A 54,284-nucleotide genomic window follows, 5' to 3' on the forward strand; every position below is an offset into this window, starting at 1 on the left:
GATGGCGCTATTTTATGGCACCGTGGTGACTCTGGCCTTAGTTGTCGGGCTGTACGGAGCCCGCGGGACGCCATCCCTCGGTTATCCTGATCCCGCGGATCGCTCCGGAACTGCCGCCTGAACAGGGGCAAGCAATAACCGGCAGATTGAGTTGTGTGATCACGGAGATCACTCCATCCTGGCACGGTCATGACTGGCCGCACCTGACCGATAAAGTGTACCCTGAATCCGTGACGGCTGGACTCTTGTTTTGGATATATCTTACTGTAATCAGATTGTAAATAAAGCGGAACCCTTGATAATACCTTTCACCAGCCGCCCTTCGAGGCGTCCGTCCGCACGCCATCTTCATTGCCCGTAACCGTCCGATGAAGTGTACTTTAATCGAACGGTCACAGACAATAAAGTTGACGCACGGACGAACACTCACGGATCCAGGTGCACTTTATTCGAACGGCGGCGAACAACGAAGCTGACGCACGCTCATGGACCAAGGATTTTGTTTCCGGAGAGGCACCAGATAAACGCATTCAGCAACGGCCACGGGCAAGGTTTTGTCCGTGGCCGTTGCTGAATGCAGGTGTCGATGAGGATCAGGGTACGATGGTACCGGGCACTGTCACAGGATCACCCACCGGGCCGGTTGACTCACTGTGATGGGACGGGTCGTATGATGAGTGGATCTTCAGGGCATTTGGCTGAAACCGCCAAGGGAGAGTTCACCGGAGGAGGTGAAGGGGATTTGTTTGCGGGAGCGCTGGATACCGATTCCGACCGTTCCGGACAGGGTATAGGAAAAAACCTTGTCTTTGGCTTTGTTGGGGTCTGCAATCCGGATGAGATCAACCACCGAGGAAATCATGTCAAAAACAGAGGCATAAAGCTGGACCGGAATGGTCGCGGTGCCATGCGCGGGAACCACCTGGTCACTGGCGGCGATGCCACTGGCAAAGGGGCGACCGTCGATTTCCAGATCGCATTGGATACCGTGCAGGTCCAGGGGAATATCATTGGGATTGAGAATTCGCAGTTGAACAAGGAACACCGTTTCCATGGGTTTGGCGTCGACAACACGAATATCGGCAATCGAGATTCTGGGATCGTCCCGCAGGCCATAGACCCCCGCACATCCGGCCAGAAAGACCAGGCAGCAGACAACTAAAAGAAAGGAAAAAAAACTTTTCAGTATTCCAGTGTAATACATAGCCGCTCCCGCATTGTGATGCCGATGTTTCTCCTTTTAACCACCGCAAGGAACAAAGTCAATATCTCGATGGAACTGTTGACGTTTCCGGAAGAACACGGTATCAATACCGGCACCTCAGGAGGAGTGCCGGAGCGGTTGAACGGGACGGTCTCGAAAACCGTTGTGGGGGTAACTCCACCCAGGGTTCGAATCCCTGCTCCTCCGCCATGTCTACGACCGATACCATTTTTGTGATATCCATTAAACTCGCAATTCAACAAGGATTGCGGGTTTTTTGCTTTTTCAACAACAACATGGTTATTTCTGCCACGTTTTTTCAACGATTCTTCCTCCGGATCCCCCTTGTATTTTCCTTGAGTTCAGGGTTGAGAACATCCTGAATCCGTGAGCGAGCGCCCCGAAGGGCGGCTGGTGAAAGGTATTGGCAAGGATTCCGCGACAAGTATAAGATGCGTACAGCAAGATATATCCGAAACAAGAGTCCAGCCGTCACGGATTCAGGGACATGTTTGCAGACAAAATTCCAGTAAGGTAATATCACGGTGAATATCATAATTCTGTTGACAGGAGCACTTGGTGAAATAGATTGGAGTGTTTTCCACCCATGATCGATGGAGAAGGTATGAATAGACTCAGCCAGAAGCAGGGGCATCTCCTGGTTCGCCTCGCCCGCCAACGGATAGAAGAACAACTGGGGCTCGAGCCGACGGCACCGGTTGCCGAGGCAGACCTGCGGGACCCGGCCCTCCAGGAACATCGGGGGGTCTTTGTCACCCTGCATACTGAAAATAAAGAACTGCGGGGTTGCATCGGCAGCCTGGTTGCCGGGGAATCCATTGTCGATGGTGTTGGCCGTCATGCCCTCAATGCGGCCTTTGACGACCACCGGTTTTCGCCGGTTGCCCCTGCTGAACTGGCGCATATTCAAGTCGAGGTGTCCGTACTCACCAACCCTGAACCGTTGGAGCCAGCAGACGAGGCGAACCTGCTCCACCGCTTGCGACCTGGCAGGGACGGAGTCATTCTCCAAGGACCAGGCGGGGCAAGTGCGACTTTTTTACCCCAGGTCTGGCATCAGCTTCCCGTCCCGGAGCAGTTTCTAGGTCACCTGTGTCGTAAGGCAGGTCTGGCTGAACAGGCCTGGCGTGCCGGTACCCTCCGTTTTTCTGTCTATCAGGTGCAATCTTTTGAAGAACCTCTTTAAAAGGGGAGCTCAACATGAAAGAACTGTTTCTGCCGCCGGAGCTTTCCTGTGAGATCCGCGAAATCTATGCATCCATGGTCACGGCCTACGATGAGGTTGCCGACGCTCTGGCCATGAGCTGTCAAGGGTGTCCGGACAACTGTTGCGATTCCTACTTCCTGCATTACACCTACAGTGAATGGGCCTATCTTTGGGAGGGGATTCGAGGTCTTGACGATGCTCGGCTGGATCGAATCATACAGAGAGCGCATGAGTATGTCGACCAGAGCCGGCGGCTCATTGTTCGCGGGGAACGACCGCAGCTCATGTGCCCTCTCAATGAAGATGGGCGATGCGGCCTCTATTCGCACCGGCTGATGATCTGCCGCACCCATGGTGTGCCGGCGACCCTGACCCGTCCGGATGGCCGGCATCAGCGTTTTCCCGGTTGTTTTCGCTGTCAGGAACTGGTCAAGGTCTCTCCTGACGGGGAATCCGGGGCCCCAGCCATGGACAGAACAATTGTGTACAAACGGCTTGCGCAACTGGAAGCCCGCTTTCTTGGCGATAGACGCGGTGTGTTTCCCCGAATCAAGCAGACTATCGCTGAGATGATCGTCAACGGGCCACCCCGGGATATCAAAAGCGCCCGTGATTGAAATCCATCATTCCCCCATTCTTTATCCTTATACATCCCCATGGACACCATAGTGCAACAGGTTCAAGAGACCATTCTGGCCGGAGGCCGGATCGATAAACAAACAGCCTTGACATTGCTTCATGCCGACCGGGCCGAACTGTACCAAACCGCCGACACCATACGTCGTCATTTCCGGGGCAATCGCTTTGCTCTCTGTTCGATTATTAATGCCAAAAGCGGTAACTGTACCGAAAACTGCCGCTTCTGCGCCCAATCGGCCCGCCACCATACCGGCATCACCACCTATACCCGTATCGCCGATGCGGACGCCCTGACCATGACGGCTCATAACGAGGAGCACGGTGTCCACCGCATTTCCCTGGTCACCAGTGGCCGCAACCTGTCGCTGGAGACCGCAACCGAGCTGGCCAGGCTCTACGGGCAGATGGCGTCTGCCACTACCATGTCGTTTTGTGCTTCCACCGGTCTTCTCGATGAAGAAGCCTGCCAGCTGCTCCGCGAGGCAGGAGTCAGCCGGTATCACTGTAACCTGGAGGCGAGCCGGAAGTTTTTCCCCGAGGTGTGCACCACCCATACCTGGGAGGAAAAGGTCGAAACACTTTCAGTGGCCCGGCGGATGGGCATGTCGTTGTGCTCCGGCGGTATCATCGGCATGGGAGAGACCATGGAAGACCGTCTCGACCTGGCCTTTGAGCTGCGTGAGCTGGAGATTACATCGATCCCCATCAACATTCTCACCCCCATTGAAGGAACACCGCTGGCCCAGTTGCCGCCTCTGTCCAAGGAAGAGGTCTTGACCACAGTGGCCCTGTTCCGTCTCATCAATCCGGATGCGGTCATCCGTATGGCCGGTGGACGGCAGCAGTTGGGCGATGATCAGTATCAATGCTTTGCCGCCGGAGCCAACGGTGCCATCGTCGGCGATTATCTGACCACCACCGGCAGCACCGTGGCCGAGGATCTGCAACGCCTTGCGGCCATGGGGTTCACCTTTATCCGCGGAGAGGATTATGACGTATCCGGACCTGCTCAGCTTTGACCGCGATCACCTCTGGCATCCCTATACCTCGACCACCAAGCCGTTGCCGGTCTATCCGGTAACCTCCGCCAAAGGGGTGCGCATTCGCCTGGAGGACGGTCGGGAACTGATCGATGGCATGTCATCCTGGTGGTGCGCCATTCACGGGTATTCCCATCCGGTACTCAATCAGGCAGTGCAGGAACAGACCGAGCGTATGGCCCATATCATGTTTGGTGGTTTCACCCATGAACCGGCGGTGGAACTGGGGCGGCTGCTCGTCGACCTGACGCCGGAGTCGCTAGATAAGGTCTTTCTCTGCGATTCCGGTTCAGTGAGTGTTGAAGTGGCCATGAAAATGGCCCTCCAGTACCAGCAGGCCATGGGCCACCCGGGAAAGCATCGGCTGATTAGCGTGCGCGGTGGTTATCATGGCGACACCTTTCATGCCATGTCGGTCTGCGACCCGGTGACGGGCATGCACTCCCTGTTTGCCCGTTCTCTGCCGCCTCAGCTTTTTGCGCCCCGACCGCGCTGCCGTTTCGACGGACCCTGGGATGAAGAGGATCTGGCAGCAATGGAGCAGCTGCTCGCTGCGCACCATCAAGAAACCGCCGCCGTGATCATCGAACCCATTGTCCAGGGTGCCGGCGGCATGTGGTTCTATCATCCCGAGTATTTGCGGGGATTGCGGCGACTGTGTGACCGTTATGGTGTGCTGCTCGTTTTTGACGAGATCGCCACTGGATTCGGTCGCACCGGTCTGCTGTTCGCGGCCGAGCATGCCCGGGTCTCGCCGGATATCATGTGCGTGGGCAAAGCGATTACTGGTGGCTATATGACATTGGCCGCGACCCTGGCCACCACCGAGGTGGCGACCGTGATCTCAAATGGCGAGGCCGGCGTCTTCATGCATGGGCCGACTTTCATGGGCAATCCCCTGGCCTGTCATGTAGCCCGGACCGCGATCCAACTTTTGCTGGACACTTCCTGGCCTGCTCGGGTGGCGGCGATTTCCCTGCAGCTTAGCGAAGAACTGGCCCCGGCCCGTGAGCTGCCGGATGTGGTTGATGTCCGGGTGTTGGGGGCCATCGGCGTCATCGAGGTGAGGGAGCCGGTGGACATGGCAGCGCTGCAACGATTTTTTGTCGAGCAGGGGGTCTGGGTCCGACCTTTTGGCCGTCTACTGTACCTGATGCCGCCGTATATTATTGAACCGGCTGACCTGTCCCGGCTGACCTCGGTGCTGGTCCAGGCCGTTTCCCCATGAACTTTTGCCCGCTGGAATGTGTGTCCGCGGAGATCGGTTACAAGGTTCATGATAGCGAATGGGGGACAAGGAGGGTACGCGATGAGCCGGGAAGGTGTTGCCAAAGGGGTTCTGCTGGCCTTGGTGGTTTGTATTTCCGCTCTCTTTCTCACCATGATCCGCCAGTTCCTCATGGCCTTGTTCATGGCGGCACTCTTTGCTGCTTTGTTCAGCCCGGCACATCGCTGGTTGACCCGTCTCCTGGGGGGACGTCGGTATATCGCCTCCATCCTGGTGGTGGCCGCTTCCGTCTGCCTGGTGCTGGGGCCGCTTGGGCTCATGGTGGGGGTGGTGATCGGCCAGGCCATTACCGTCAGTCAGTCTGTGACACCCTGGGTGCAGTCCTTTCTCGCTGAACCGGATGCCTTCACCGTCTATCTGGAGGGATTTCCCTATTACCAGCAGATCCTGCCATATCGGGATCTCATTGTCGAAAAAGCGGGTCAGGCAGTTGCCGGCACCTCTTCTTTGTTCATCGACGGTCTTTCCTCGGCGACCAAATTGACCGTCAATGCCGTGTTTGGCTCCCTGGTCATGCTCTATGCCATGTTTCATTTCCTCACCATGGGCGAGGTGCTGCTGCGCAAGATTCTCTACTTTCTGCCCCTTGATAACAATGATGCGCAGCAACTGCTGCTGCGTTTCACCTCGGTGACCAGGGCAACCCTGAAAGGGACGATGATCATCGGGATCCTCCAGGGAGGGATCTGCGGATTCGCTTTTTATCTGGCCGGGATCCAGGGCCCGGTGTTCTGGGCGACGGTCATGGCGGTGCTGTCCATTATCCCCGCTGTCGGCACAGCCCTTGTCTGGGTGCCGGCCCTGATTATTCTCGCCCTGCAGAAACAATTTATCGGCGCTGCCATTCTGGCGGTGCTCTGTGGTCTTGTGGCCGGCCCTCTGGACAATCTGCTCCGGCCACGACTGGTCGGCAGGGATACGCAGATGCACGATCTGTTCGTGCTTTTCGGGACGCTTGGCGGCATCAGCATGTTTGGCATTCTGGGGTTGATTATCGGGCCCATCATCGCTGCCCTGTTCATCACCATCTGGGAGTTGTATGGTAAGGCTTTTGCAGCTTATCTGACTGAAGTCGGTCCTCTGTTTTCCATCGACAAAGGAGCGGGGAACGCAGCCCCTGTAAGCAGCGCCCGGATGACTGAGGAGCAGGTGGCGACAGCGAAATTCAATGATCGAAAGGGAGAATCGGCAGTGGAAACAAGTTGCTCATCCCAAGATGATGTGGAAACCGAGGAAAAGCAGATTGCCCCCTGACCGAATGAGATTGTCGGTTGGTGGCATCTATTGATGGACATTACATCCTAAGACCGCGACGCAGCACCGCGGTTGCATGCTATGGAGGCAGGCAATGACCGAACCGACTCGTGTGAAAAATATCGGCTTACGGGGGGTCACCGTCGCTGATTCCGCCATCAGTTTCATTGACGGTGAAAAAGGGGTACTCATCTATCGCGGTTACCGGATTGAAGATCTGGCTGACCATTCCACCTACCTGGAGACTGCCTTTCTGCTTCTGCATGGAGTCCTTCCTACCAGGGAGCAATTGAGCGCTTTCACCGACCAGGTTAATGCGGCCCGTCAGATGCCGGAATTTATCCTCGACAGTATGCGCCTGTGGCCAAAAAATGCCGATCCCATGGCCGTGCTCCAGGCCAGTATCCCCTTGCTTGCCATGACCGAGGCCGACAGCACCTCCCAGGAGCGTCAGGCCTGTCTCGATCGTGCCGTTGGCCTGATTGCCCGCATGCCTACTCTGGTGGCGGCCTGGCACCGCATTCGCAAGGATCAACCAGTGTTGTCCCCTGATCCTGCCCTTGATCATGCCGCCAATTTTCTGTGGATGCTGCAGGGGGAAAAACCTGATGCCGCCACGGCGCGTGATCTTGACATCTGTCTGATTCTCCATGCCGACCATACCTTTAATGCCTCAACTTTTGCTGCCCGGGAAGTGGTGTCCACCCGGGCCAGTATATATGCAGGAGTGGCTGCCGGGTTAGGTGCCTTGTCCGGCAGCCTGCATGGTGGTGCCAATGCCAAGGTCATGGAAATGCTTTTGACTCTGGAAAGCGAAAACGATATTCAAGGATGGGTACAAGGGCAGCTGCAACAGGGCCAGGTGATCATGGGCATGGGGCACGCCATTTACAAAACCGGTGATCCCCGGGCTGTGTATCTCAAACGGATAGGGCGGCGGTTGAGTGAACAGACCGGGAGCAGATGGCAGCAGATCTCGGAGACCATCGAGAAGACCGCTCTGGCCGTCTTTGCCCGCCAGGGGAAGACCACCATTCAGCCCAATGTCGACTTCAACAGCGCCCCTGTCTATTATCAGATGGGTATTCCCATGGATCTGATGACCCCGGTGTTTGCTATCTCCAGGGTGGCGGGCTGGTGTGCCCACATCGTTGAGGAGCAGTTCGCTGATGCCCAGGGGAAACCGGCTCTGTATAGGCCGCAGGCCGAATATGTGGGGGAATATTGCGGATTGATGGGCTGTGAGTACGCGCCGCCGGACAAGCGTTGACAATCGATTTCACATCCAAGGGGAGACGTTTTTGTACCTGCACTGTGTGACCATTCACAATACTGAAGCGTAGTCACCGCACTGGTACAAACCAATCGATTGGTAACGACTGTTGACTCACCACGCCTTGGCGGTCAAGTCCACTTTTCCCTCGGCTATCAGGTGCAGGCAGGCATCGACGCTCTGGGGGTGATAGAGGGTGCCCCGCCCGTTACGAATTTCCTCCATGGCTGTTTCCAGGCCGAGAGAAGGGCGGTAAGGGCGGTGGGATGACATGGCCTCGATCACATCAGCCACGGCCAGAATCTTGGCTTCCAGGAGAATATCTTTGTCGGTGAGACCGCGTGGGTAGCCGGAACCATCGAGATTTTCATGGTGCTGATAAACGATTTCAGCCACAGGCCAGGGAAAAGGGATGTTTTTGAGAATTTCGTAGCCGACTTCGGTGTGGCACTTGATGATCGCCTGTTCTTGTGCCGAAAGACGAGTGGGTTTGGCCAGGTATTCCGAAGGCAGGGAAATTTTGCCGATGTCATGGAGCAGGGCGGCAAAATGCAGTCCTTCGATCTGCTTTTCCGGCAGTCCCAGTTCCCGGGCGATGGCGCAGGCCAAGGTGTCGACTCGCAATTGATGGCCGGCGGTGTAGGGGTCTCGTTTTTCCGCTGCCGAAGCCAGGGACCTGACTGTTTCCTCAAGACTTTTGTGGAGTTCGTCCCGACTCTTCTCCAGGGCTGCCAGGGCATTTTTCCGCTCGGAAATATCCCGGGAGATCCCTCTGTACCCCAGTAGCTCGCCGTCATCACTGAACACTGGCACTCCATTTTTTTCAATAACTACAATCCGGCTGTCGCGTGTCAGGCAGTTGTTCTCAAACCCGGTAAAAGGTTTGCGGTTGGCGATGAGCTTGTTGAAGAGCTGGCGGGTTTGTTCGGTCTCGTCAGGCACGGTCAGGTCGATCAAGTGCTTGCCGATGATTTCTTCTGGTTTATAGCCCAGCAGGTCCCGAACCTTGGGGCTGCTGTAGGTGTACACACCCTGGGCGTCAATCTCCCAGATCCAGTCGCTGGTTGCCTCCACCAGGGAGCGAAAGCGGGCGTTGCTAACTTCCAGGGCGACCAGCAGACGTTCGCGTTCCTGGGAGATAATACGGCGGACCCGGTCGGCCAGCACGGTGTGGCGAATGATATAAAAAGCCAGAAAAGAGATGATAAGGAGAATGGCAAAGGCAACGGCATTGAGCTGCTTGGCGATCCGGCTGATCTCCACATTGACGTCCTCGTAGTAGAGACCGGTGCCGATGATCCAGTTCCAGGGGGCAAAGCCTTTGACAAAAGAGAGCTTGTGAATGATTCGCTCGGGATCGTCCTGCCATTGAAAGAGATATTCAACATAGTCCTCACCGCGTTCTTCCACCACCGTGACAAATTCCTCGAGCAGGTTTGCTCCCGTGGGGAAACGGAGATCGGGAACCGCCTCACCCCGGAGATCGGGGCGATAAGGGTGAGCCACGATCAAGGCGTCCATGTCATTGATCCAGAAATAATCTTTTTCGTCCGGTCCGTAGCGGAGTTCGAGGATAATATCGATGACCCTCTGCTGCGCCTCCTCCCTGGTCATCTCACCGGAAAGCTCCTTTTTTTCGTAGAAGGTGACCATATCATAGACAATTTTTGACATATCCTTGAGCATGCTCATTTTTTTATCCAGAAGGCTCTCCTTCACCGTGGGCAGGATAATGACGAAAGTGGCGGTGACAAACAGGAGTATGGTGAGCAGGGCCGGAAGGGCAATCCTGATGGATATCGCAGGTGCAGAGTGTCTATTATTGGGTTGTTGCATAGAGCGGCACCGGCCAGGAAAAAAAGATCGTCACGTCGATAGGTTTTGCACCGTCTCTGGCCATGGTCTGCCAGGAGCAGGACAATGTGAGCTGACGAAAGAGTGTGTCTCCTATATTAAAGTGTAACGACTGCAGCGGAGAACGGCAAGTATTCTCCTTTGGTATTCTGGAAATCATGACCTGCACCTGAATCCGTGACGGCTGGAAGAGCACTCACGGGTCCATGCTACACTGTGGTTCGTTGCCTGTCAAACCCATGAATTCTGCTTGACTTCTCCTGTTGATCATGGTTTTCTTGGTGTAAGTTTCAGGTTCCGTTACAGGAATAAGAGGGAACTCCGTGGAAATCGGAGACGGGCCCGCCGCTGTAACCGGGGACAAAGGCCGCAGATACGTCACTGACCAATGGTTGGGAAGACGCGGCTGGAGGACGATCCGGAAGTCAGAATACCTGCCTGAAACGCTGAAGCCACTTTCCGAGGATTTGAAAGATGGCAGCGATACGTGGATTTACCAGGGCATCCCCGGATCATATACTGATCCGGGGATTTTTTTTGTCCGGTACTCCGGCTCAGTGGCTCAGGTAGTAGTTGCTGGTGCAGCTCCTTTGCGACTGCTGCCCCACTCGGACGAAGATGCCTGTTGCAGAGAACACTGTTGTGATTTGGGGATTGCATACCCTGCCATGTCCGGTATGCAGGTGACGGCACTGTTTGCCGGCGGTTGTCGTCACCTCGCCCTTTTCTGCCTTCTGAATCCGTGACGGCTGGATGCTTTTTTGGGACATATTTCGCTGTAATCAGGTTATAATTGTAGCGTAATCCTTGGGATATTTTTCACCAGCCGCCCTTCGGGGCATCCGTCCGCACGCCATCTTCATTGCCCGTGACCGTCCGATAAAGTCTACTTTAATCGAACGGTCACAGACAATAAAGCTGACGCACGGACGAACGCTCACGGATCCAGGTGCCTTTCAGGCAGGTTTCGTCCGGTTTGAACCGGCGACCTGCTTTCCCCCTGCCCTTGGATCAGGGGGAAATCGTTCAGCGGGTCCAGGTGCACATGATTGTCCAACCTGATGTGCCTGTACCCATGTCCTGTATATTTTATTACTATTGGAGGAAGATGGATGGATCGTTTGAGTAAAGGGCTCTTATTCGCTCTGCTGTTCGCACTGTTTCTGCCGATGACAGGCTATGGTCACAGTCACGGTCACAGCCACAGTCATAGTCACAGTCATGATCATGGGCCTGTCGCGGCAGGCGACAAGGATCCGGCCATTCTGCTGGTGACCTTCGGCACCAGCATACCCCGAGCTCAGGAGGCGTTTGTCACCATTGAACAACGTGTGCAAGCTGCTTTTCCGGACACGGAAATTCGCTGGGCGTATACATCGAGCATCGTTCGCGAAAAACTCGCCCAAAACGGTACAGAGATCGACTCCCCTGAGATGGCCATGGCCAGGTTGATGGAAGACGGGTATGACAGGGTTCTGGTGCAATCCTTGCACATGATCCCCGGTGCTGAGTTTCATGAAGTATTTGTGAACACCAAATTGTTCGAGCAGATGATCGGCTGGCGGCACAATTTTGACAAGGTTGAGGTCGGCTATCCCCTGCTCGGCAGTACTGCGGCCATGGATGCGGTTATCCAGGTCATCTTGACCCATGTCATTCCCCGGGAGCGTCAGGCGGATGAAGCTGTTGTCCTCATGGGTCATGGCACTCACCACCCCAGTGATGCCATCTACTTTGCAATGATGTATAAAGCGCAGCAGGCGGATGCAAACATGTATGTGGGCTCGTTATCTGTCAGTCCTTCCATTGAGGAGATCAGAGATGCCCTGGTCGAAAAAGGGATCAAAAAAGCGTATCTCATCCCGCTGATGACGGTTGCCGGTGACCACGCCATCAATGATATGGCCGGAGATGGCAAGGGTTCGTGGAAAAGCGTGCTGACCGAAGTCGGCATCGAAAGTGTGTCGGTGCTCAAGGGGCTGGCTGAGTTCGATGCCATAGTCGACATCTGGGTGGAGAACATGAAAGATATCATGGAGAAGCTTCATTAATTGCCCGACACGGCAAGAGAAAAGTAACCGGTCGGCCTGTTGACCGGATTGCAGGGGCGGAAAATATTCCGCCCCTTTTTTTTGGAAAAGACCTGGATCCGTGAGCGTTCGTCCAGCCATCACGGATTCAGGAAAGAACGAGTCCGGCGGTAAAGGAGGGCTGTAGCCGGTGCACGTTGTTCTTTATTGCCAGATGATGTTGCTGTGCGGAAGGTTTCGGTTTGTTCTGGGATGTCATTGCATGCAATTATTTAATATATAATGGTTTTTTTAAAAAAGAAAATGTCTTGACCGGGGAGGGTTGTTTTTGTAATAGGTCGATTGGCAGGAGGCCGACAATACTGTCAAGAAACCTGGATCGATTTTTTAATAAAAATCCTATATATATCCAAAACAAGAGTCCAGCCGTCACGGTTTCAGAAATGAATCATTGAGATAGATACAAGGGGCAGCTGTTCCGGCCGGTCAGGGCAGACCAGAAACGGACAAGCGCTCACGGAGCCAGGTCTTTATATTCCCGGGGTCGTGTTGGAATCAATCATTGCGCAGAGAAGGGCCTGCTGTTACGATACACATTTTTCACCGTGCTTCATTGATTTGAAGTGGACGGTTGCGATTTCCCCTGCGCTTTTTCCGGTCTCTCGCCGGAGATAACTCGCCCATGGCTCCAAGAACCCGGATGACATAACAATGCAGATCAATGCAAACACCGAACCTCAGGCTACCGCCGCGTACCTGAGCAAGAAAAAGCGGCTTGTCGGGACGATCAATCGGTTATATCGGCGTAATGCCAAAGCGTCACTGGGGAATATCCTGTCCCGCATCCATCCGGCTGACCTGGCCGAGATTCTCGAAGACCTGCCCTTGACTGATGCGACGGGCATTTTCAACGCCATTGTCGACAATGCCATGGCTGCTGACGTTTTTAGTCAAATGTCCCCAGCTTTGTGCAAGAAGGTGCTGGCGGAAACCCCGCTTGAAAAACTGGCAGTGGTGTTGAAACATCTGCCGCCGGACGACCTTGCCGATTTCATCGGCGATTTGCCGGAAGACCAGCGCGGCCGCCTCATGGCCTTATTAGATGCGGCCAGCAAGAAGGAGGTCGAAAGTCTGTTGAAGTATGATCCGTCCAGTGCCGGCGGTATCATGACCACAGACTATTTTTCCCTGCCACAGGCACTCACCGTTGAAGAGGCCATCGAAAACATCCGTGGTCGGGAAAACGTCGAGATGATTTTTTATCTCTATCTGACCGATGATCAGCAGCGCCTGGTCGGTGTCGTTTCCCTGCGCCAACTTCTGCTGGCGCATCCCGGCACACCGTTGCATGCGATTATGAACCGCAGCGTCCTCAAGGTCTCCACCGACACCGATGAGACTACGGTCGCCATGCTGGTGGACAAATACCGTATCCTGGCCATTCCCGTTGTCGACAATCAGGATGTCCTTGTCGGCATGGTCACGGTGGACGACGTCATTGACGTCATGGAAGAAGAGACGACCCGTGATATGCTCAGGATGGCGGGGACCAGTGAGTCGGAAATTTTTACCCAGTCCGCCTTCAGGATTGCCGGTATCCGTCTGCCCTGGTTGTTCGCTTCCTTCATTGGTGGAATTGGCGCGACCATGGTGATCGGGCAGTTTGAGGATATGCTTGCACAGATCATCATTCTCAGTGCCTTTGTACCGATCATCATCGGTATGGCCGGTAATGTCGGCGTGCAGTCCGCCACGGTTGCCGTGCGCGGCTTGGCCACCGGGGCGGTCAATACCCGCGATGCTTTCCGCCTGGTTCTCAAAGAACTGCGCGTCGGGCTGCTTCTCGGCGCCTTTTACGGGGTGATTCTCGCTCTCTTCGGGTACCTGGTGCATGACAGTATCCTGCTTGGTCAGACCGTTGGCCTGACGATTCTGGTCAATATGACCTGCGCTGCTATCCTTGCCGTCCTTCTGCCGATGATATTCGAGCGCCTCAAGGTCGATCCCGCCGTGGCCACGGGACCGTTTGTCACCACCGCCATCGATGTTCTCGGGGTCCTCAATTATTTTCTCATTGCCACCTTGGTGTATCGGTTTTGAAAAACCTGCAATAGGTAACCACGGTCTGGCGTTTTTTTTCTTGGTGTGGTTATGGATTCCGGGCAATCTTCCGCCGATCATCAAGCCGCCCTTGAGCGATCCGCACTGTTCGTCGCCACTCTGACTTCGTTCATGGGACCGTTCATGCTTTCCTCGGTTAACGTGGCCCTGCCGGATCTCCAGGCTGATTTGGGGTTGAATGCGGTCCAGTTGAGCTGGGTAGCCACATCCTACCTGCTGGCCATGGCCATCTGCCTACTGCCGGCCGGAAAAATCGCCGACATGCACGGGCGGAAGAAAGTTTTCATAGCAGGCTTATTGGTCTATACTTTGGGGGCCACCAGTGCGGCCTTTGCCGCCAGCTCCACCTCGCTCATCCTTTTTCGGGTCCTGCAGGGTCTGGGAGCAGCGATGTTCGTGACCACCGGCATGGCTATCCTGACCTCCATATTTCCGCCCCAAAAACGCGGCCGGGCTATCGGCATCTATGTCGCGGCCGTCTATATCGGGTTATCCGCGGGGCCATTTTTTGGTGGACTCCTGACCGAGCATTTTGGCTGGCGCAGCATCTTTCTGCTCATGTTGCCCCTTGGACTTGGTTCTGTGATCGTGACCCTGCTCTTTCTGAAGGGCGAATGGGCTGATGTCCGCCGACAACGGTTTGATCTCCTGGGAAGCATCTTCTACGCCGCTGCTCTCTCTTTTCTGATCTACGGGGCCTCAATCCTTCCTTCGTGGAGCGGTTGGATGCTGATTGCAACCGGTCTGTTGGGGCTGCTCTTGTTTTTTCGTCGGCAGCAACGCATAGCCCATCCTCTCTTCGAAGTTTCGCTGTTTTCCGCCAACCGTCCTTTTACCTATTCGAGCATGGCAGCCCTGCTCAATTATTCAGCCACTTTTGCCGTTACCTTTCTGATGAGTCTGTATCTCCAGTATATCAAGGGGATGTCTCCTCAGGCCGCCGGAGCCATTCTCATGGTGCAGCCGGTCATGATGGCTGTTTTTTCTCCGCTTGCCGGCCGCCTTTCAGACAGTGTCGAGCCGCGACTGCTGGCCACTGCAGGGATGAGTATCACGGTGGTGGGTATGCTGGTGTTTACGCAACTGCAGCCAGAGACCTCGCTGGTCATCATCGCCGTCAACCTGCTCTTGCTCGGGTTCGGATTCGCTCTTTTTTCTTCCCCGAACATGAGTGCCATCATGGGTGCGGTGACACAAAAGCAGTATGGCATAGCTTCGGGAACTGCCGCCACCATGCGGTTGCTGGGGCAGATGGTCAGTATGGCTATTGCCACCGTGGCTCTGGCTCTGCTGGTTGGGCGGCAGGCCATCGAGCCCCACGTGTATGGTCCGTTTCTCACCAGTATCAAAGCGGTTTTTACGCTTTCCGCTCTGCTCTGTACCGTGGGAATCTATTTCTCCCTTTTTCGGGGACGACTGTTGCCGCCAAGGGATGCTTCTCGTTCCGATATCTCCGATACAGAGGCCGGGGGGCAGGCCGGGTCTGAATGACCTGAGCGATCATGGATCTTCTCATCTTGCCATCTTGCCTTCTTGGTTTGGATACGGCTGCTCGCATGGAGGGGCTTTGAGCGAGCAGCCGTATCTGGACAAATCACGGCACTTGGGACCGTTCACGGATCCAGGGGTACTGCGTATAATTTTTCCACCATTATACCCCCGGTGCAGGACAAGAAAATCCAAACAGCAGCCCACCCTTCACGGATCCAGAGCACTGGTTCAACACTCCCTTGATCGATTGCCCCAATGATATCAGCCGACGACTGCTCAGCGTCTGTACCGCGGGGCGTGTGGATGATGGCGATTATAGTGGCGATAGGGTCGATGTTTGTTATACCCATGGACTCGTGGTGGCGGTGTATAGTATTTTGGTCGCGAATATTTTCTCGGAGGCGGGCAGGGGGGCGGGCCATAGTGGTAGGTGGTCGTGGTGGACACAATGGGATGTCTGCCCTTGTCCCGTTTGTAGTGTCGAGGTGGTGGCGGTGGCGGGTGATAGATTCTCTTCGTGTGCTGGGGCGTGCTGGTGAAGGCCATGAAAAGGCCGCCCAGGTCCGTCCGCACATAAAAGACGTCAGAGGCAGAGGCTTGTCTGGTTGGCGTGGCCACAAAGAGAACGGCAAGGGCCAGAAGACTGCAAAGAAGAGTTCCAGTTTTCATGATGATGCTCCTTTTTCCTTTGGTTGATTGTTGTTGACCGGTATCCATGCAGCATGCGTGTTTTCTGCAAAGTATGTTTTTTCGCGGGTCTTGTCAGTGGACATGGGGTGGCATGGGTCTCGACATCGGGCTATGTCGGGTTATGTCGGGCTGTTGTCCCGTGTTTTTGGGACAATACCGGGCTTGAGATTGGTTCCGATTGAGTCGATGGACACGACAGGATTTCAGGAAACGATTCATCACGTACGCCCTGATCAAAGCGCGATTGTCGGAAGACGACCGGGCCTTTCGCAGGGAAAGGATGGTCGGCGCCATGTTTGCCGGGGCCCGGACCATTGGTCGAAGTCGCAGGTCGAAACAGTACCGGCAGTGGAGGGTCCGGGGGGAAGGAGAGGCTGTAAGACGGTCCTTCCGGTCGGAAAACAAAAATGAGATGACAATGGGAGCCACAGTTATGGATCGATACATATATGTCGCAGGGGAACAGCAGAATGCCGTCCTGGTGGAGCGCGATGAAATTTATACTTTTACCGGCGAGCAGATGCGACAGGTCGAGACTGGTGAACTGGTGACAGTGCTTGCCAACGTTTTTGGCCTGGGGCAATTTTTTCCGGGACCACAGGAGGCGCTTACTGCTGTGGTGCACGAGTTTATTCGCCGCAATGAGGATAAGGAAACAATACGGGCCGGGTCGGGGGAGACCCTGTGCAGATTGATCACCGTTTTCAAGCGATTTGACGGTGAAATCTCGGTACAGTACACAGCGGTTCTTAACGCTGATCCGGGGATGCTTGACCCTGAAAATCCGGATAGTTTTCACGACCTGCTGCTTGAATCGCTTCCCTCCCTGCAACAGGCCCTCACCGCCCAGGCCTTTGCTGTTGACTCCAGAATCGTGACCATCATCAAGGAGGCAACCATGCATCATATTCATCGGAGGCTTGATTGATACTGGTTTTTTCACGTCGTTGCTTCTCAATGGAGCGCTGTGGTTTTTCATTTTTGTAGCAACCTGCCAGGCGGAGCAACAAATTTGAAAGCAAAATAAAGTGTGGGTTAAAAAAAAAGGTGAATCGGTGGAGCCTGGAGGGAAAGGTGGTGCTTAACATGTTTGAATAATACAATATATCTGTATGATTTGATGGAGGGTACTTTTTGGGTGTGTAATTTGCATTGGTAATGATAGTCAGGTGGGCAAGGACCATTACCATGGGCAAGCTTGAGCAATGAACAACCTAGAGAAAGACAAAGAGTATACCGACAGTGATGGTGCCGCTACAGCGGCCTTGGAAGTGCAGGCCCTGTACCGAATTGTCAAGCTCATCGGGTCCGCGGTTCATCTGGACTCGGCGCTGGCTTCCATACTCAAGGTGCTCCATGATACCCTGCGCATGGAACGGGCAACCCTGGCGTTGTTGGATGAATCCGGTCAGCATCTCGCTATCCGGGCTTCCTACGGGCTCACCGTGGCCGAGGAACAGCGGGGAGTGTATGGCCTCAAGGAGGGGATTTATGGACAGGTTTTCAGCACCGGTTCTCCTTTCATTGTCCCAGACGTACACAGTGAACCCCTTTTTCTCAACCGGACTGGCGCACGCGGCAAGATATCCAAAAAGACCATCGCCTTTATCGGCGTGCCGGTCATCCTTTCCGGGGTAACCGTCGGGGTGCTCAGCGTTGACCGATTGTTCGGCGCCGATATCTCCTTTGAAGAGGATGTCCGTTTTCTCACTGTCCTGGCCACCCTGATCGCCCAGTTTCTCAGTCTTAACCGTGCTATCCGCAAGGACAGGGAGCAGTTGGTTCTGGAGAACCTCAGCCTCAAGGAAAAATTACAAGGTCGGCATCATCGTCATCAGATCATCGGTCAGTCCAAGGCCATGCAGGAAGTGTATTGGAGTATCGATCGCGTGGCGCCGTCATCGGCGACTGTACTGTTGCTGGGGGAGTCAGGAACAGGCAAGGAACTGGTTGCCCGGGCTGTGCATGATGCCAGTCCCCGGACCAAGAACGCGTTTATCAAAGTGAACTGTGCCGCCTTGCCGGAGAATCTACTGGAAAGCGAACTGTTCGGTCATGAAAAAGGATCTTTTACCGGTGCGGTGGTATCCCGTATCGGTCGTTTTGAGCAGGCCGATAAGGGGACCATCTTCCTCGACGAGATCGGTGAATTGCCGTTACCCCTGCAATCGAAACTGCTCCGGGTGCTGCAGGAGCAGCAGTTTGAACGATTGGGTGACTCACGGACCCGGAGCGTGGATGTCCGAATCATCGCTGCCACCAATGTCAGCCTTGATCGGGCGGTTGCCCAGGGTGTTTTCCGCAATGATTTATATTATCGTCTCAACGTGGTGCCGATTCATCTGCCGCCGTTGCGCAACCGACGCGATGATATTCCCTTGCTGCTTGATCATTTTCTTCGCGCCAGCAATGCCCGCAACGAAAAAGCACTGCGCATGACCCGAGAGTTCCTCGACTTGCTCACCGACTATGATTGGCCTGGAAATGTGCGGGAACTGCAGAATCTGGTGGAGCGGTTGGTGATCCTGGCCGGAAGTGATGTCCTCCGGGTCGAAGACCTGCCGGAGTATATGCTCAAACCCGAATCAAAGCCAATGCCTGCGTCCGTTGACCCGGTTCTCCCTTCAGCTTCGGTCGCAACTCCACCGGGGACACGAAAATCACTGAAGGATCTGGAGCGGGAACAGGTTGAATCCGCCTTGATCCGTAACGGCTGGGTGCAGTCACGGGCGGCCCGTGAGCTGGGATTGACGCAAAGACAGATGGGATATCGCATGAAGAAATTTGACCTGCATCGGCCGGAGTACTGATCGATGCATTCCTGAGAAAGGGGTGGAGGTTTGGTTGTCGTATTCACAGGTGCAGGTAACAAGTGATCGTTGAGCCCCGGCATACCATACTTCGGGAGAACAAGAGGGCTTGGAAGGAGGGCAAGTCCTTCGGGAGAAAGTCCAGCAGATTTTTTCTTTTCGTATCGCCTTGACAGGTGTGGATTCTTTGGGTACATGTCTGCCGTCCTTGATACAAACTGCCCTGTCTGGGTTTAACCACGACTTACTACCCGCATGGACATAGCCACCATTGTTCTGGTCCTCGCCATAGGCGGCGGACTGCTCATGGCTTTCAGTATCGGCGCCAATGATGCTGCCAATGCCATGGCCTCGTCGGTCGGTTCCAAAGCCCTCACTGTTCGTCAAGCCGTGCTGATTGCCGGTGTCCTCGCCTTTCTTGGTTCGGTTTTTTTAGGGGCCAACGTTGCCGCCACCATCTCCAGGGGCATTATCAATCCGGAACAGATCGATGACAATAATGTCTTGATGCTGGGGATGCTCGCTTCACTCCTCTCCGCGGGTCTGTGGGTTTTCCTGGCCACGATCACCGGATTTCCGGTGTCAACCACTCACTCCATTGTGGGCAGTATCCTTGGCTTCGGTCTGGTTGCGGGTGGACCGGAAGTGGTGCAGTGGGGAACCATGGTCGGTATCGTCCTCTCCTGGATTATTTCTCCCTTTTTCGGGGCCGTACTGGCCTTTCTGGTCTTCACGCATATCCGCCGGAATGTTCTCACCGCACAGGACTTCGTCAGAAACGCCAAACTGTGGGCGCCATTCTGGATGGCCATGACCGCCACACTGGTCCTGCTTTCCTTTTTTTTTAAAATGCCCTTGGGCAAATCACTGGGATGGAGCTTTTCCGGCTCTCTGGGAGTCATCGCTCTTATTGCCGGATTGATCTGGTGCTTAGGCTACTGGTTTGTCGGTAAGTTGTTTGAAGGGGTGGAAGTGGGGCCGGATTCCGTAGAGGCCGTGTTCCGGCGAATGGAGGTTGGCACCGCCTGCTATCTGGCTCTATCTCTGGGCGCCAATGATGTAGCCAATGCTGTCGGCCCGGTGGCGGCCATCTGGATGATCGCCACCACCGGGGCTCTGGCACCGCGGGCTGAGGTGCCCATCATGCTGCTGATAGGAGGAGGCCTGGGGATTGCCGTGGGCATCATGGTGCTCGGTCGCAAGGTCATGGCAACGGTGGGTGAAAGGATCACCCTGCTGACCAATTCACGCAGCTTTTCCGTGGAGTTTGGGGCAGCCACCACCGTATTGGCAGCTTCCAGTCTGGGTATGCCCGTCTCCACCACCCATGCCACCGTGGGTTCTGTGGTCGGGGTGGGACTGGCACGGGGATTTGCCGCCGTGGATTTTCGTGTCATAGGTAAGATTGTCGTCTACTGGGTGCTGACTGTGCCCATTGCAGCCTTTACATCCATTGTCATTTTCCAATTGCTCCGCTGGACGGTTCTGTAAACGGTTCGGCGGGTGCGGTAACGAGGTCAGAGATGCGCATTCCTATTCTCAGTTTGATTGGCGGACGTTCACCCATGGACGGTCTGTTGGAACATTATGGCCAGATCGAGGGGGCCATGGCGCTTATCCAGGAGTCCCTGCTCTGTTACATCGGTGGCGGGTCGACCTGCAAGGATTTTCTGACCTTGAAAAGCGAGTTGGACAATTACGAGGAGACTGCTGATAAAATCAAACGCAACATCCGCAATCATCTTCCCCACAGTCTGTTCATGGCCGTGGACAAGACCCTGTTTCTCAACTATACCCGGGCCCAGGACAACATCCTTGACTCCGCCCAGGATGCCCTGGACTGGCTCGACATCCACGATGTACACCTGTCCGATGCACTCCGGGGCAGCGGTCTGGCCATGGTGGAGGCGGCGGCACGCACGGTGGAGATGTTGAAGCCCGCTCTGGAGGATACGGTCAAGCTGGTGCATACAGATATCATGGATCGGCAATCCGTCAAAGAGAAGTATCGGGCGGTGAGAGTGCAGCACAAAGTGGTTCGCCGGATCAAGTCCCAGATTTTTGCCGAGTTGTTCAAAGAGGAAGATGACTTTAAATCGGTTTATCAGTTGCTGCATTTTTTCGAGCATATGCATGAGATGAGTCATAATGCCGAAAATTGCGCTGATATGCTGAGAGCAATGATCGCCCGGTAGGAATAGTTGCTTACCACTCCATCCGCCGACATCGGGTTGCCGCGCTCAGGATCACTGCAGCCCGTCAGGTTGGTTGCTTGCGCCTCGTGAATGAATATCTTGGGTATCCATCGAATGATTGATTGACCGCGGATGGAATGCTGATGAAGAACTGCTCAGGGGAGGGGCTCTTTCTGATGCTGATAAACCGCGGGGTCGATACCGGTCCGCCGGAGAATCTTCTGCATGGCCACGCGACTGAGACCGGCAAGCTGTGCAGCTCTGGTGATGTTGCCGGACGATAGGCCGAGCAGGTTTTGCACATACTCACGGGTGAACCCCTCCAGCAACCGGTCACGCGCCTGGATATAAGGTTCGACCCCGGTTGGCTCGTTTTCGAAATGCCCCGCCGCCAAACGCCCGTCCATGCCGGGATGCTCCAACCCATGCAGGTGAGTTGACTGGACGACCTCGTCCTGGCAGAACAGAAGTATTCTGCGCACAACATTCTGCAATTCCCGCACATTTCCCGGCCATTGTCGCTGCTTCAATTCTTCCAGGGCATTCATGGAAAATCGTTTTATCGGGATCCCCAGTTCTCCGGCAAATTTTCTGTTCAAATGGTCGACCAGAAGCGGAATATCCTCCCGGATTTCGCTGAGCGCCGGGGTCTGTACCGTGACCACGTTCAGGCGGTAGAACAGATCTTGCCGAAATTTTCTTTCAGCAATTCTCCTCTCCAGATTCTGGTTGGTGCTTGCCAGGATACGCACATCGATTTTTTTATTCTTTATACCCCCCAGAGGGCGAAGTTCCTGCTCCTGAAGGACCCGCAGCAATTTGGTCTGCAGATTCACCGGCAGGTCGCCGATTTCATCGAGCAGCAGGGATGAGCCATTGGCTTCTTCAAACAGCCCGACATGGTCGGTGTCGGCACCGGTAAAGGCCCCTTTTCTGTGGCCGAAAAGCTCACTTTCCAGCAAATGTTCGGGGATAGCGGGACAGTTGACCGCCAGTAGGGGGCGCGCCCCCCTTATGCTCAGGCTGTGCAAAGCCCGGGCCACCAGTTCCTTGCCGGTACCGCTCTGGCCACGGATGAGGACAGTATAATCGGTACGGGCCAGGGTCTGAATCGTCTCGTACAGTCGGCGCATGGGCGGCGTTTCGCCGACAAAGTGTTGAAGAGCACTATCCTGACCGATTTTGGCCCGCAGGTTGAGGTTTTCGCGGATCAATTGATTGCGCTCCAGACCTTTTTTGATTACCCGCACAAGATCGGCGATTTCAAAGGGTTTGGTGACAAAATCATAGGCGCCACGCCGGATGGATTCCACCGCCGTTTCAATGTTGCCGTAGGCGGTCATCATGATCAGGGTGACATGGGGGTCGAGCAGGCGAATGTCGACCAGCAGGTCCATGCCGTTTTTTTGCGGCATCCGGATATCCAGCAGGATCAGGTCGAAGCGCTGAGTACGAATCAATTCCAGGGCATGCAGAGGGTTGGCGTCGGTGACAACCTCAACACCTGCAAGTTCATAGGAAAGGACGCGTTTCAGTCCTTCAAGCATATCTTCTTCGTCATCGATGATCAGCAGGCTCTGTTCGTGCATCACTGGAGAAAAAATCTATTTGTTTTCAGGATGTAGTTTCCCGATCAACAGGAAGCCGAATGAGAAATCGGGTTCCCGCTTCGGGATCACTGGTCACGGTGATCAGGCCGTCGTGCTCTTCAATTATACCATAGCTGACCGATAAGCCCAGCCCGGTTCCGTCACCGGTCTGTTTGGTGCTGAAGAAGGGGTCAAAGATTTTGTTCTGAATCTCCGGAGGAATACCATGACCGTTGTCTTGAAAGACAATTTCCGCCTGTTGCTGATGTGGGTGGTAGGCGGTGGATATCCTGATCATGCCGTGTTGCTGGACAGCCTGGAATGCATTGAGGAGCAGGTTGACGAAAACCTGTTTCATCTTGTTCACGTCCACGGTGATCATGGGGAGCTGTTGATCAAACAGTAATTCAAGAGATATGTCTTTGTGTTTACATTGATGCTCCAGCATCTGCACCACTTCGCTGAGCATGGTGTTCAAGCAAGCAGGTGCTTTGACTGAATCCTGACTGCGGGCGAACTGGAGCAGGTCTGTAACAATCCTTTTGCAGTTCTGAGTTTGTTTTTCGATGATTTCCAGGTCTTTATGGCCTTGTTGATTATCGCTGAGCTGGCGTTGGAGCAGGTTGACATAACAGAGAATCACTCCCAGCGGGTTGTTGATCTCATGGGCGACACCTGCGGCCAGTTGCCCCATGGCCACCAGCTTTTCAGTCTGCTGAATCTGTTGTTCCACCCGTTTTTGATCGGTTATGTCCCGGGCATAGCGGATAATGCTTTCCACCTGGCCCGTCTCGTTAAAAAGCGGATAAAAATTGATCAGGAAAAGGGAGCCGGTGATGCACCTTGACTCCTTGGACATCGGCTTGCCGCTGGCGAGCACTTCTTTCAGGCCGCAGTCTGCGCAGGAGGTGTACGCCTCATGGTGCAGTTCATAGCAGGGCTTGTTCAGCACTGTGTCGATATCGACCTTGTAGCGCTGGAGATAGGCCTTGTTAACCATCTTAATGCGAAAGTCACGGTCCAGCAAAACCACCAGATCGGTGATGCCGTCAAAGACCGATTGCAGCAGTTCCTTGCTCTGGATGAGTCGGTGAACATTGTTGAGACTTTCAATGGCGATACCGATCTGCCGGCCAATGGAAATCAACAGGTCTTCCTGTTCCAGGGAGACAATGTCCACCTCCAGCCCGGTCAGCGTCATCACCCCCAGGACATTGCCGCGACAATCCAGGGGGATGTGCATCAGACTGCGCCCTTGGTCGCTGCGGAATCGGACCAATTGTCCAGTGAAAGCGGAGGTTATGGAATGGCCCAGGTCTGTATCCGTTGGATCCTGAGAGGTGCAACCCTCTTGGGTATGGACTGACGCCTCACCGAGCGGGAGAGAGAGTGGAATCAATTCAGGCAGGCAGTCGGCGTTTTCCCGATACCGCAAGATCAGTTGCTCCTGGTTTTTTTCATGGAGAAAGATGCCTGCTCCCATGGCCGGAATCAGTTCCAGGGTAACACGAAGCGCTCCGGGGAGCATGTCGCCCAGTTCAGTGCCCTGGGTGGTCAGCTCGGCAATGGTATTCAAGGTGTGCAGCTCCTGGTTGCGGGCGATGATTTTTTCCTGGAGCAGTTGTTTGGAGCAGAGCAGTGCCTGGGTGCGCTGAGCAACCTGTTCTTCAAGGGTTTGCGTATAGGACCGCAGTTCTTCCCTGGTTGTGTACAGACGGTCGGCCATCACGATGGCCGCGGAGGTCAACTCCTCGATTTCATCTCTGGAAGAGGTTAAGGGGTGCTGGGGAATTTCTTCGTGCGGCTCCAGTTCCCGGCGGAAAATATCGATGAGACCGTGCAGATTGTGAACTACGACCCGATGGAAAAAAAAACTGAGGGCAAGGAAAAAAATGGAAACACCCAGGAAAACCACCAGGAAAACAGAGGTGGCTTTTTCCCTGATCATTGCCAGGGCGCTGTCCACGGGAATGCCTACGGCGATGACGCCCGCCAATTCCCCTGCATAATGGCCAAACCCTCGTTCCGCGCCATAGATTTTCACCAGATCCACGGGCGCATCCCGGGGGTCACCGTGACAGTGCAGGCACGAGGCTTCGAAGAAGACCGGTTGAAAACGTCGGTAATAGGCTTCGCCCCCGCTTTCCAGCAAGCCCTGCCAATTACTTGCCTTCTCGTTGTTCTGGAAATAGGTGATCATCTCCCGTTCGATGGCATTGGCCTCTGAGTCCGGATTACGCGCATTGATGGAGACCCGGCGGTAATCAAAGGCCGGCATTGATTCCCGAAAGCGGTCCATGACCGCCCGGCTGACGTACGATGTGGACATGGCTTCCATCATGAAATAATCATGGCCAAAGGTGCTGTACATCTTGGGGCGCAGTTCATCCCGGACATATTCCCGAGTGGCTTCCACCGCGGCCATCACCAGTTCGGTCTGTGCATAGGCGGATTGTTCCAGTATCCGTTTTTCATGGAAATAGATCAACAGGGCGCTGATGATACAGAAAAAAAGGAGAATGAGGGCGGTCCCCAGTTGAAACCGCCTCTGAATGGTCAGGGGGCGCCGGGACCTCTTGTCCCTTAGTTGTTGATCGCGCGTTCCTTGAGTGGAAAAGGCGTTGGCAGGTTGCTCTTTATTGTCCATGGGATGGTTGAAGTCTGTTGAGCCTGGTGCCCTCTGGTTGCTGTGTTATTTTATCAACATCATACCCTGCCTGCCGCTTCTTGTAACCTGAATCCGTGAGCGCTGGCCTGTTCTTGGGGAGATGGAGTGCTGGTGAACGAGTAGGGCCCAATCCTGTCCGTATCCGCTAACCTTGGTTAGCTTTTGTGCTAACCAAGGTTGGCGGTTGTCCATGTCTTGCGGAATATCCGATCAGGATATTTTATGCCAATGTCTTGATATTATACTGATAAAATGAAAATTCATTCTCCGCGCAAATGGGCCTCTATCTTGCTTCCATAGGGCATGATGCGGAGGCATGTCCCCAACCGGGGCGAAAAACCTTTTTGAGACTTTTATACACAGGAGTAAGTATGGCTGATCAAACACAACAAGCCGACGTGGTCATTGATCGCGGCAAATGGGAGTGGTCTGAACTGTACAAAAAAGAAGATTGGTGGGCCATCTGGCTGGGATTTGCTATTCTCCTCGCCGGCCTGGCCATTTTTTTACCACGGCCACCGGCCGACATGCATGAAAAACTGGCCAGTGCTGAAGCTATCATGGCGCATGAGGCTGCTCAGGCCCCATTTAACACCATTGAATGGTATACGGCCAACGATGCCAAATCCGGACTGCGGGCCCGCAATGAACCCTATGCTAAAACCATTGGCAATTGGCTGCAGAGGCCAGGCCGCTGGTCCACCAATCCCATGGAGTCCTTGTACCTGAGCGAAGAGGCGGCAGCTGAGCGACGGGCCAAGGCCGAGCCGGCGTATAAAGAGGCCCAGGAGGCCACCAAGATGGCTCTGGCCACGGCGCGGGAGGCCCAGGATGCTGCGGCCGCGGCAGAATTCCAGAATGAGGAACTCAATGAACAGGCGGATACAGCCATTCGGGAATGGCGTCAAGCCAGGGAAAAGGAACGTGGCAGCCTTCGTGCTCAAGCCACGGTCCAAGCATATAACAAGATTCCGTATCTGATCGGTATCGGAATCATGATCATGCTGTTTTTCAGTATCGGGACCAAGTTCATGGGTATCAGCCCCATCAGATTCATGCAGGGGTTCTGGTTCATCTTTCTTCTCGCCGTGGTGGCTGAGATCATCGGCAACCAGACCACCATGCGTGCATACGGGTTCGGATCCCTGATCTGGGCCATTCTCGGGGGCATGCTGATCAGCAATACAATTGGTATTCCCAGATTCCTCATGTCGGCACTGCAGACCGAATATTTCATTAAAACCGGTCTGGTGCTCCTCGGTGCGGAGATTCTCTTCGGTAAAATTCTTGCCATTGGTCAGGCCGGTATCTTTGTCGCCTGGGTGGTCACCCCCACAGTCCTTATCCTGACCTATATTTTTGGCCAACGGGTCCTCAAAATGGAGTCGAAAACCCTCAATATCACGGTGTCCGCCGACATGTGCGTCTGCGGTGTTTCCGCGGCCATCGCCACCGCGGCGGCCTGCAGGGCCAAAAAGGAAGAATTGACCATTGCCGTGGGCATGTCGATGCTGTTCACCGCCATCATGATGATCGCCCTGCCCACCTTCATCGTTGCCGTTGGTATGCATCCAGTGCTGGGCGGCGCCTGGATCGGCGGGACCATCGATTCCACCGGCGCGGTGGTGGCGGCCGGTGCTTTTCTGGGTGAGGTCGGCATGTTCGTGGCCGCGACCGTCAAAATGATCCAGAACATCATGATCGGGATGATCGCCTTTGGCGTAGCAGTGTACTGGTGCGCGCGGGTGGATTGTGCCCCTGGTCAGCAGGTCAGCAAGATGGAGATCTGGTACCGTTTCCCCAAATTCGTCCTCGGATTCATCGCTGCCTCCATCGTCTTTTCCTCCCTGCTGGCTTACATGGGCAGCGTCGGCGACGTTATGATCGATCAGGGCGTTTTGCGCGGCTTCAGCCGACTGTGCCGTGACTGGTTCTTTATTCTTGCCTTTGCCAGCATCGGTTTGTCATCTAACTTCAGAGAGATGGCCCATCATTTCAAAGGTGGGAAACCGGTGATTCTCTATGTATGCGGTCAGAGTCTCAATCTGCTCTTGACCTTGGTAATGGCCTATATCATGTTCTTCCTGGTCTTCCCGGGAGTGACCGAAAAGCTGATGTTCTAATCCAAGGAACGCAATGAATACGTTGACACAAAACCCTGGTACAGGTATCCAGCCGAAGCCGCGCCGTTTGCGGCGCGGCTGGTTCGGGCTGCTTGCTGGTTTGGCCCTCCTCTGGGCCATGGCCTTTGTTATTCTGCCCTATGCCCAGACCCTGCCGTATATTCAACCGGTTATGGGGGCGATTGCGGACTCGGATGTCGATGCCGGGACCTATTGGTATACCCAATCCGAGAAAACAGCGGTGGGACAGATGTATGTCCGCAACACATTGCGTAACAGGTAAACGGACCTGAAAACAGGATCCCGAAGCCCGAGCCCGTCTGAGATATTCAGACCGGCCCGGGCTTTTTTTTGGAACCGATGCCTTTATCCTGAAACAAGATTATTACAGTGAGATATATTCAAAACAGGAGTCCAGCCGTCACGGATTCAGGTTTTCTGCAAGGGTCGAATTATGGTATTCAGCCGTCAGGTATCACATTGGAACGGACTACGCTCCTGGTGGGAGCACAGGGTGCTTTTTGAACCAAAGGACTGGATTCAGGTGGAGGTCACTTCGCGGTGTAACGCGGCCTGCTTCTACTGTCCGCGGACCTGCTACAGGCAACAATGGCACAATCGATCCATGTCCATGGACACTTTCAGGCGGCTGGTGCCGGCCCTGTCCAAAACGACATTGGCCTATCTCCAGGGTTGGGGTGAACCTTTGTTACACCCGGACCTGGCGAACATGGTTCGCCTTGCCAAGCAAGCGGGTTGCATGGTAGGCACGACTACCAATGGGATGCTGCTCGATGAGTCGAGTTGTCATCGCCTCATGGATGCCGGTCTCGATATCCTCGCCTTTTCCCTGGCCGGGACCACCTCGGCGGGCAATGACAGCGCTCGAGCCGGGACCAGATTCGATGTGGTGCTGGAAAAAATGGAAATGGTCCGGCGGATCAAGGGGGAACGGCAAGCCTCGTTGCCTGCGGTACACATCGCCTACATGCTCCTTGGCTCCGGACTCGGGGATCTGCAGGGCCTGCCCCGACTGATGGCCGACCACGGAGTGGAGCAGGCCGTGGTCAGTGTGCTGGATTTCGAGGCAGGCATTGCACTTTCGCGGGAAGTGCTGGCTGCGGAAACCCTTGAGAAGCGGAGTGATCTGCAGGTGAGATTCGACCGTCTGAAGCGCTCGGCCGCGGATCTGGGTTTGACCATTCATACACCCGACTTTGCCTCCATGGGGTGCAGGGACCGACCCTGTTCGGAAAATATTGCCCAGGCACTTTGTATCGGTGCGGACGGGAGTGTCGCCCCCTGTGTGTATCTTAATCTTCCCGTGGAGCAGGGCGTATGCCTGCGGCAGGCACAACAGGTGCCATACCGGCGACTGACCTTTGGAAATGTCAACGAGCTGATGCTGCCGGAGGTCTGGCGAGGGGAGACCTATACCCGTTTCCGGGACGATCTGGGAGCCGGCCGAATGTCAACATTTTGCCGTCACTGCCCCAAACGGGGACGATGACTGGCCGGCCGCATGGTCCCTGGATCGGCCGTATTCAACTGTTGAAAATTGTTCGAACTTCCTCTTCGCGCAACTTGTGGATGATTTTCTGCATTTTTCTGGTGACCTGCTGGGCTTCTTCGCTGGGGTGGTAGGCCCGTAGCACCGCATCATGCACTTCGTTTTCAGCCGCATGGATCTGTTCAAGAAACTGGCGGTACCTCGCACCGGTTTTATAGGTTTTTTTGATCAGTGTACTGACGCTGGTCCCTTGCTGCCGGAGCAGTTGAGCGTAATGCGTTTTGAGCAGTTCCACTTCAGCGATCTGTTTGTCGCGCACCCGCATGATATTGGGCGAATTTTCCAGGTCTTTGGACACAAAGGCCTGCAGATATTCCTCATCCCTGCCCCCGCTTTGCCACTCTTCCAATGCCGAATCCAGAGCGAGAATCTTTGAGCGGGCCAGGCCTTTGCCAAAATCATGGACTCCGGCCTTGTACTGTTGAATTTTATGGGCGTAGTAAAGAAAAAGGATAGGAATGAAGATGAGCCAGACTGAAATGGCTGGTTTCTGCAGGACCTGTTTGGCAACCGCATAGGCGAACTGGTTTTCGTGGTCCCAGAGAAGCTGATATGCTTGGGGAATGGGTTGATCAGGCATAAGGATGTACTCCGTTCCACAGGGCTGAATTCGTGACAGCCGGGCTCTTGTTTGGATATTTTTTCTCTACTTCGGCAATACGTGCGGCGGTATTTTTTGCAAAATGTATCCACCCTCCGCCTTTGGGAACCGTTCACGAATCGCGGTCTTTTCCTTGCATTCCTGGTGCAAGATGACAGATCTTACAACTGTTGGAGGCGCATGCGGGCATCCAGAACCATCAGGCGGGCATCCGGGAGGAGACGTACCGGATTGAGATCGAGCTCTTCGATCCGGGGACAATCAACCAGGAGTTGAGAGATCCTGAGGATTGCATCGACCAGCACCCCGGGATCAATGGCCGCTCCTCCCCGGGCACCGGTGAGGATAGGCCAGGCGCGTAATCGCTGCAGTTTCATCAGGATTTCCTGCTCTGATGAGGGGCAGAGTACCCGTTGCACATCCTGGAAAATCTCGACATGGATACCGCCAAGACCGAAAAAGAGGACCGGTCCGAAGGCCGGGTCACGGAGCCCGCCGATGAAGAAGTCGTGCCCGTCGGTTGCCATGGCGGCGATCCGCACTCCATGGAACCGGGCATCGTTCCGGAACTGTCTGAGGTTGTCACCGATTCGGGCAAAGGCGCGGTGTACTTCCGCTTCCGAGGCGATACCAGTCAGCACCCCGCCCGCTTCACTTTTATGGAGGGCATCGGGGGACACTACTTTCATCACCACCGGGTACCCGATGGCAGTGGCTATTTGCCCTGCTTCCGCCGCGGTTGCCGCCACGCCACTGCGAGGGCAGGGCAGGCCGTACTCCTCCAGCAGTTCCAGCACCTCTTCACCAAGATCGCCATGGCGGTGCTGCAGCCATGAGCGCGCCGCCGCAGGTTCCAGCCCCTCTCCGGAGGTCGGAGTGAACACCCCTTCGGCTTTGCGGCTATAATACGTCATTTGCCGTTTCAAGGCTACAAGAGCTTCATCCGGGCCGTCGAAAACAGGAATGGCCAGCTCCTGCTTCTTGGCGGCCAGCGCGGGTCCATGGCCATAGAGAACCATGGCCAGCGGTTTAGCCGCTGAGCGGATGGCTCCGGTTGTTTCCAGAAAAATATCGGTGCTGAACATAGCGGTGAACACGTCTGCCCCGCCTTGGGGCATCCGGGGCCACTGGCTGACGTAAACGGCCCCGTCGACCTGGTCACTGGCCAGTACCCGGCTGAAAATGGCCGGATACTTGTCAATCCGGTAGATGTCGCCCATATCCAGGGGGTTGCCTGGCGAGATGATCCCGGCATTGGCGATTTCGGTCAGTTCACGGTACACGTCTTCGCCCGGATCAGCAAAGGTGAAGCCCTGCTGTTCACAGATGTCGGCCATGGCCACTGCCAATCCGCCGGCCGGGCTCATGGCCATAATCCGCGGGCCACGCATGGGCGGCAAGGCAAAGGCCTTGGCCGTGGTTACAAAGTCCCGCAGATGATCGATACGAATGATGCCGGCCCGTTCAAAGGCGATGTCACAAATATCGTCATCATTGCCCAGGGCCGCGGTGTGGCTCATGGCAGCCCGTCTACCGGCCGAGGTGGTGTTTGCTTTAAAGATCACGATAGGCTTGTCGATTTGTTGGGCCAGATCGATCAACCGGCGGCCGTCGGTGATGCTTTCGAGATAGCAACCGATGACCTTGGTATCGGGGTCATGGCCCAGGTATTCGAGGAAATCGCCTTCATCGAGATCCAGTTTGTTACCGATGCTGACGAATTTGGCCATACCGACCTGTTCGCCTTCAAGCAGGTTCCAGAGAAAAAGTCCAAGGCCGCCGCTTTGAGTGATCATGGAGAAACCGCCTCGGGCCACTGGCAACGAGGGGACAAACGGCAGGCACAGGCCATTGGCGGTATTGGCCAGAGTAAGGCCGTTGGGGCCGACAAAACGGATCTGGTGTCTACGGGCTGCTGCCAGTAATTCCGCTGCCCGCTGTCGACCTTCCTCGCCGGCTTCATTGAAGCCGCCGGCCTGAATAGCCAGGCGCCGAATGCCGGCCTGGCCGCAATCTTCAACCGCTGCCACCACGTATCGGGCCGGGATCAGCAGGGCTGCCAGATCGGGAAGAACCGGCAGATCAGCAGCGCTTCGATACACCCTGATGCCACTGACTTCAGTCTCCTCGGTGGCCGGATTGATACCGAAGATCCGTCCCCGGTATCCCCAGCGCAGGCAGTTTTCGAGGATGATACGAGGTGTGTTGCCAGGTTTGGTGGAGATACCGTACAGGGCGATGGTTTCAGGATAGAAAAAAGTGTTCATGGGCTTTTGTCCTGGGAAAAATCATGGTGAACGGAAACCGATGTCAGGGAGGCGGGTGAAGGTGATCGACAAATATTTTGCCAGAATTACAAACTGATTACAGCAGAATAAAGTCCAAGCGAGAGTCCAGCGGTCACGGATACAAGGTATCGGGAAAAAATTATCTGCGCCGTAAGGCCGAAACGATCATGCTGAGGATAAACCATCCGCAGGCCACCAGGATGACCGTGGCACCAGTGGCGGTACGGGCCCAATCCTGGGCGGAAATGATCAAACCGGCAATCACTGAGCTCATGTTGATCAAGAGGGCCCACCAGAACATGCTTCCGGCCGAACCGGAGACGTTACGGGCCGCCGCCGCCGGAACGATGAGCATGGCTGTCACCAGGAGCACCCCCACGGCCTGTACCGAAAACATGACCACCAGGGCGAGCAGACCGGCAAAGAAATACTGCTGCACGGCCACTCGGACGCGATGGGCCCGTGCCAAGGCGGGATTGACGCCTATATAGAGCAGGTGGTTGTAACTCAGGGTCTGGAAAACCATGAGCCCGATGAACAGAGCGATCAGGCAGAGGATCTGCAGGTCACTGATGGTGAGAATATCACCATACAGGAAGCGCTGGAGATCGCGGGCCAGGGAGCGGTCCCGGCTGACAATGGCCAGTCCGAAAGCGACCATGCCCGAAAAAAAGACGCCGATAACCGTATCGCTGGACAGGTTGGAGTGCCGCTGCAGGATCATGATCCCCAGTCCCACCACCAGGCCGAAGGCCGGCATAGTCCAGCCGGGGTCCATGGCAAACAACAGGCCCAGGGCGACACCGGCGAAGGCGGAGTGGCTGATGGCGTCGGAGAAAAAGGCCATGCGGAAATTGACCACCTGGATGCCCATGATCGCCGTCATTGGCGCCAGGAGAAGCAGTCCGGCCATGGCTTGCTGCATGAAGCCGGCCTGCATGCACTCAAAAGGCAGAAGCTGGGCAATCAGCGCGTACAGCGGCGACAGGTCAATCATCGGCATTATTCTGACAACAGGGAGCCGAACAGACAGCTCTCTGCTCCGGCATGGAGCGGGAACTTACCAGACCCATGTGCACACCGAAAATGGCGGTGAGGTTTTCATCGGTCAAGGTCAGTTGCGGCAGGCCTTCAGCGGCGACTTTCCGGTTGAGACAGATAACGTGGGTGGCGTGGTGAGTCACTGTTGCCAGGTCGTGGCTGACCATGAGCTGGGTGTATCCTCTGCGCAGTCGCAGGTCGTCGAGCAATTCACAAAAAACATGTTCGCCCTGAAAATCGACTCCGGCGGACGGTTCGTCCAGCACCAGCAGGTCCGGTTCCTGTCCGAGGGCCAGGGCGAGCAGGACTCGTTGCAATTCCCCACCGGAGAGTGCGCCGAGAGGGCGGTCGACCAGGTGGCTGGCCCGCACCAGGGCCAGGAGTTCTCTGGACTGCCGTTGCAGGGTGCGGCGAAGCCCGAGCCAGAGTGGTCTTTTCTGAAAGCCCATGGCCAGAAATTCGTTGACCGTCAGCGGCATGCCCCGGTCGAAAGTGAGCCGTTGCGGCACATAGCCAATACGCGGCACGCTCTTGGTGCCGTTGAAAATGATCCTTCCCCGATAGGGGATCTCTTTGAGCAGGGCGAGGAGAAGGGTTGTTTTTCCCGACCCATTGGGGCCGATGATAGCGGTGCAACTGCCCTTGGGTACCGAGGCGGTGACGCCGTCCAGGATGGAAAGACCATCCCGTTCAACCGTGACGTTGTCAAAATAAACGGCAAGCTCCTTTTTGGGGTTGATCAAGGGGTTTGTCACTGTTTGGCGTATCATGCTTCTGCGATGCACTCGGTTACAGGTGGCCTGGTTGTTGCAGGTCATGCAGCCTTTTGCCTGCACCCCATCTGAACATACACAGATAGGGTGCGGGTGCTTGCTTAGTCACTGTGCTTTGGTGAGGCAGGAAAATCAGTCGGTGCCTAGGGTTTGTTCAAGTATGACCATGTTGTTCCGCATGACCTGCTGGTAATAGTCCAGCGGTGCCTGTTCCGGGCCGGTGGCTGCCGGATCCAGGGTAGCGGTTGCGATGCCTGCCTCTCTGGCAATCATTTTTCCCACGGCCTCTGGATACTGTGGTTCGGTAAAAATAGCACCAGCTTTTTTCTCCTCAACCGTGTTGATGATGGCCAGCATCTCCGAGGCGGAGGGATTCTGACCGGCGTGGGCCTGAACCACGGCGACGATCTCAAGCCCCATGTCCCTTGCCAGATAATCGAACACCCCGTGCTGGGTGACAATTCTGTTGTTGCGGAGGCGCTGCCCAAGGGCGCTGAAGGCCTCGTCAAGTTCTTGCATCTGCTTGATGTAGGTTTCCGCCGCGGCGGTGTACTGATCACGGGCTTCTGGATGAATTTCGGCCAGTTGGCGGGCAATATTGTCGGCCAGCAGTGCCGCCATGCGGGGGCTGGCAAAGAGATGCGGATTCGGGCCTTCGTGGACGTGGACGTGGTGGTGATCATGATCATGGCCGTGGCTATGATCATGGCTATGGCTGTGGTGATGATCATGGTGGTGGTCGGTATGGGAAGTGGAGTCGTGTTGTTCGCTATAGGCAAGGATCTGGTCGATGCCTTGTGAGCTGTCGATGAGCCGCAGGTTGGGATTAGCCTTCTGCACTGGGGCACCCATGAATTCTTCCAGACCGAGCCCGTTGATGACCAGTACGTCGGCCGCGGCCAGTTTGCGCATATCCGCGGGGGTGAGGGCGTAATCATGGGGGCAGCCCATGGAGGCTGGAATCATGAGGTCGACCTGTACCCCGTCGACGCCGTTGGTGATATTGCGGGTTATCTGATAGATGGGGAAGGTGGTGGCCAGGATGTTGAGGGTACCCGCATCGGCCTGGCTTGGTGACTGGTACCCAAGCAGAAGGGCACAGCAGGTGATGAGGGCGGTCAGCAGACGGCAAAAGGACTGTTTCATGGTGTCGTACTCCTGTGGGTGGGGTGTAAAATGGGACAAATTTGTTAATGCGAATCAGTTTGCATTATACTCTTGCTTCAGCGGTCGTCAATGATATTGCAAAATCTTTTGCAACACCCGGATCGGAGGGCTATAGTTGTTGCATGGACCATGCGATGAAAAGAAAAACAACACAGCGGGCAGCGATTGAACAGGTCTTTCAAACCGAGAACCGTCCTCTGACCATCGATGAGGTGCTTCACTCTGGTCGAGCATTGGTGGAATCCCTCAATCAGGCAACGGTGTACCGTAATCTCAAACTGCTGGTTGCCAGTGGTCAGCTCCGCCAGGTCCAGCATCCAGTTCTGGGGACCTTGTACGAACAGGCCGGCAAAGGGCATCACCATCATTTCCACTGCCACGGCTGCAATAGGGTTTATGAATTGCCCGGCTGCGCGCTCAATGAAGAAGAAGCTGCTCCTGCAGGGTTCATTGTCGAAGATCACGAAATCTATCTGTCTGGCATCTGCCCCACCTGCGCCACTTCCCCACCATAATTCCGCCCATCTGCCATCACTGCATGCAATACACCGTTTACTGGCTGGGAGTGTACAACCTTCGCAGCCGGATCGGTTGACCACCGCTTTCTCCCTCCCTCAGATACACAGACCTCCGCATGGCCCCTGACCGTTGATGGATGAAACACTGGTATACGGGACCTGGATCCGTGAGCGTATGCCCCGAAGGGCGGCTGGTGAAAGGTGTTATCAAGGATTCTGCTGCAATTAAGAGATGATTACAGCAAGATATATCCAATAGAAGATCCAGCCGTCACGGATTCAGGGGGGATAAAATCATCACTGATCGCTTGTGCAAAGGCAAATCATGCCCATTGTTTGCAGAACTACAAAATATTGCACTATGGATGTATCGATGCGGAGGAAAGCATGCGAACAATGATCAGCCTCCTTGTGTTCTGTCTTCTCACGGTCAGTTTCCCCCAGGCGATTCGGGGGGAACAGGTTGTCCTCTTTCTGGGTGATTCACTCACCGCCGGATTGGGGGTAACGCCGGAAGAAGCCTATCCCCACCTCGTGGGTGAAAAGCTGGCGCGTGACGGCATATCCGGAGTCCGGATTGTCAACGGCGGGCTCAGCGGTGCCACCACCGCCGGCGCCCTGGCCCGGCTGCAGTGGTATGAGCGGATTCGGCCCGATGTCCTCTTTCTTGCCCTGGGAGCCAATGACGGGTTGCGCGGGCTCGATATCGGAACCATGCAGGATAATCTTGAAGAGGTTATTCGCTACGCTAAATCCCGGGACATGACTGTCCTGCTGGCCGGAATGGAACTGCCGCCTAATTACGGCACACAGTATACAGAGGCTTTTCGCACCGCCTACCGTCATCTCGCCGAGCAGTATGAACTTGTTTTCATTCCCTTTCTTCTTGAAGGGGTAGGTGGAGTCGCGGCCTTGAACCAGGCTGATGGCATTCATCCCAATGCCGAAGGGCATGTCGTCATTGCCCACCATGTCTATCCGAGCTTGAAACAGCTCCTTGAGCACAATCAGGACAGGTACAACAGGGGCACCTGAATTTGTGAGTGGAGTCCCCGAAGGGCGGTTGGTGAAGGTTGCTCTCATGGATACTGCTGCAATTGCAATGTAATTACAGTAATATAAATAAAAAAAGGGTCCAGTCGTCACAGATTCAGGGGTCAGCTTTACCTCACTTCTCCACCGGAACAACGAATGATTATTGAGGTTGAAAACCTCCATAAAGCCTACCCGCAACCGGGATCCGGAACCCTGTCCGTCCTCGCCGGCGCCGGTTTCTCCCTTGCCGCCGGGACCACCCTGGCCATCACCGGGCAGTCGGGCAGCGGCAAGTCGACTTTGATCGCCCTCCTGGCGGGCCTGGATACCCCGGATAGCGGCCGGATACTGATCAACGGCCAGGATCTGGCTGTCATGAACGAGACCAGGCGCACCAGATTTCGAGCCGAATATATTGGGATTGTCTTTCAGCAGTTTCATCTCCTGCCGCACCTGACCGCCGAGGAGAACATCAGCCTGCCGCTGGAATTGGCCGGACGGCACTCCAGCCGGGAACACACTGGTAGGCTTCTGGAAAAAGTCGGGTTGGGAACCCGGGGCAGGCATCTGCCGGGACAGCTCAGCGGCGGGGAGTGCCAGCGGTTGGCTCTGGCCAGAGCCCTGGTGGTGGAACCAGTGGTGCTTCTGGCCGATGAGCCCACCGGTAATCTCGACGTTACCACAGGCCGTGAGGTGTCCGATCTGCTCTTTGAGTTGGTGGACAGGGAAAAAATGACCATGATTGTGGTGACCCATAATCCGGAACTGGCAAAACGGTGTACAATGCGGTTGCAGCTTGAGCAGGGAGTGCTGCGGTGATGCCTGTGCTGGTGCGGCTGGGGTGGCGAGATCTGTCGCGAAACCGGCGATTCACCCTTCTGTTCATCCTTAATCTTGCCTTGGGACTCACCGGGTTTTTGGTCATCACTTCCTTTGGCAGTTCCCTGGGCCGTCACCTCGACGATAATATTCGCGAGATGCTCACTGCTGACCTGGTCCTCCGATCAGCCCGCCCCCTGACCGTGGAGGAAATGGAGCGCAGTCGCTTGCTCGCCGGTCCCGGCAGCCGGTTTTCCGAGCAGGTTTCCCTGTATACGATGGTGACGGGTAACGGCGTGTCCCGGCTGGCGGAGATTGTCGCAATTGATGGGTCATATCCCCTCTACGGGGCCTTTGAGTATTCCGGAACCCTCAGCCATATCGAGGTAATCACAGGGTTGCAGCAGGATCGCAAGGTCCTGGTGCACAGGGAAACGGCCCGCTCTCTCGGTCTCAATCTCGGTGATACCCTGGCCATCGGCCAGGCTGAATACGAGATAGCCTATTTTTTCGACCGGGATCCGGGGAGTGATTTCACCGCGCTGACCCTGGGCCCGACAATCTATCTGGGCATGCCCCATTTGCAGGAGACGGGACTGATCAGCTTTGGCAGTCGGCTACGCTATTACCTCTATATCGGCCTGCCCGCCACCGCTGACCTCCCAGGGACGACAGCCCGCATTACCGAGGCCCTGGCTGGGCCAATGGTGGAACCCCCTGCCGACATCCAGGTTGTCGATGCCCGGGACATCAATCGAAACCTGAATCGGGTGATGGACTATTTCAGCGGCTATCTCGGCCTGGCCGGTCTGGTCGCCCTTTTTCTGGCGGGCATGGCCGCAGCCTATCTTTTTTCCGAGCATTTGCGCGCAAAACGAAAGGAAACCGCTGTTCTCCTCAGTCTCGGAGCCAGTCACCGGCAATGCCTGGTTCTGTATACAGGGCAGTTGGCCCTGCTCGGGCTGACAGCCTCGCTTGTCGCCCTGGTTCTGGCCCATCTGCTGTTGCCGATCTTCGCTCAGCTTTTTGCTGGTATTGTCCCGGCGGATCTCCAATTGCGGGTTCATGCCAGGGATGCGGGGATCATAGTGCTGGTTGGTTCGGTGGGGAGCCTGCTGTTCTGCCTGCCGGTCTATCAGCGCCTGTTCAACGCACGTCCCCTTCATCTCCTGCAGGAGACAGGGGGGGGAAGGATGTCTGGGAGACATGAAACAGTCTTTTTTCTTTTCAGCCTGCTGCCCCCCCTGACCATGCTGCTGCTGCTCGCGATTGTTGCCAGTGATTCCCTGCTCCAGGGAACGCTGTTCACTGGAGGGCTGGTGATCACGGCACTGTTTTTCTTTCTGGCTGCCACCCTGGTGTTGGGCAGTAGTCGCCGCTGGTCGCATACATCCAACTTGACCTGGAAAATAGTCTGGCGCAATCTTCATCGCAACCGCCTGTTTGCCACTCCCGGATTCGTCGCCATTGCCCTGGCCATGCTGCTGGTCAGCCTTGTGCCGCAGATTGAAAATGGGTTGTTGACAGAGATCAGGCAGCCGGAAGACATCGAGATGCCGGTTTTTTTTCTCATCGATATTCAGGATGCACAGCGGCAACCCCTGGAGGATTTTTTCAGGGGGACCGGGCACGAACTTTCCCCGTTATCGTCCATGATTCAGGGGCGGATCGTCACCGTCAACGGGATCCCTTTTCGCCAATGGCTGGAGCGGCATGAGAGAGCAGAAGACAACCTTTTCCGGCGGACAGAGTTCAACTTTTCCAGCAGGGATAAGCTCGATGTTTCCGAAACCATTGTCCAGGGGCCACCGCTCAACACGACCCTCTGGTCACCGCAAAGCGGTGCACCTTTTGAAATTTCCATGGAAGAGCAGTTCAGCGAACGATTGGGCGTTGTTCTCGGTGATCATCTGATGCTCTCCATTCATGGTATCGAGATGGAAGGACGGATTGTCAATCTCCGCGCAGTCCGTTGGAACAGTTTTCAACCGAATTTTTTCATGCTGCTGCAGAACGGTGTCCTTGATGAAGCGCCCAGAACCTACCTGGCTTCGGTCAGCCGGGTTGAGGCCGATCGTCAGCAGGAGGTGATGAACCAGCTTACCGCCGCCTTTCCCAATATATCTGTTATCGATGTGAGCAGGACAGTGGAACAGTTGGGCGCTATCACCGTAAAGCTGGCAGCATCACTGCGTTTCATGGCCGTGCTTGCCATGGTGACGGGGCTGGTCGCGGTTTTTGCCATAGCCCGTCAGGAAGCACTGCGCCGGGAACGGGAGATCAATCTGCTGCGTGTCCTCGGTGCCGGACCAGGAAAGATTCGCCTCATTACCATGCTGGAATTCGGCTTCATGGGTGGTGCCGCCACCATGGTCGCTATCGCGGTCAGTTACGCCTGTTCCCATGGTGTGGCCTGGTTGCTGTTTGACCGGATCTGGCAATTTGACTGGCAGACCGGAGTCGGGATGCTGGTGGCGGCAATGGTGGTGTGCAGTCTGACGGCCCTGTTGGCTTCTGACTCGGTGATTCGTCGTCGACCATCAGAGCTTCTCGGGTAAATGTGGCCACTCATGGGTCGTACTCATGGGTAACCAATCACAGCTGGGCAGGCTGCGGTAAAGGGCGAACCCCAACAGTCATCTCAATTCCGCGCTTCTTTGCCGTCTGCATCCACCCAGACTTCGCGGAGAACCAGGTTCCGGTCTTCCGGAACCAGGACCCGGCAATTGAGCACTCCTTCGAGAAATGTTCCATAGAGTGCCTGTCGCGGGATATGCAGTGTGCCGGCCTCATCCAGTCGTACCATGGCAATGATGTCGCCTCCATTGCCGAGGGCCAGTTCGCAGGGTATTTTTCGCATGGTAGTCCGTTGCTGTCCAGATGATCAGTAGGCATTGACATCGATATCTTCAGGTTCTGTCGCCCGAGCCGGAGGCCGCCAGGGAGTCCTTTTACTTTCCGGAATCAGAATGATTTGCTCCAGGGGAACCGGTTTCCTGTTGAGCGCGGTAAAGATCCCCTCGTCGCGATTATAGAGATCGGGCTTGAACAGTACTGTACCGTCAAGGACATTGGTGGTCAGGTACATCAGAAAAATGGGTAGAGGCTGCTTGAGGAATACCGTCGTTGTTCTCCCGGACTCGATGATCTGATCGAACCTGGCCTCGGTCATCGGATTTCCAGGGTCGTTGGCAAGCAACATTTTTCCCAGTTGCAGTGGATTCTGTACGCGAATACAGCCGTTACTGAAGGCTCGTTGTGTCTTGCCGAACAGGTATTTACTGGGCGTATCGTGCAGGTAAACGTGATAGGGGTTGGAAAACATGAATTTGATCAGACCAAGAGCATTATCCGGGCCTGCATCCTGGCGCAGCATGTAGGGGATGTTCCTGCCCTGGTACTGCCACCAGGGGATGGTGTCCGGGTCGATTTCCATGCCGCTGTTGTCCAGCACGCGAAGATTTTGTTTTTCCAGATAAGTTTTATCGGCGATAATATTGGGAATCGTTTCGTTTCTGGCAATGCCCGGGGGGATGGTCCAGGTGGGGTTGAGGACCATATATGTGACTGCCGAACGAAAAACCGGGGTCTGGTGAAAGGGTTGGCCCACCATCACCTTGGTCTTCCAGACGAGTTGATCCTGATGATAATACTGGAGCATGAATCCGGCAATGTCAACAATAAGACTGGAACTGGGTAAATCGTGGATGACCCATCTGGTTCTCTCCAGGTTGACGCGGATTTGCCTGATGCGGTCGGAGACGGACACGTTCATGGCGCCCAGCGTGGCTCTACCGACGATACCGTCGGCATCGAGATGATGTCTGGCCTGAAAATGCCGGACCGCTTCCTCCAGTTCCTGGTCAAAAAAGTTCGGATCGGAGGAGTCGATATAGGCGAGATCGCCGGTAATGAACAGTCGTTCACGCAGGACCGCCACCCGCTCGTCCACCATGCCTGGCCTGAGATTATGGCCTGGGGGGACCTGAGGCCAGCCACCCGAACCAGCTATTTTCCGGTAGGTGGCCAGGGCCTGCCTGAGGTTGATATAGGCGGCATGCGACGGAGAGAGCGCGTCAAGGACCGCCCGGACCGTACCGGTGGTGATGGCATGGAAGCAGGCATCGATCAGGGAAGAGCGGGGGGTTGTCGTGGCCAGGTTGTTTTTCTCCTCCACTTCACCCGCATCGACTTTGCCGTACCGTTTGTGGTGCGCAAGGAGCAGCATGGCATCGGAAAGCAGGATGTCATGGTTGACGAGATCAGCCAGGGTAGCGTTTTCCTGCCGCAGTTTCTTGCCATAGCGGGTGATGGATTGGAGGTGGTAATCATCGGGTATCAAGCCTTCCTCGGCGGCGCTTTTGATCGCCCCGAGCAGTTGATCCACGGTTCCCTGCTCTTTCCAGAGTACATTGAATTGATTGTCGCGGTACAGGTCAAGGAGGAGCCCGGCGGCATAAATGGTGTCCGATCCAAGTTCGTTCTGCTCTTCGAAATGCAGGCGCTCCAAACGTTGCTGGATAAACATCTGCAGGGTTTCTTCGGTTTTTACCGGGCTGGCGAGCAAGAGGGACAAGAACAGAAACAGCCCCGTTAAACCAGGGGGCAGGAGCTTGATTGTGGATGATGCAGACATGTTTTCCTTTGTGAAGAGTTCGGGGAATTTGCAACGTATTGGCTCTTGGTACCCAAAAGGGACTTTCCTGGATCCATGAGCGGATGCCCCGAAGAGCGGCTGGTGAAGGTTATTGGCAAGGATTCCACTGCAATTTATAATCTGATGACAGCAAGATATATCCAAAAAAAGAGTCCAGCCGTCAGAGATTCAGGACTTTAACAAGGTATGGTTGATCGCTGCACGGTTGCCCATGATCATCATCTTTTACTTGTAAGGAAAAAGAAGGATTCTGACAAGGCGATTAATGACCTTGACTGGAAAAAGGGCCCCCGGGGAAGCCTGCGGGCGGGGACGGTCGGAGGATTCGGGCCTGGGCTTCTGCATCGGGTCAGAGTAACGCGGAGGGTTTTTCAGTTTTGGCTTGAGCCAACTGCGGGTGGATCAGGGTGGCGATTGTCACCAGGGTATCGGCAAAGGTGGTGGGAGAGGGACTGCAGACCAGATCCGGATCCACAACATGGACTCGACCGCTGCGTGTGGCTCTGATACTGCTGTAAGTGTTCCACATCTGTTGCTGTTCGGCACCCACGCCGCCGAGTTCGCTTCCCATGACCGCGATGATGATGACGTCAGGGTCAAGAGCGACCACTTTTTCAACTTTTATTGCCCCGGACCTCTGGTCTTCGGCTATGTTCACGCCACCGCCCAATTCAATAAAATCATGGGTAAAGGAATTCTTTACCGAGGAAAACAACGGGTGGGCTCCAACCTGTAAAAAGACCTTTTGCCGGGGCAGGCCTGCCACGGCGTCTTGAATATTCCGCACCGTATCAGTGGCCTGTTCAATAACCATTTCGGCCTGCTTCTCCAGGCCGAGCAGCCGACCCAGGCGGAGAAATTGGCTGCAGATTTCCGCAAAGGATGCAGGCTGTGCAAAGGTTTCAACCCGGAAGCCAAGACGTTCGAGTTGAGCAATCTGCGCCAGGGGGGTCAGATTGCTGGCCAGGATCAAGTCCGGACGAAGACTGATGATCTTCTCGATACTCGATTCCATCACCGATCCTACTTTTTCAATGTCCTGAGCCGCATGCGGCCGCTGGCAATAGAGGGTGTTGCCCACCAAGTTGTCGCCGGCACCGAGCAGAAAGATGTTTTCGGTGAGCAATGGACTCAGGGAAACGATACGTTGATACAACGGTGCCGCTCCGGCATGAGCCGCACTGCTGAGGCTGGCCGGGAGAGAGAGGACCAATGCTGTGAGCAGGAACAGGAGCAGGCGGGAGGGCATGATCGACATAGAGCAGCAACGATGTGCCGGTTCAGATGATGTCATCCTCTTCGTCTTCCTCGTCCTCATCAACATCGACATCTTCTGTGTCGTCGGAAAAATCCTCGTCCGTATCCTCGTCTTCATCAGGAGATATTTCCGGGGTCGAGCTGTCGTCCTGCGTGCGTGCGGCTTTGGGGATTTTTGCCTCGGGCAGTACGAATTCCCGTATTTTTTCGATCTCCTCGGGAAGAAGGAGGTCGGTTTGACAGATAGGGCATCCCTTGACGTGGTTATCCACGAACTGCATCATGCGGGCCGGCGCCATGGTTTCCTGTTTTACTCGGAGGTACCAGTCCTTGATAAGACGTATCAGTTGTTCACATTCCATTGATAATAATAAAAAAGTTCCCTTCCTGTCCGGCTGACAATGATACGGGTGATCTGGTGGCGATCAGGTTGAATAGCATATATACCTGCTCTGTACAGTGTACGACCAGGCACGGTTTTAAAAATAAGAACGGTTTGATACTTTTTCTGATAATATGTTGTTATTTTGGTTAATAAATATTAAAAAGTCCGTATTTGGGGAAGTGGAAAGGGCGCTGGTGGCTCTCCCGGACTTCAAATCCGGTGCGCCGGGTGAATAACCCGGCGGGTGGGTTCGATTCCCATGCACTTCCGCCATTTTATTGGTTTTTTCAGTCACCGCCGCCATTTTATCCTGAATCTTTCCACGCTGTCAATCTTCTTTTCCCAGCTTTACCGTAAGACCGTTGTTACCAGGTTCCTGAATCCGTGAGCGTTCGTTCGATGCTGATGAAGGATGGGCGTGTTCGGGTACTTTTCCTGTTTCCGAAGAGGCGGAATATGTTTTTCGGCATCCACCGATGACCATGACTCCAACCCATTTGTAGACCTTGTGAATATCTCTTGCCGGCTTCAGGTGAGGTGCTTTTTAAAGACAGCATGGTTTGAATAAGGTATTTTGCAAGACGGGATTCGTGGCGGTAATGTGATAACCGGAGCCCCTGAGGGACATTTCGGTTCCAGTTTTCGAGGCGACCATCACACTGGCAAGTGCGCTGAAAGAGGACCAGGGTGGTTCAGCAGAGAATATCCTGGATCCTTGAGCGAACGCCGCGAAGGGTGGCTGGAGAAGGTTATTGTCAAGGAATCCGATGCAGTTATAAATTGATGACAGCAAGATATGCCCAAAACAAGAGTCCAGCCGTCACGGATTCAGGAAAATGCAGATCAGTGGCAGTGTTGACATAAACGGTAGCAAGATTCGCTTGCTCAGAGAGCAAAAGGATCTGACCCAGCTGTATCTGGCCACGGTTGTCGGCGTGACTACGGATACCATCTCCAGGTGGGAAAATCGCCGTTATCCTTCCATTAAGGTGGAGAATGCCAGAAAACTGGCGGATGCACTTGGGGTGACTCTGGAGGAACTGCTGGAGGACAAAGATCAGCAGAGTTCGGAGGATAGGGCGGTTCCAGTACCAAACCATGAGAATTTCTCGTTTTTTACCTCCCGATATGGATTGTTTTTTGGGGGAGCCGGGATTGCGCTGCTGGGAGTTGTCATTTTCCTGCTGCTTACTACAGGAGGTGACCTTGACACGAAGGCAACCAGAATTCTCCCCAATCATGCATCCTACCATCTTCCTTTTCCTGTGCGCATAGAGATCACTGGCGCCAAGGATGGACTACAGACATTGCTCATCCGTGAAGAACTTTTTGGTGACTGCTTGGCTATCGGGCCTTCCGAAGGCGACAGCCCGAAACAATACGGTACAACTCCACGCTGGATCGGGACATTGGTCAAAGGGCGAGCCACTTTTCTGTATAAGGTACAACCCCTGGCTCAACCGGAAATACACGCAGGGCAAGAACAAATAATCAGGTTTTCCGGAGATTTCCTCTTCAGAGAAGGGCAGACGGTCGGCGAGAAAATCGGCGGCCCAGACACTATTACCCTGACCCCGTATCACTGGGCTGATATTGACCAGGACTATGTGATCAGTGATAATGAGATCCTGCTGGCCTATGAGACCTTCTCCGTCCCCGGAGAGAACTTGATCAACTTTGCGGCCATTGAAGAACTCTGGCTTGCCGGCGGGTACACCTGGGATGACCGGACCCTGTCCTTCATCCCCACACGCGCGGAGCACATCCATTCTCTGGAATAAAGGGTGAATGCATGAAGAATGTCTGCCGATCCATGATGCAACTGTTCATTGTTCTCGCTTTCGCTGGAACAAGCTGGGCGCAGACTGATGTAAGCGGGCGGTATCTGGCCGGTGGCGGTCATGATGTCCGCATACAACTGACTATCCAGACGCCTCCTCCAGCGGCATTCATAGTGTTGCAGCATATCCCGCCAGGGGTGACGATTGTGGACGTATCCCCGCGGCCATCGGGTTTCCAGCCGGGAGCGGGTACGGTCAAGTGGTTCTTCAGGCGTCCCGCCCCCGGGACCATGACTCTCTTGCTGCGGTTTTCGCACCCCGTAGCCCTCAACAGGCTTGCCGGCGAGATCAGTTATCGGCATCCGGGAAGCGAAGCGTTGATCACCAGAAGTATTACCGCTTATTAGCAACACAGGCTCCAGAGCATGGGGACGGTGACAGGGGATATGCACCCGTTGACCGGTTGCGCCGATTGTGGGGAAAAAAAGAGTGCTTGCCTGTTCTCAAACGGTCTTCCTTTCTTGGCTTTTTGTTGTGCTGGCAAATGAAACCCGGGGTATGGTATGCATATGCCTGCGGTACCATTCGTCAGCACGCCTCGATTGAGAACAGAACATTTCCCTGAATCCGTGACGGCTGGGCGCTTGTTTTGGATATATCTTGCTGTAATCATATTATAATTGCAGCATAATCCTTAAAGAGAACCTTCACCAGCCGCCCTTCGGGGCGTCCGTGCGCACGCCATCTTCATTGCCCGTAACCGTCCGATAAAGTTTACTTTAATCGAACGGTCACAGACAATAAAGCTGACGCACGGACGAACGCTCACGGATCCAGGATTTCGTATCCGGATGAAAACCGGAGAATACCTCTTGAACAAAGGAGAAGGCGATGTACGTCGGCAGAATCATGCATACCGGGCTTGTCACGGTCAAGCCGGAGACCAGCATTGTGGAAGCACAGGAACTCATTCGCAAGCACAACATCAAGCACCTGCTGGTCGTCAATAAAAAAGGCCGGCTTGCCGGTCTTGTTTCCGACCGGGATCTGAAGCAGAATTGGGCCTCTCCGGCCACAACGCTGAGTGTTCATGAACTTGGTTATCTGCTGGAAAAGGTCGAGTTGGGCATGATCATGGTGAAGGCAGTGGTGACCGTCACCCCGGATACCACCGTTGAACGGGCTGCCTATATCATGCAGACCAACAACATCAGTTCCCTGCCGGTTATGGAAGGGAGTAATCTGGTCGGTATTGTGACTGTGACCGATGTCATGGCCGTGCTCCTCCGGGCTATCGGCATGAGCGAGGACAGTGTGAGGCTTGGGGTTCTGGTTGAAGACAGCATCGGCCGACTGGCCGATGTCACAGCCATCCTCAAGCAGGAAGAGGTGAATATTCAGAGCTTCTTCTGCTGGCCGGACCGGGAGTATGCCGGTATCTCCCATCTGGTGATACGGGTGGCAAAGGAGGATGGCATAGGAGCTCTTCAGGCCCTGGAGAGAAACGGTTTTCGTGTGCTCACCCGGTATGAAAAGGATCTGACCCCCTATCTGCCTGGTTCGGCCGGGTAATTTTCCTGCCGTTTCATGTCGGCGGTCAGTTCAAGCAGCTCTTTTTCCAGCAGGGTTTCTTTTTCCAGGAGCAGTCTGGCGCAACGCTCAAGGACTTCGCGATTGTTTTCCAGGAGCGTATAGATCATGGCAAAGGTGTCATCAACTATTTTCCGGACCGAGGCATCGATCTGACGGGCCGTGCTGTCACTGATCTTGCAGCCGTTGAAGCCGCTGGGGCCCTGCTGGCCGAGAAACCTTTCCTGGTTGTCCTCATAGACGACAAAGCCGATATCAGGGTCCATGCCGTAGCGGGTGACCATGCTGCGGGCAATATCGGTTGCCCTGGCGATATCGTCGGCAGCGCCGGTGGAAAGATGGTTGAAGATGAGTTTTTCCGCGGCGCGACCACCGAGCAGCACAGCGATTTTGTACTCGAGTTCTTCTCTGGTCATGAGAAAACGGTCTTCGGTGGGGCGTTGCAGGGTATAACCAAGGGCACCAATCCCCCTGGGAATGATGGAGATTTTGTAGACCGGATCTGATCCCGGCAGGGCCAGGGCGGCCAGAGCATGGCCGGTTTCATGGTATGCGACAATTTCCCGTTCCTTTGGGTTGAGCAGGCGGTTTTTCTTTTCCAGGCCGGCGATGATCCGTTCAATGGCCAGGGTGAAATCCTGCATTCCGACCGCGCTTCCCTGCCGCCGGGTGGCAAGAAGTGCGGCTTCATTGACCAGGTTGGCCAGATCCGCACCGGAAAAACCAGTGGTCAGGTCAGCAACCTGACTGGGGTCGACATCAGTGGCCATTTCAATTTTTTTCATGTGCACCTTGAGAATGGCAATGCGGCCGATTTTATCAGGTCGATCCACCAGGACCTGCCGGTCAAAGCGGCCGGCTCGCAACAAGGCCGGATCGAGCACCTCCGGTCTGTTGGTGGCCGCCAGCAGCACCAGGCCGCTGCTGGAATCAAAGCCGTCTAATTCAACCAGCAGCTGATTGAGGGTCTGTTCCCGTTCGTCGTTGCCACCAAATCCCGCGGCAGTACGGGCACGACCAAGCGCGTCGAGTTCGTCGATGAAAATAATTGCCGGGGCTGTTTTCCGTGCCTGGTCAAAAAGATCGCGAACGCGGGCCGCTCCCACACCGACGAACATTTCGACGAATTCGGAACCGCTGATGGAAAAAAACGGCACTGAGGCCTCGCCCGCGACGGCTCTGGCCAACAAGGTTTTCCCGGTGCCGGGAGGGCCGACCAGGAGGACGCCTTTCGGCATGCGAGCCCCCAGCTTTCCGTAGTCGTCCGGAGCCCTGAGGAAATCGATGATCTCCTGCAGTTCCGCCTTGCTTTCATCGACGCCGGCGACATCGGCGAAACTGACCCCGGTCTGGTGTTCCACGTAGATCTTGGCCTTGGATTTACCGATGTTCATGAATCCGCCGCCCATCCCCTGCTTTTCACTGAACTTACGGAAGATAAAGAGCCAGATACCAACAAAGATCAGGGCCGGCACCACCCAGGAGAGAACAGTGACCAGAAATCGACTCTCATGCACCCGGGTGAAGGGAACACCATATTGTAACAAATGCTCAGCCAGTTGCGGTTCGACCCGGTTGGCGACCACAACGGTCCTGCCCTGGGCATCCGGTTCCCGCAGCACACCGGTGATCACGTTTTCCCGGATGGTCAGTTCGGTTATTTTGCCCTCCCGAAGCAGTCTTTCCAGGTCACTGTAGGGAACCGCGGTGATACTTCGCTGCTGGGCCCATATTTCATGAAAAATCAGAATTCCCAGAATAGCAAAAGCAGCGAAAATGATGTTGTATTTCTGATTGTTGTCCATAGCGTTGTTCAGAAAAGAGAAAAATAAAAACAAACAATATCAGATACATCACGATGGTGCGCGTGAACACTGCGTTATTGTTATCCTGGATCCGTGAGCGGCTGGTGAAGGTTATCCTCAAGGATTCTACTGAAATTATAATGCGAATACAGAACGATATGCCCCAAAAAGCGTCCAGACGTCACGGATTCAAGGTGTTATGGAAATAAACAGGGAAACCATCAATCTGCTGCCCCTTGGGCATTGGCAGGGTCCGGTTCATTTGATCCGTTCTCCCGAGCAGATCGAATCAATGGAGTCACCTCTGGCCCGGGCCGACCTGCTGGGGTTTGACACCGAAACCCGTCCTGCCTTCAAGCGAGGTCAACAATTCCCTCCCAGTCTGCTGCAGTTGGCAACCGGGGAGGAGGTGTTTCTCCTCCAGTTGAGATATACCGGTTTGCCCCGATCTATTCGGACGGTGCTCGAGGATTCGGCCATTATCAAAGTCGGGGTCGCGCCGGATCATGATTTGCGGGCGCTGCGGGCCATGGAACCCTTCCAGCCGGGGGGATTTATCGACCTGGCCAGGCTTGCCCGGGATTCCGGGATTCGGCAGCGTGGTCTCAGGGGGCTTGCCGCCGCGGTCTGCGCGGTACGGATCTCGAAAACAGCCCGGACATCCAATTGGTCCAGCGATGTCCTCACGCCCCGGCAAATCCGCTACGCCGCTACAGATGCCTGGATTGGCCGGGAGATATTTCTGCGACTGCGCAGCCAACGGACATGCCCACCGGATGACCCGTCCGCGGGTACACCTGCATCATGACATTTCCCCTGGATCCGTGAGCGGATGCCCCGAAGGGCGGCTGGTGAAAGTTGTTGCCAAGGATTCCACTGCAATTATAACCTTATTACAGAAAAATATATCCAAAACAAGCGTCCAGACGTTACGGATTCAGGATGAGCGGTACCGTTGACCAGCCGGCGAGGATCAGAAGGGCCAGTCTGATACTGTTGCCCGCTCTCTGATGTGTTTTAACTGGTCGGCCAGATCCTCTGTCTCGGCCTGCCAGTAGCGGGGCGAACCGAAATCGGGGATGATCCGGGAAACACCGTCTCCAGACACCTGCATGGCGCACCATGCCGAATAGTGTATGAAACGCATCGCCCGCAGTGCCTCGACCAGAAGAAGGTTTGAGCGGTCAAAGGGGCGGAAGGTTTCATATCCCTCCAGTATCAATTCCATTTCACGTGGACAATCGGCGACCCTGCCGGGAAGAAGCATCCACAGATCTTGAACCGGGGGGCCCATGACCATGTCGTCGAGATCGATGAGATGCAGCGACTCGCCCGGCCGGTAAATGAGGTTGCCCCGGTGGCAATCCCCATGAATTCGAATGGATTCGATCCCTGCGAACAACGGCAGGATTTCGTCGATGATGGCCGATGAGATCTGCTGGTAGGTCTCGGCGCATTCCACCGGCAGATGAGCACTGGCGAAAATGTATTGCAAGTGGGCCTTGGTGGTGATTCCGGGGTGCATCAGCGGGCGTTTCAGTGCTGGTTGGCGGGCCCCCACCAGGTGGACCCGGCCAAGGAGCCTGCCCAGGGCAATCCATTGTTCCTCAGTGAATTCGTCCGGATTCCGCCCGCCTTTTTTAGGGAATACGGCAAAATAGACTCCGTCATGTTCGCCAAGTGTGCCACCGTTCCGCAGGGGCAGGGGGGCGATAACCGGGATTTCGTCGGCAGCCAGTTCGCAGAGAAAATCATGTTCGTCCTGAAGGGCGGCCTGCGACCATCGATCCGGTCGATAGAGTTTGACCACCAGTCCTCGCCCTTCGCTATCGGCCAGTTCATACACCTGGTTGATATAGCTGTTGTAGGGGCGGCAGAGGTTGGTGCAGCGGATGCCAAGGGCCGATTCCACCAGATCCAGGATGGCTTCCGGGGACAGTTCCGATAACATCAGGCGTTGCCGTTGTGAGGCCATGGTCGTCATAGGCTGTCTGCTCCCTGGTGACTGATCTCGCTTTTTGTAACTGTGTATCAGTATCCCTTTTCGGTCGAACAGGTTCTGGAATCATGTGCTTATGGGCACAACAGTCTGATCGCCTGTACATGAAAGTATTGGTGAACGATAATCATTTCAGCAAAACTCTTTCAACCAACCGGGCGTTATGATAGTATCAAGGCTTTGATTCTGAAGCGCATTTAGCTGACACAATACGGCAGACAGACTCTTTTTGCCAGTTGTAATCAACATTCGACCCGCTTGACGGTATTCCGTCGAGGGCAGGAGCCATAAGGCTGCAGATCCCTGAGATTCTCCTGGGCGATTAAGCGTCCAGCCGTCACGGATTCAAACATATGAGATCAACCAGGACTATAGGAGGTCCAACATGAAAAAATGGGAATGTACTGTGTGCGGTTATATCCACGAAGGCAATGAACCGCCTGACGAGTGCCCTCTTTGTGCTGCAGACAAATCCAAATTCGTTGAAATCCAGTCCACAGAGGAAGGGTCATCACCTGAAAAGGTCGCAACGGTGGAACAGGGTGCGGTGACTGAAACCGCTCCAGAGCCTGCACCGGAACCAGCCCCTCCTGCTGAACCACCGCCTTCCGGAATGGCCACTCTCCTGGCCACGGTGAATGCATTGATTCTCCGCTACCATCTCCATCCGATCACCGTGCACACACCTAACGGGATTGTTCCCATGGCCTTTCTCTTTTTCTTTCTTTCCGTATTGCTGGGCCATCCGAGTTTTGACGCCGCGGCACTGTACAGTCTTGTTTTTGTCCTGATCGCCATGCCGGCGGTGCTCTACACCGGTTACTCTACCTGGCAGGATCGCTATCGGGGGGCGATGACTTCTGTATTCAAAATGAAGATCGGCGCTGCGGCGGTGAGCGTGGTGCTCATGCTGATCCTGGTTATCTGGCGGGCAGCACGACCGGACGTAGTCGCCGAGCCTTCTGGTGGCCGCTGGTTGTTTCTCTTGCTTGCCCTTGTGTTGCTTGGTGCGGTCGGGATAGCCGGCCACCTGGGGGGTCAACTGGTCTTTGGTGCGCGGAAAAAATGAAAGAACAAAGGATGTGCGCGAGAATCTGTATCAGGTAATTTTTATTCTTATTTATACTTGCCCCAGCGGCCCGTTTGATGTACTGTGACGGCCATAGTACTCGGGCGCTTGCACAGCGGTGCATAAAGAAAAACAACCTGCCCGTACAGCGGTCTTGCCGACTCCGTTTTTTTCTGAGTATTTTGGCGCTGGCCCGTGAAAACCAACATAATCAAAGGGAGGATAAAAGTATGGCATCAACAAAAGACAATCTCAAGGAAGCCTTTTCCGGTGAAAGTCAGGCTAATCAGAAATATCGTGCTTTCGCGAAGAAGGCTGAGAATGAAGGGTTTGCCAATATCGCCAGGTTGTTCAGGACCACTGCCGAGGCCGAACGTATCCATGCCGAGGGGCATCTCAAGGCAATGGACATGATCGCTTCCACCGCGGAAAATCTTCAGGCTGCCATTGACGGTGAAACCTACGAATTTCAGGAAATGTATCCACCCATGGTTGATACGGCAGTGGCCGACGGCCACAAGGCCAAGACCATGTTCAAGTTTGCCGTTGATGCGGAAGCGGTCCATGCCGACATTTACAAAAAGGCACTTGATGCGGTGAAAAAAGGTGTCGATCTCGATGTCAACGAGTTTTATCTCTGTCCCATCTGCGGGTATATCGAGCTGGGATCGGCCCCGGAGAAATGTCCTGTCTGCGGTGCTAATAAAGCGCTTTTTGAGCTGATTGCCTGAAGTGATGATGATCGGGGGCGCCAGGCCCTGATCCTGACCTGGATACGTGAGCGGATGTCACGGATTCAGGCCTGATCGATGAACCCTTCTCCCGCGTTGCGCAAAGTGGGTAAGGAGTGGTAGGAAGCACCCCCATGGCGCCCGGCGCGTCATGGGGGGGTGGGGATGATGTTTCAAAGGCTGGATTCGCGAGAACTGCCTCGGGAAGCACAGAACCCACTTTTTGCAGAAACCTGGATCCTTGAGCGGATGCCCAAAAGGGCGGATGGTCAAGGTTTTTATCAAGGATTCAGGAGAAAGACTCTTGGAAAAATATCTTAAACACTATTCTGGATTCCGCCAGTTATCCTTGATCCACTGGATTGTGTCCTTTTGAGTTTTAATGTCCATGGGGAGCCGGTCGTGAATGAATATTTCCAATCTGTTGCCAAGATTCTCCACCGCCCATGCTAAATGGTCGGTCAGATGATTGATCATATACAGAACTTCCCACCCCTCTTTTCTATTGAATTCGGTGTCATCGGGAATTCCGGAGATTCTGGGATCACCTTTTTCGTAATGAGACCAGTTGTATTCGTACACGAGATTGGATTTTTCAAATTTTTCCATGAAATCGCCTCATAAAGTGAGAAACAGGTACCAGGTTGATTTTGTACGTTAATCTATCAATATAAGCACCGCGATGACCTTGTAAAGGAAAGCGGGGGTCGAGGTGACGACCGCGAGGCCAAAGCTTAGGCAGAGCCTGTTGGCGAATAACAGTAAAGTCGCCGCTTTGAGGTGAAAGTAACAGGGTTTAAAAAAGAAGGGGAAGAGATGATTGACCAGCGGACGCGCGCCCAGCGCCTGTTTTTAACCGATACTCTGCGCGGCCAGGTGGATTTTTCGACAACAGACCAGCAGCGCGGGATGCCGCCGCCACCTCTGCAGAAACCCGCCGATCCCCTGGCAACGCGAATCCAGTTGGCTGGTCCGGAGGAGTGGGAGCCGGTTCTCAGGCCCATCGATCTGCACCAGGCGATTGCCCGGCGGCAGAGTCGGCGCAGGTACAGCGCTGCTCATCTCAATCTTGCCGAATTGTCTTTTCTCCTCTGGGCGACCCAGGGCGTTCACCGAGTGGTGGGGCCCGGAACCGCTCTGCGCACTGTTCCTTCAGCCGGTGCCCGGCACAGCTTTGAGACCTATCTGGCCATACAAAAAGTGACCGGAGTCACTGCAGGGCTTTATCGCTTCCTGCCTCTGGACAACCAGCTGGTCCAACTCCGTGAAGATGAAGATCTTGGCCCAACGCTGACCAATGCGACCTTTGGTCAGTCTTTTGTCGGCAGCGCGGCGGTGACGTTTATCTGGGCCTGTATTCCCTATCGGAGTGAATGGCGCTATGGGCTCACCGCTCACCGGGTGATCCTTCTCGATGCCGGTCATCTCTGCCAGAATCTCTATCTTGCCTGTGAGGCAATTGAAGCAGGGACCTGTGCAGTTGCCGCCTACGATCAGCATGCCATGGACGACCTGGTCGGCCTCGACGGTGAGGAAGAATTTGTTGTTTACCTGGCCCCGGCAGGCAAACGTTAAGGAGTCTAGTAAAAATAACTTGAACACTATGGGTTTTGTTTAGGAGCAATCATGTAGTTCCACTCGCCGTGAAACTCATCACGAATGAGCGCGAGTTGTTCCATGTCTTTGTCGGGCACCTTAATA

The 54,284-nt window shown here is 54.9% G+C and carries 44 protein-coding genes, 2 tRNA genes and 1 riboswitch; of the genes, 29 read left to right on the plus strand and 17 right to left on the minus strand.

The window, feature by feature from the left end; genetic code table 11:
- Positions 1-685 precede the first annotated feature (685 nt).
- The gene (locus tag JWG43_RS13280; RefSeq protein ID WP_205243430.1) at positions 686-1,204 is read right to left on the minus strand and encodes an LEA/WHy family protein; all 519 of its coding nucleotides are present in this window, start codon (positions 1,202-1,204) and stop codon (positions 686-688) included.
- A gap of 120 nt (positions 1,205-1,324) precedes the next feature.
- On the opposite strand from JWG43_RS13280, the gene JWG43_RS13285 reads away from it, so the two are divergent.
- From JWG43_RS13285 to JWG43_RS13315, 7 genes are all read left to right on the plus strand, one after another.
- A tRNA-Ser gene (locus tag JWG43_RS13285) sits at positions 1,325-1,414 on the plus strand.
- Positions 1,415-1,829: 415 nt separating this feature from the next.
- Positions 1,830-2,411: an AmmeMemoRadiSam system protein A gene (gene amrA, locus JWG43_RS13290; protein ID WP_205243431.1), complete on the plus strand. Its 582-nt coding sequence runs from the start codon at positions 1,830-1,832 to the stop codon at positions 2,409-2,411.
- A 14-nt stretch (positions 2,412-2,425) separates the two neighbouring features.
- Positions 2,426-3,049 carry a hypothetical protein gene (locus JWG43_RS13295; protein ID WP_205243432.1) on the plus strand — a complete coding sequence of 208 codons (624 nt, stop codon included), beginning with the start codon at positions 2,426-2,428 and terminating at the stop codon, positions 3,047-3,049.
- A 39-nt stretch (positions 3,050-3,088) separates the two neighbouring features.
- Positions 3,089-4,090: a biotin synthase BioB gene (gene bioB / locus JWG43_RS13300; protein WP_205243433.1), complete on the plus strand. Its 1,002-nt coding sequence runs from the start codon at positions 3,089-3,091 to the stop codon at positions 4,088-4,090.
- The gene (gene bioA, locus JWG43_RS13305; protein WP_205243434.1) at positions 4,062-5,339 is read left to right on the plus strand and encodes an adenosylmethionine--8-amino-7-oxononanoate transaminase; all 1,278 of its coding nucleotides are present in this window, start codon (positions 4,062-4,064) and stop codon (positions 5,337-5,339) included. Before bioB ends, bioA begins: the two co-directional genes overlap by 29 nt.
- Before the next feature lie 81 nt (positions 5,340-5,420).
- A complete protein-coding gene (locus tag JWG43_RS13310; protein WP_205243435.1) occupies positions 5,421-6,653 on the plus strand; it encodes an AI-2E family transporter in 1,233 nt (410 codons plus the stop codon).
- 94 nt (positions 6,654-6,747) lie between these two features.
- Positions 6,748-7,923 carry a citrate/2-methylcitrate synthase gene (locus JWG43_RS13315; protein ID WP_205243436.1) on the plus strand — a complete coding sequence of 392 codons (1,176 nt, stop codon included), beginning with the start codon at positions 6,748-6,750 and terminating at the stop codon, positions 7,921-7,923.
- A gap of 117 nt (positions 7,924-8,040) precedes the next feature.
- On the opposite strand, the gene JWG43_RS13320 is transcribed toward JWG43_RS13315, so the two are convergent.
- The gene (locus JWG43_RS13320) at positions 8,041-9,762 is read right to left on the minus strand and encodes an HD domain-containing phosphohydrolase (RefSeq protein WP_205243437.1); all 1,722 of its coding nucleotides are present in this window, start codon (positions 9,760-9,762) and stop codon (positions 8,041-8,043) included.
- Positions 9,763-10,055: 293 nt separating this feature from the next.
- A riboswitch (cobalamin riboswitch) is annotated at positions 10,056-10,236 on the plus strand.
- A gap of 656 nt (positions 10,237-10,892) precedes the next feature.
- On the opposite strand from JWG43_RS13320, the gene JWG43_RS13325 reads away from it, so the two are divergent.
- The 3 genes from JWG43_RS13325 to JWG43_RS13335 all read left to right on the plus strand — a co-directional run bounded on the left by JWG43_RS13325 (position 10,893) and on the right by JWG43_RS13335 (position 15,422).
- On the plus strand, positions 10,893-11,831 hold the full coding sequence (locus JWG43_RS13325) for a sirohydrochlorin cobaltochelatase (protein ID WP_240193584.1): 939 nt from the start codon (positions 10,893-10,895) through the stop codon (positions 11,829-11,831).
- Positions 11,832-12,521: 690 nt separating this feature from the next.
- A complete protein-coding gene (gene mgtE, locus JWG43_RS13330) occupies positions 12,522-13,910 on the plus strand; it encodes a magnesium transporter (protein WP_205243438.1) in 1,389 nt (462 codons plus the stop codon).
- A 51-nt stretch (positions 13,911-13,961) separates the two neighbouring features.
- Positions 13,962-15,422, plus strand: coding sequence for an MFS transporter (locus tag JWG43_RS13335; protein WP_205243439.1), 1,461 nt, complete (start codon positions 13,962-13,964; stop codon positions 15,420-15,422).
- 276 nt (positions 15,423-15,698) lie between these two features.
- Here the strand turns inward: JWG43_RS13335 and JWG43_RS13340 are convergent, their stop codons facing one another.
- Entirely contained in the window at positions 15,699-16,091 is a 393-nt protein-coding gene (locus JWG43_RS13340; RefSeq protein WP_205243440.1) for a hypothetical protein, read from the minus strand.
- 454 nt (positions 16,092-16,545) lie between these two features.
- On the opposite strand from JWG43_RS13340, the gene JWG43_RS13345 reads away from it, so the two are divergent.
- The 4 genes from JWG43_RS13345 to JWG43_RS13360 all read left to right on the plus strand — a co-directional run bounded on the left by JWG43_RS13345 (position 16,546) and on the right by JWG43_RS13360 (position 21,117).
- Complete coding sequence (locus tag JWG43_RS13345) at positions 16,546-17,040, plus strand: hypothetical protein (protein ID WP_205243441.1); 495 nt, start codon at positions 16,546-16,548, stop codon at positions 17,038-17,040.
- 277 nt (positions 17,041-17,317) lie between these two features.
- Positions 17,318-18,922 carry a nif-specific transcriptional activator NifA gene (gene nifA / locus JWG43_RS13350; RefSeq protein ID WP_205243442.1) on the plus strand — a complete coding sequence of 535 codons (1,605 nt, stop codon included), beginning with the start codon at positions 17,318-17,320 and terminating at the stop codon, positions 18,920-18,922.
- Between the two features lie 255 nt (positions 18,923-19,177).
- Positions 19,178-20,413, plus strand: a complete 1,236-nt coding sequence (locus JWG43_RS13355; protein ID WP_205243443.1) for an inorganic phosphate transporter — start codon at positions 19,178-19,180, stop codon at positions 20,411-20,413.
- Positions 20,414-20,445: 32 nt separating this feature from the next.
- The gene (locus JWG43_RS13360; RefSeq protein WP_205243444.1) at positions 20,446-21,117 is read left to right on the plus strand and encodes a DUF47 domain-containing protein; all 672 of its coding nucleotides are present in this window, start codon (positions 20,446-20,448) and stop codon (positions 21,115-21,117) included.
- A 155-nt stretch (positions 21,118-21,272) separates the two neighbouring features.
- On the opposite strand, the gene JWG43_RS13365 is transcribed toward JWG43_RS13360, so the two are convergent.
- Together JWG43_RS13365 and JWG43_RS13370 are read right to left on the minus strand one after the other, a co-directional pair.
- Complete coding sequence (locus JWG43_RS13365) at positions 21,273-22,706, minus strand: sigma-54-dependent transcriptional regulator (protein ID WP_205243445.1); 1,434 nt, start codon at positions 22,704-22,706, stop codon at positions 21,273-21,275.
- Between the two features lie 25 nt (positions 22,707-22,731).
- A complete protein-coding gene (locus tag JWG43_RS13370; protein ID WP_205243446.1) occupies positions 22,732-25,353 on the minus strand; it encodes a c-type heme family protein in 2,622 nt (873 codons plus the stop codon).
- Positions 25,354-25,745: 392 nt separating this feature from the next.
- Between JWG43_RS13370 and JWG43_RS13375 the strand changes: the two genes are divergently transcribed.
- The 3 genes from JWG43_RS13375 (at position 25,746) to JWG43_RS13385 (ending at position 29,007) form a co-directional block, all read left to right on the plus strand.
- On the plus strand, positions 25,746-27,497 hold the full coding sequence (locus tag JWG43_RS13375) for a YeiH family protein (protein ID WP_205243447.1): 1,752 nt from the start codon (positions 25,746-25,748) through the stop codon (positions 27,495-27,497).
- A 13-nt stretch (positions 27,498-27,510) separates the two neighbouring features.
- The gene (locus JWG43_RS13380; RefSeq protein WP_205243448.1) at positions 27,511-27,780 is read left to right on the plus strand and encodes a hypothetical protein; all 270 of its coding nucleotides are present in this window, start codon (positions 27,511-27,513) and stop codon (positions 27,778-27,780) included.
- A 231-nt stretch (positions 27,781-28,011) separates the two neighbouring features.
- A complete protein-coding gene (locus JWG43_RS13385) occupies positions 28,012-29,007 on the plus strand; it encodes a radical SAM protein (protein ID WP_205243449.1) in 996 nt (331 codons plus the stop codon).
- 34 nt (positions 29,008-29,041) lie between these two features.
- Here JWG43_RS13385 and JWG43_RS13390 read toward each other — a convergent pair whose 3' ends face one another.
- The 5 genes from JWG43_RS13390 to JWG43_RS13410 all read right to left on the minus strand — a co-directional run bounded on the left by JWG43_RS13390 (position 29,042) and on the right by JWG43_RS13410 (position 34,916).
- Positions 29,042-29,647 (minus strand): NF038143 family protein, encoded by a 606-nt coding sequence (locus JWG43_RS13390; protein ID WP_205243450.1) that lies wholly within the window; start codon positions 29,645-29,647, stop codon positions 29,042-29,044.
- Positions 29,648-29,829: 182 nt separating this feature from the next.
- Complete coding sequence (locus JWG43_RS13395; protein WP_205243451.1) at positions 29,830-31,935, minus strand: acetate--CoA ligase family protein; 2,106 nt, start codon at positions 31,933-31,935, stop codon at positions 29,830-29,832.
- Between the two features lie 160 nt (positions 31,936-32,095).
- Positions 32,096-32,953 carry a metal ABC transporter permease gene (locus JWG43_RS13400; protein WP_205243452.1) on the minus strand — a complete coding sequence of 286 codons (858 nt, stop codon included), beginning with the start codon at positions 32,951-32,953 and terminating at the stop codon, positions 32,096-32,098.
- Positions 32,946-33,767 (minus strand): metal ABC transporter ATP-binding protein, encoded by an 822-nt coding sequence (locus tag JWG43_RS13405; protein WP_205243453.1) that lies wholly within the window; start codon positions 33,765-33,767, stop codon positions 32,946-32,948. The genes JWG43_RS13400 and JWG43_RS13405 overlap by 8 nt, the downstream gene beginning before the upstream one ends.
- Positions 33,768-33,902: 135 nt before the next feature.
- Positions 33,903-34,916 (minus strand): metal ABC transporter substrate-binding protein, encoded by a 1,014-nt coding sequence (locus JWG43_RS13410; RefSeq protein WP_205243454.1) that lies wholly within the window; start codon positions 34,914-34,916, stop codon positions 33,903-33,905.
- Between the two features lie 155 nt (positions 34,917-35,071).
- Here JWG43_RS13410 and JWG43_RS13415 point away from each other — a divergent pair, with 155 nt between their 5' ends.
- The 4 genes from JWG43_RS13415 (at position 35,072) to JWG43_RS13430 (ending at position 39,867) form a co-directional block, all read left to right on the plus strand.
- Complete coding sequence (locus tag JWG43_RS13415; protein WP_205243455.1) at positions 35,072-35,452, plus strand: Fur family transcriptional regulator; 381 nt, start codon at positions 35,072-35,074, stop codon at positions 35,450-35,452.
- Positions 35,453-35,842: 390 nt separating this feature from the next.
- On the plus strand, positions 35,843-36,490 hold the full coding sequence (locus tag JWG43_RS13420) for an arylesterase (RefSeq protein ID WP_205243456.1): 648 nt from the start codon (positions 35,843-35,845) through the stop codon (positions 36,488-36,490).
- A 156-nt stretch (positions 36,491-36,646) separates the two neighbouring features.
- Complete coding sequence (locus JWG43_RS13425) at positions 36,647-37,309, plus strand: ABC transporter ATP-binding protein (protein WP_205243457.1); 663 nt, start codon at positions 36,647-36,649, stop codon at positions 37,307-37,309.
- Positions 37,309-39,867, plus strand: coding sequence for an ABC transporter permease (locus tag JWG43_RS13430; protein WP_240193586.1), 2,559 nt, complete (start codon positions 37,309-37,311; stop codon positions 39,865-39,867). The genes JWG43_RS13425 and JWG43_RS13430 overlap by 1 nt, the downstream gene beginning before the upstream one ends.
- 83 nt (positions 39,868-39,950) lie before the next feature.
- On the opposite strand, the gene JWG43_RS13435 is transcribed toward JWG43_RS13430, so the two are convergent.
- From JWG43_RS13435 to JWG43_RS13450, 4 genes are all read right to left on the minus strand, one after another.
- Positions 39,951-40,169: a hypothetical protein gene (locus JWG43_RS13435; protein ID WP_205243459.1), complete on the minus strand. Its 219-nt coding sequence runs from the start codon at positions 40,167-40,169 to the stop codon at positions 39,951-39,953.
- A gap of 24 nt (positions 40,170-40,193) precedes the next feature.
- Positions 40,194-41,945, minus strand: coding sequence for a L,D-transpeptidase family protein (locus JWG43_RS13440; protein WP_205243460.1), 1,752 nt, complete (start codon positions 41,943-41,945; stop codon positions 40,194-40,196).
- A gap of 370 nt (positions 41,946-42,315) precedes the next feature.
- Entirely contained in the window at positions 42,316-43,260 is a 945-nt protein-coding gene (locus JWG43_RS13445) for an ABC transporter substrate-binding protein (protein ID WP_205243461.1), read from the minus strand.
- On the minus strand, positions 43,247-43,522 hold the full coding sequence (locus JWG43_RS13450) for a hypothetical protein (protein WP_205243462.1): 276 nt from the start codon (positions 43,520-43,522) through the stop codon (positions 43,247-43,249). The genes JWG43_RS13445 and JWG43_RS13450 overlap by 14 nt, the downstream gene beginning before the upstream one ends.
- A gap of 261 nt (positions 43,523-43,783) precedes the next feature.
- On the opposite strand from JWG43_RS13450, the gene JWG43_RS13455 reads away from it, so the two are divergent.
- From JWG43_RS13455 to JWG43_RS13470, 4 genes are all read left to right on the plus strand, one after another.
- Positions 43,784-43,881: transfer RNA gene (locus JWG43_RS13455), tRNA-Sec, on the plus strand.
- 563 nt (positions 43,882-44,444) lie between these two features.
- Positions 44,445-45,389 (plus strand): helix-turn-helix domain-containing protein, encoded by a 945-nt coding sequence (locus JWG43_RS13460; protein WP_504208223.1) that lies wholly within the window; start codon positions 44,445-44,447, stop codon positions 45,387-45,389.
- A gap of 11 nt (positions 45,390-45,400) precedes the next feature.
- The gene (locus JWG43_RS13465) at positions 45,401-45,796 is read left to right on the plus strand and encodes a hypothetical protein (protein WP_205243464.1); all 396 of its coding nucleotides are present in this window, start codon (positions 45,401-45,403) and stop codon (positions 45,794-45,796) included.
- A 484-nt stretch (positions 45,797-46,280) separates the two neighbouring features.
- Positions 46,281-46,961 carry a CBS and ACT domain-containing protein gene (locus tag JWG43_RS13470; RefSeq protein WP_205243465.1) on the plus strand — a complete coding sequence of 227 codons (681 nt, stop codon included), beginning with the start codon at positions 46,281-46,283 and terminating at the stop codon, positions 46,959-46,961.
- On the opposite strand, the gene ftsH is transcribed toward JWG43_RS13470, so the two are convergent.
- Positions 46,937-48,784 (minus strand): ATP-dependent zinc metalloprotease FtsH, encoded by a 1,848-nt coding sequence (gene ftsH / locus JWG43_RS13475; RefSeq protein WP_205243466.1) that lies wholly within the window; start codon positions 48,782-48,784, stop codon positions 46,937-46,939. The genes JWG43_RS13470 and ftsH overlap by 25 nt on opposite strands.
- A gap of 199 nt (positions 48,785-48,983) precedes the next feature.
- On the opposite strand from ftsH, the gene JWG43_RS13480 reads away from it, so the two are divergent.
- On the plus strand, positions 48,984-49,592 hold the full coding sequence (locus tag JWG43_RS13480; protein WP_205243467.1) for a 3'-5' exonuclease: 609 nt from the start codon (positions 48,984-48,986) through the stop codon (positions 49,590-49,592).
- Positions 49,593-49,757: 165 nt separating this feature from the next.
- Here the strand turns inward: JWG43_RS13480 and JWG43_RS13485 are convergent, their stop codons facing one another.
- A complete protein-coding gene (locus JWG43_RS13485) occupies positions 49,758-50,768 on the minus strand; it encodes a serine/threonine protein kinase (RefSeq protein WP_205243468.1) in 1,011 nt (336 codons plus the stop codon).
- 400 nt (positions 50,769-51,168) lie between these two features.
- On the opposite strand from JWG43_RS13485, the gene JWG43_RS13490 reads away from it, so the two are divergent.
- Entirely contained in the window at positions 51,169-51,852 is a 684-nt protein-coding gene (locus tag JWG43_RS13490; RefSeq protein WP_205243469.1) for a rubredoxin-like domain-containing protein, read from the plus strand.
- A gap of 230 nt (positions 51,853-52,082) precedes the next feature.
- Entirely contained in the window at positions 52,083-52,583 is a 501-nt protein-coding gene (locus tag JWG43_RS13495) for a rubrerythrin family protein (protein WP_205243470.1), read from the plus strand.
- 324 nt (positions 52,584-52,907) lie between these two features.
- Here JWG43_RS13495 and JWG43_RS13500 read toward each other — a convergent pair whose 3' ends face one another.
- Complete coding sequence (locus JWG43_RS13500) at positions 52,908-53,192, minus strand: hypothetical protein (RefSeq protein WP_205243471.1); 285 nt, start codon at positions 53,190-53,192, stop codon at positions 52,908-52,910.
- A gap of 207 nt (positions 53,193-53,399) precedes the next feature.
- On the opposite strand from JWG43_RS13500, the gene JWG43_RS13505 reads away from it, so the two are divergent.
- Positions 53,400-54,158, plus strand: coding sequence for a SagB/ThcOx family dehydrogenase (locus tag JWG43_RS13505; RefSeq protein WP_205243472.1), 759 nt, complete (start codon positions 53,400-53,402; stop codon positions 54,156-54,158).
- Positions 54,159-54,284: the final 126 nt, after the last annotated feature.

Source organism: Desulfobulbus alkaliphilus (assembly GCF_016918545.1).
Classification (GTDB): Bacteria; Desulfobacterota; Desulfobulbia; order Desulfobulbales; family Desulfobulbaceae; genus Desulfobulbus; species Desulfobulbus alkaliphilus.

What these genes read in the sequence shown, in the direction of transcription:
- JWG43_RS13335 (WP_205243439.1), top strand. Translation starts at nt 13,962, where the DNA reads ATGGATTCCGGGCAATCTTCCGCCGATCATCAAGCCGCCCTTGAGCGA.
- bioA (WP_205243434.1), top strand. Translation starts at nt 4,062, where the DNA reads ATGACGTATCCGGACCTGCTCAGCTTTGACCGCGATCACCTCTGGCAT.
- JWG43_RS13405 (WP_205243453.1), bottom strand. Translation starts at nt 33,767, where the DNA reads ATGATACGCCAAACAGTGACAAACCCCTTGATCAACCCCAAAAAGGAG.
- JWG43_RS13365 (WP_205243445.1), bottom strand. Translation starts at nt 22,706, where the DNA reads ATGCACGAACAGAGCCTGCTGATCATCGATGACGAAGAAGATATGCTT.
- ftsH (WP_205243466.1), bottom strand. Translation starts at nt 48,784, where the DNA reads ATGGACAACAATCAGAAATACAACATCATTTTCGCTGCTTTTGCTATT.
- JWG43_RS13410 (WP_205243454.1), bottom strand. Translation starts at nt 34,916, where the DNA reads ATGAAACAGTCCTTTTGCCGTCTGCTGACCGCCCTCATCACCTGCTGT.
- JWG43_RS13420 (WP_205243456.1), top strand. Translation starts at nt 35,843, where the DNA reads ATGCGAACAATGATCAGCCTCCTTGTGTTCTGTCTTCTCACGGTCAGT.
- JWG43_RS13280 (WP_205243430.1), bottom strand. Translation starts at nt 1,204, where the DNA reads ATGTATTACACTGGAATACTGAAAAGTTTTTTTTCCTTTCTTTTAGTT.
- bioB (WP_205243433.1), top strand. Translation starts at nt 3,089, where the DNA reads ATGGACACCATAGTGCAACAGGTTCAAGAGACCATTCTGGCCGGAGGC.
- JWG43_RS13375 (WP_205243447.1), top strand. Translation starts at nt 25,746, where the DNA reads ATGGCTGATCAAACACAACAAGCCGACGTGGTCATTGATCGCGGCAAA.
- JWG43_RS13490 (WP_205243469.1), top strand. Translation starts at nt 51,169, where the DNA reads ATGAAAAAATGGGAATGTACTGTGTGCGGTTATATCCACGAAGGCAAT.
- nifA (WP_205243442.1), top strand. Translation starts at nt 17,318, where the DNA reads ATGAACAACCTAGAGAAAGACAAAGAGTATACCGACAGTGATGGTGCC.
- JWG43_RS13400 (WP_205243452.1), bottom strand. Translation starts at nt 32,953, where the DNA reads ATGATTGACCTGTCGCCGCTGTACGCGCTGATTGCCCAGCTTCTGCCT.
- JWG43_RS13320 (WP_205243437.1), bottom strand. Translation starts at nt 9,762, where the DNA reads ATGCAACAACCCAATAATAGACACTCTGCACCTGCGATATCCATCAGG.
- JWG43_RS13505 (WP_205243472.1), top strand. Translation starts at nt 53,400, where the DNA reads ATGATTGACCAGCGGACGCGCGCCCAGCGCCTGTTTTTAACCGATACT.
- JWG43_RS13355 (WP_205243443.1), top strand. Translation starts at nt 19,178, where the DNA reads ATGGACATAGCCACCATTGTTCTGGTCCTCGCCATAGGCGGCGGACTG.
- JWG43_RS13425 (WP_205243457.1), top strand. Translation starts at nt 36,647, where the DNA reads ATGATTATTGAGGTTGAAAACCTCCATAAAGCCTACCCGCAACCGGGA.
- JWG43_RS13390 (WP_205243450.1), bottom strand. Translation starts at nt 29,647, where the DNA reads ATGCCTGATCAACCCATTCCCCAAGCATATCAGCTTCTCTGGGACCAC.
- JWG43_RS13360 (WP_205243444.1), top strand. Translation starts at nt 20,446, where the DNA reads ATGCGCATTCCTATTCTCAGTTTGATTGGCGGACGTTCACCCATGGAC.
- JWG43_RS13315 (WP_205243436.1), top strand. Translation starts at nt 6,748, where the DNA reads ATGACCGAACCGACTCGTGTGAAAAATATCGGCTTACGGGGGGTCACC.
- JWG43_RS13380 (WP_205243448.1), top strand. Translation starts at nt 27,511, where the DNA reads ATGAATACGTTGACACAAAACCCTGGTACAGGTATCCAGCCGAAGCCG.
- JWG43_RS13465 (WP_205243464.1), top strand. Translation starts at nt 45,401, where the DNA reads ATGAAGAATGTCTGCCGATCCATGATGCAACTGTTCATTGTTCTCGCT.
- JWG43_RS13395 (WP_205243451.1), bottom strand. Translation starts at nt 31,935, where the DNA reads ATGAACACTTTTTTCTATCCTGAAACCATCGCCCTGTACGGTATCTCC.
- JWG43_RS13450 (WP_205243462.1), bottom strand. Translation starts at nt 43,522, where the DNA reads ATGGCGCCGGCCCGCATGATGCAGTTCGTGGATAACCACGTCAAGGGA.
- mgtE (WP_205243438.1), top strand. Translation starts at nt 12,522, where the DNA reads ATGCAGATCAATGCAAACACCGAACCTCAGGCTACCGCCGCGTACCTG.
- JWG43_RS13370 (WP_205243446.1), bottom strand. Translation starts at nt 25,353, where the DNA reads ATGGACAATAAAGAGCAACCTGCCAACGCCTTTTCCACTCAAGGAACG.
- JWG43_RS13345 (WP_205243441.1), top strand. Translation starts at nt 16,546, where the DNA reads ATGGATCGATACATATATGTCGCAGGGGAACAGCAGAATGCCGTCCTG.
- JWG43_RS13415 (WP_205243455.1), top strand. Translation starts at nt 35,072, where the DNA reads ATGAAAAGAAAAACAACACAGCGGGCAGCGATTGAACAGGTCTTTCAA.
- JWG43_RS13325 (WP_240193584.1), top strand. Translation starts at nt 10,893, where the DNA reads ATGGATCGTTTGAGTAAAGGGCTCTTATTCGCTCTGCTGTTCGCACTG.
- JWG43_RS13445 (WP_205243461.1), bottom strand. Translation starts at nt 43,260, where the DNA reads ATGACATCATCTGAACCGGCACATCGTTGCTGCTCTATGTCGATCATG.
- JWG43_RS13310 (WP_205243435.1), top strand. Translation starts at nt 5,421, where the DNA reads ATGAGCCGGGAAGGTGTTGCCAAAGGGGTTCTGCTGGCCTTGGTGGTT.
- JWG43_RS13470 (WP_205243465.1), top strand. Translation starts at nt 46,281, where the DNA reads ATGTACGTCGGCAGAATCATGCATACCGGGCTTGTCACGGTCAAGCCG.
- JWG43_RS13295 (WP_205243432.1), top strand. Translation starts at nt 2,426, where the DNA reads ATGAAAGAACTGTTTCTGCCGCCGGAGCTTTCCTGTGAGATCCGCGAA.
- JWG43_RS13430 (WP_240193586.1), top strand. Translation starts at nt 37,309, where the DNA reads ATGCCTGTGCTGGTGCGGCTGGGGTGGCGAGATCTGTCGCGAAACCGG.
- JWG43_RS13460 (WP_504208223.1), top strand. Translation starts at nt 44,445, where the DNA reads ATGCAGATCAGTGGCAGTGTTGACATAAACGGTAGCAAGATTCGCTTG.
- JWG43_RS13500 (WP_205243471.1), bottom strand. Translation starts at nt 53,192, where the DNA reads ATGGAAAAATTTGAAAAATCCAATCTCGTGTACGAATACAACTGGTCT.
- JWG43_RS13480 (WP_205243467.1), top strand. Translation starts at nt 48,984, where the DNA reads ATGGAAATAAACAGGGAAACCATCAATCTGCTGCCCCTTGGGCATTGG.
- JWG43_RS13495 (WP_205243470.1), top strand. Translation starts at nt 52,083, where the DNA reads ATGGCATCAACAAAAGACAATCTCAAGGAAGCCTTTTCCGGTGAAAGT.
- JWG43_RS13440 (WP_205243460.1), bottom strand. Translation starts at nt 41,945, where the DNA reads ATGTCTGCATCATCCACAATCAAGCTCCTGCCCCCTGGTTTAACGGGG.
- amrA (WP_205243431.1), top strand. Translation starts at nt 1,830, where the DNA reads ATGAATAGACTCAGCCAGAAGCAGGGGCATCTCCTGGTTCGCCTCGCC.
- JWG43_RS13340 (WP_205243440.1), bottom strand. Translation starts at nt 16,091, where the DNA reads ATGAAAACTGGAACTCTTCTTTGCAGTCTTCTGGCCCTTGCCGTTCTC.
- JWG43_RS13435 (WP_205243459.1), bottom strand. Translation starts at nt 40,169, where the DNA reads ATGCGAAAAATACCCTGCGAACTGGCCCTCGGCAATGGAGGCGACATC.
- JWG43_RS13485 (WP_205243468.1), bottom strand. Translation starts at nt 50,768, where the DNA reads ATGACGACCATGGCCTCACAACGGCAACGCCTGATGTTATCGGAACTG.